We start from the raw sequence: 57,671 nt of genomic DNA, 5'->3' as shown, positions 1-57,671 counted from the left end.
GGACCTCGCACAGCCCCCACAGGTCAATGCCCTCCTTGTCGGCGAGTTGGGACTTGAGCAGATTGGTCGACGCCTCGCCGTTGCCTTCCATGTTCCAGGCTGCGATGCGAATCGAGACTGGTTCTTCGGCGAACGAGCTGGAGCCGCCGCTCGCCAGCGCGACGCACGCCACGCAAACGACGGACATCAGCCGGGCTATACGCTTTCGGGTTTCGTCGGCCGAGACGCTGCTGAAAATGCGCAACATCGAATCTCCCCTTTAAGTTTGATTTCTCTGCGGTAGTTATTACGCAATCGTTACTACCAAGACCGGTCCAACTTTGACCGGCCCAAGAGATACCAAACCGGAGTGATTCTACACAAGCATTTTTCGAGAATTGTGCGCGATTGGACCTGTTACTTGACCTCGCTCCGATGCACGAGCCTGCGGCGTTCGAAACATTCGCCGACACGCTGCTGACGACCCGTGTACCGGCGCCGACGGCGAGAGCCCGAGGTAGCCGCAGGCAGCAGCGCGGCACGAATTCAGCCAGCCGGTCGAGCGCCGGTGGTCAGGACGTCAGACGCGCGTGACGCCGGGCCCAGGGGCCGATCAGCCAGAATTCGTCGACCTCGCCGGCCCGTGCCTGAAACGCCGTGTAGATCGATAGACCGTTGATGGCGAGCCAGGCGATCACGCCGGCCCCGTGCACGAGGTCGTCGATCGGCTGCGCGAACAGCTCGTCGGCAACGCCCAGGGCCACGACGGCGGCCTGAGCTGCCGCGGCTTGCAATCCGTAGAACGCCGCAAACGGTGAACGCTGGCGCTGGAAGTAGAACACGGCCGCCGGCAGGGCCACGCCCAACAGCGGTACGCGGGTCATGCTGCCCAAAACGCCCAGCAGCAGGGCCGCCATCGCCCAATGGCGCTCGCTGAACCTGGAGTCGGTCGACGTCGTGCCGGTGTCGGTAAACATGTTCGCTTCTCCTCGGCCTGCGTTAATCGGTGCGGGGCGCTGCGATCGGCGGCGGACTTGCCCGTAGGGGGTTATTCGCCGGCGCAGGACGAATCTTGGATTTGCCCGGGGGGAGAAATGTCCTCCCTTTTGCGTCGTTGCCCGGCCTGATCGATACTGGGCCGCCAAGCCACGCTGGCTTGCCCAGTTCTCCAGAGACTTTTGCCATGCAACTCGGACTTGTGACCTACATGTGGGGCGCCGATTGGGACCTGCCAACGCTGATCTCGAATTGCGCCGAGACTGGCTTCAGAGGGGTCGAACTGCGGACCGGCCACAAGCACGGCGTCGAGACGTCGCTTTCGGCGGCCGAGCGGCGCGAGGTGGCGGCGCGGTTCGCCGACAGCCCGGTGACGCTCGTCGGGCTGGGGACGACGTGCGAATTCCACAGTGCCGATGCCGACGAGGTGGCGAAGAACGTGGCCGAGGCCAAAGCCGCGGTGCAGTTGTGCCACGACTGCGGCGGATCGGGCATCAAGGTCCGACCCAACGGGCTGCCGATGAGCGTGAGCGTGTCGAAGACGCTCGAACAGATTGGCCGCTCGCTGGCCGAGGTGGCGCGGTTCGGCGAAGGACTCGGCATCGTCGTGCGGCTCGAGGTGCACGGCCGCGGCACGAGCGAGCTACCACACGTCCGCACCATCATGGATGCGGCCGATCATCCCGGCGCCGTGGTCTGCTGGAACTCGAACCCGACCGACCTGGCCGGCGAGGGCCTCGAGCACAACTTCAACCTGGTCAAAGACCGGCTCGGCACGATCCACATCCATGAACTGATCAGCGAGTATCCTTGGCAACAACTCTTTGCGCTGCTCAAGCAATCCGGCTTCGACGGCTGGACCCTGCTCGAGGAAGGCAACGCGACGGCAGACCCGTTGCGGGTCATGAAATATTACCGGCTGCTCTGGGAGCGGATGACGGCCTGACGCACGGCTTTCGCGTGCGCCGGCCGTACGATCAGCTCTTTTCGCCGTTGGTGGGCGCCGCCTTGGCCGGCTCGTCATCGGCGGCCATTTTGAACAACTGCTCCGGCAGTTCGACGCCGGCCACGTCGCGCATCACCTGCATCATCGGCGGCAAGGTGCGGGCCATGTTCTGCAGGAAGTTGGCCGTCGACGATTGGCCGTTGGCTCCGCCATTTTCCCAGACGACGACCTTGTCGAACTTGATGTTCGAGATGGCCCGCGACGAGGCCTCGGTCAGGTTGTCGAGGTGTTCGAGCATCATCAGTTGGAACGCCTGCTGCGCGCCGCCGCAGGCGTCGATGATCCGCTGCAAGCCTTCGCCCTTCTTGGCGAGGATTTCGTACTGGCCCTTCGCCTCGGCGGCCAGCCGGGCATAGATCGCGGCTGCCTCGCCCTCGGCCTCGATGCGGCGCTTCTCGGCCAAGGCTTCGGCGTCGACGATCACCTTGGCCTTTTCGGCCTTGGCCGGGGCCTCGACCGAGGCGCGGCGCTCGGCCTCGACCTTCTCGGCCTCGGCCAGCGCGGCCTTGGCCAGGGCCTTGTTCTGGGCCTCGAGCACGGCGGCCTCTGCCTCGCGCTTGCGCGTCTCGCCCACCTGGTACGACTCGGCCTGGCGCACGGCCAGTTCGGCCTTCGACGCGGCGATCTTGGCCTGCGATTGGTTTTCGCCCTCGATCGCCGAGGCATTGGCCATGGCCAGCTTGATGCGCATCTCGCGCTCGGCGTCCTTGACCTGCGCTTCGCGTTCGAAGGCCGCGGTCTGCTCGCCGATCAACTGTTCCTTGTCCAATTCGGCCACGCGCACGGCCTGCTCGCGCAGCGCGACGCGGGTACCGATCTCCTTGTCCTTCACCGCGCTGGCCACCTGGACCGTCTTGTCGCGCTCGGCCTCGGCCACGCGCGTTTCGCCCAACTTGACCTGCTCGGCCACGTCGCCGCGGGCCTGCTGGATGGCCTGTGAGGCGGCCTTCTGGCCGATCGCGTCGATGTAGCCCGACTCGTCGGTGATGTCGGTGATGTTGACGTTGATCAGCGTGAGGCCGATCTTCTTCAACTCGGGTTCGAGCGAGTTCATGACGTGCGTCAGGAACGTGTCGCGGTCGCGGTTGATGTCCTCGATGCGCATCGAGGCGATCACCTGGCGCAGCTGGCCGAAGATGATTTCCTGGGCCTGCTTTTCGATTTCCTGCGTGTTCAGGCCCAACAGGCGGATCGCCGCGTTGTGCATGATCTCGGGCGTGGTGCCGATGGCCACGGTGAACACGCTGGGAACGTTGACGCGGATGTTTTCGATCGACAGCGCGCCGCGCAGCGGGATCTCGATCTGGATCGGCTCGAGGCTCAGATAGGCATAGTCCTGGATCAACGGCCAGACGAACGTGGCGCCACCGTGCAGGCACTTGACGGCCTGGCCCCCGGCCGTGCGACCATAGATCACCATCACGCGGTTGCTCGGGCAGCGCTTAAAGCGATTCAGCAGCAACAGCACGAAGCTGGCAAACACCAGCAGCACGAACACGGCGATCAGGGCATACCAGACCAGCGCGGGAGTCGCATTCGACTGGGCAAACAACAAGACGGCGTTCATCGTTCAGTTTCCGAAAAGAGTGGTGTGCGGGATGCGAGCGCAACATTGCGCGCGGCATGAAATTGTTCGTTGCCGGATGCCGGCGGCGCGGCTCATGCGGCCGGAGACACCTCGACTGTCTCGGGGCCAATGACACTGGTCACGACAATCGTAGCTCCGGTCGGCAATTCGCGACTGGCGGCGGTGACCGCCGTTAGTTCGATGGTCTGATTTTGCAGGTTGAGCTGGATCTTGCCCTGTCCGCGGCGGTCGGCCGGGATGCGGACGTAGACCGTTCCGGTCTGTCCCACCGCGTCGCTCACGCGCACCGTACCGTCGGCCCGCAAGTCGGCGAACAATCGCATCAAGCGGTGCACGCCGTACATCGCCGCAGCGCCGGCGGCCAAGGCGACGACCAACACGGACGCCGGCTCGAGCGCGTTGGCCTGGGCAGCCAGGCCCGCCAGCCCGAAGAACGTGACGGCCGCCACAAGTGTGCGGAAGGTCACCACGCCGAAGAACCAGCTTGCGCCGTGCGTGTGATGCTCGACGTCGTGCGAGCCGTCGGTCGACAGATCGTGGTCGACGTCGAGGCCAGCGTCACCGTCGATCGAGTGATCACCGTCGCCCAGCCCCAACAGGGTCATGGCGAACTGAGCGATGAGAACCGTACCGCCGACGATTGCACATACCGAGTAGAGGACGGCCATGCGTGCCCCCCTGCGACGAGCCCGACGCGGCAGCAGCAACCGCTGTGGTGCTCGCGGTGAAAATTGGCCACTGCTGAAAGATGGTTCGCCCGAGACCTCGGGAGATTGGTGGCGCGGCCGGCTGCGGAAACTCTTTGTTCCACCGAGCCGCGATTCGCAACAATTTTACCAACTGTGCCGGATGTTACAGCGCAAGTTCCGCCGCGGCGAACAGATGCAAACCGGACATCCCCCGCCTGGGATGCAGTTGCTTCCGCAGTAATTGCAGCCGATTTGCACCTGGCGGCGCAGCCGCATCAGCCGGTAAGCGGCGCTTCGAGCGCGGCGGCAAACCGCGCCAAGCGTTCGGCCATTGGGCCGGGCGATTCGAGGTGATAGTGATCGCCCACCGGTGCCGTGCGCAGTTCGATGAACCGCGGACCGGGCGCCACCAGCGCCGTGGCCGCATCGCGCCGCCAGGCGTCGAGCGCATCGTACGAGAACACGCTGGGAAACTTCGCTGCGCGGGCCAGCGCCGCGAAATCGATGGGCTCGCCCTGCGTCGCCAGACGCTGGCCCCCCGTCACTTCGTACAGCCCGTTGTGCAGCACGATCAGCGTGAGATTGCGGGCCTGGGCCGAGGCCAGCGTGATCAAGGCACCGAGATTCATCAGCATGCAGCCGTCGCCGTTCAGGACGATCACTTCGCGCGCCGGCTGCGCCATGGCCAGCCCCAGTCCCAGGGCCGGCGCCTGGCCCATGGCCGAGGGAATGTAGTGCAAGTCGAGCGGGTGCTGCGAAAGGAGCGGCCATTGGCGTGCCGCGCCCATCGTGGTGACGACGATCTGCTCCTGGCGCAGTTCGCGCAAGACTTCAAGGGCCGCAACAAGGTCGATCGCCATTACATCCTGCCTTCGGCGAGTAACACGATGCCCGGCGCATGTTCCGCGCGGCAGCGGTGCAAATGTTCGACCAGCTGAGGACCGCCACCCGGTTGATCGAGCAACAGATAATCGAGCCCCCAGGCGCGGAGCACCGGCTCGGTAAATCGTTTGGCCGTGTCGGTCGAGTTGGCCAACAAGAAGCTGCGGTAACCGATCAGGGCCCACAGCGGCAGCTGCAGATCGAACAGCACGTTGCGCAGCGCGTCGCCCGACTCGAACAGCCCCGTGTTTTGAATCATCACCAGCGGCACGGCACCGCCCAGGAACAGGCCCGCGGCGATGGCCCAGGCCTCGCCCTCGCGGCAGACGCGCACCAGCTCGAGGTGCGGCGCGGCGTCGAGCGCCGCTTCCCAGGGCCCCAGCGCCGAATCGGGCAGCCATACGACGTGCGTCACGCCCAGTTGCCCGAGCGCCTCGACGATTTCGGCGCCGCTGAGAATCTCGACAACCGGGGGCGATGAAGTCATACGAACTACCGCGAAGACGGCCTGGCCGTAGTGATCCAGATCAACGGGCGGTCGGCGTCGTCGAGCCGCACCTCCCAGGTCAGCCGCGACTGCACCAACAGTGATTGCAGCACGAGGCTATAGGTCGAACGCTTTTCCGGCAAGCTCACCCGTTTGGCGCCGAGGTCGATGCGTGCCCGGGCCAGCGCGCTGTGATCGTAGAGCAAGGGCAGCTTGATCCGCGATTGAATCGCGGCCAAGGCTTCGGCGAGGGGAATATCATCGATTGCCACCGTGAGCGACTCGAACAACTGCGGCGCGTGCTGTGTGCGGTTGTCGGTCAGCGGCCAACCCACCGGCCAGACGTCGGTGGCTTTTGTCACTGGCTCGATCCGGTACTCGATTTCCCCGTCCGGCGTGCGCAGCGGTCGAAACCCCAAGCCTGCCGGACGGACCAGCGCGGCCAGCGCCGTGCCGCGGGCCAGATCCTGCAGTTCCTCGCTGATCGGGTCGGCCGCGTCGAGCGCCTTGAAGGCCGCCGCGGTCACCTCGAGCGGAAACCCGAGATCGGCCCCGACTTCCTCCAGCACGGCGCGCGGCCGGCGCCCTTTTGTGCTGACCCCCAGTAGCGGCCGCAGATCGTCACCCACTTCGAGCAACTGACCGGCTTCGAGCCCGTAGGGTGGGCGCTTGGCGGCGGTGCTCACCTCGGGCCCCTCGTTGGCCAGCCGTTCGAACCAGGCGGCGATGGCCCGGCGGTCGGTCGGCTTGAATTGTCCGCGCGGCAGCAGCAGCTCGTTGCGCGGCGTGAGCAGGCCGAACACTCGATAGGTGACGCTCGATGCCCCGCGATCGGTGGCCACCTCGGGCTGTTCGCCGTTGCGGGCCTCGCGGATCGATACGCCCGAGGGACAAATCTCACCGAGCAACTGGCTCCAGCGCTGCGCCTCGGTGACAGGAAAGCCGGGCATCGTGCCCAATTCGAGCACGATCGTCGGCGCGGCCTGGGCCCCGGCCGTGCAAATCAGCAGCAGCACCAGTAGCACTGTTGCCCGTGTGATCCCTACCGCGCGTGGCATGGGCCGCTCGCCTGAACCAAGGAATCTGCGCCAATCGCCTGACTCGATTATAGCTTTTGCCGCGGGACGGTCGGGCGGGAGGGCGCGATTGCCAAGGCGCTGGGATTCGCGACAATAAGGCTGGCGCAGGATGCCCGATGGGTGGGCGCCCAGGCCCGTGACAGCGATTGAACGGCTGCGCGGGTAGCCCGCCGCTGCGCGATGGGAGGAGCCAGGACGATGCCGCGTCCCGTGACGTTGTTTACCGGCCAGTGGGCCGATCTGAAACTCGAAGACCTGGCGCGGATGGCCAGCGGCTGGGGCTATCAGGGCCTGGAGTTGGCCTGCTGGGGCGATCACTTCGACGTCGACGCGGCCTTGGCCGACGACGAGTATTGCGCCGCCAAGCGCGAGCTGCTGGAACGCTACGACTTGCAGGTCCATGCGATCAGCACGCACCTGGTGGGCCAGGCGGTACTCGACCGGATCGATGCCCGTCACAAGGCGATCCTGCCCCCGAACGTCTGGGGCGACGGCAAGCCGGCGGGCGTCAATCAGCGCGCCGCCGAGATGCTGAAGCGCACCGCCAAGGCGGCACAAAAGCTCGGCGTCGGCGTGGTCAACGGTTTTACCGGATCGAGCATCTGGCACCTGCTCTACTCGTTCCCGCCCGTGCCCTCCGAAATGATCGACGAAGGCTACGAGCTGTTCGCCGAACGCTTCGACCCGATTCTGGACGTGTTCGGCGAATGCGGCGTGCGGTTCGCGCTCGAAGTGCATCCCACAGAGATCGCCTTCGACCTGTACTCGGCGCAGCGGGCGCTGGCGGCGATCGATCGCCGGGAGGAATTCGGCTTCAACTTCGATCCGAGCCACCTGCTCTGGCAAGGCGTCGACCCGGTGGAGTTCTTGCGCGAGTTCGGCGACCGTATCTACCACGTGCACATCAAGGACGCCATCGTCACGCTCAACGGGCGCAGCGGCGTGCTGGGCAGCCATTTGAATTTCGGCGATCCGCGCCGCGGCTGGGATTTCCGCTCGCCGGGTCGGGGTGCAGTCCAGTTCGAAGAAATCATCCGCACGCTCAATGCGCTGCGCTACTCCGGGCCGCTGTCGGTCGAATGGGAAGACAGCGGCATGGACCGTGAACACGGGGCCCGCGAGGCCTGCGATTTCGTCAAACGGCTCGACTTCCCCGCCGGGCAAGTGGCGTTCGACGCGGCGTTCGCCGAAAGCTGAACCAGGTTTTCAGGCCACCGCCGATGCAATTCTTCGCGCCGTGCTCGAACGCTCGCCTGGGCGCCTGGAGCCGGTGCGTGGCCGTGCTATTCGTGGCTGCGGCGCCTGGGCCCGTCGCGGCGCAGGAGATTCAGCAGGCGCAGTCCAAGCTCGAGGCAACCTGGGGCCAACAGCTCGAGCAGTTGGCCCACGATGCCGAGAGCCGAGGACTGGCCGCCGAAGCGGCGCAAGCGCGGCGCTGGAAGCTGCCCGACGATCCGCAACGCTTGGTGCTGGTGCGCGTGCCGCGCCAGCACGATCTCGATGTCGACGCCGACGGTCCGCTCGACGAGCAGCAACAGCGCTGGCGCGATGCCTGGCGCGCGGCGCGCGATCGCCAGGCCGACGCCCTGTTTGCGCTGGCCCGCCGCGCGATCGGACTGGGTCAAACGTCGTTGGCCTATCGCTTGGTGCTCAACACGCTGCGCGAAAATCCCGATCACGAGGCGGCGCGCAAGCTGCTCGGCCAGCGCCGCAGCGGCCGGCGCTGGGCCACGCCGTATGAAGTACGCAAGGCGGCGGCCAAGCAAGTCTGGGACGATCGCTTCGGCTGGCTGCCGGCCGATCGGTTGGCGCGCTATGAACAGGGCGAACGATTTCACCGGGGGCGGTGGATTTCGGCCGCCGAGGATGCCCGACTGCACGCCGATATTCTCCATTCGTGGCAAGTCGAGACCGAACATTACCTGGTGATCACGAATCATCAACTCGAATCGGGCGCACGACTCGCGGCCCGGCTCGAACGTCTGTACGACGTCTGGCAGCAGACGTTCGCGTCTTATACCGTCACGCAGGAGCAACTCGCCCGGGGGCTAGAGGGGCAAGGCTCCGCGCGACGCGGCGCAACCCCTTCGCTGCGGGTGGTCTATTTCCGCGACCGCGAGGAATACGTCACGGCCTTGCGCCCGGCGCAGCCGAACATCGAGATCACGATCGGCATCTATTTCGGCTCGACCAAGACGGCCTATTTCTTTGCCGACGAAGAGCAGGACGACGCCACGCTCGATCACGAGGCGACACACCAATTGTTCAGCGAAACGCGGGCCACGAGCGACGAGCCGGGCTTGCGCGACAACTTCTGGATCATCGAAGGGATCGCGCTCTATATGGAGTCGCTGGTCGAACACGACGGCTACGCGACGCTCGGCGGGCCCGACAATGTGCGGCTGCAGGCCGCGCGGCAACGGTTGCTCGGCGACGGTTTCTACGTGCCCCTGGCCGAACTGACGCGGTTTGGCCGCGATCAATTGCAGCACGACGAACGCATCGCGATGATCTATAGTCAGGCCAGTGGGCTCGCGCATTTCCTGATGCACGCCGAGGCCGGCCGCTATCGCGAGGCGCTCGTGCGGTATCTGCTGGCCGTGTACGGCGGGCAGGCGGGGCCCGAGACCTTGGCCGAGCTCACCGGCCAGAGCTATGCCGAGCTCGACCAGCAGTATCGCGCCTTTTTACAGGCCTTGCCCGACGTCACCCTGAAATCGCCGGCCGACGTGCCGGCTGACCGTTGACCCCGCGATCGAGAGCCGAACGACGTGCGTCCCTGGAAGCTGAGCGAAACCAATTATGCCGCGGTGAAGCAAACGGCCTTCGACGTGGCCGTGCTGCCATTTGGCGCCACCGAGCCCCATAACCTGCATCTGCCCTATGGCACCGATCTGTTCGAGGCCGACGTCGTGGGCGAGCAGCTTTGCGCCGCGGCGTGGCAGCGCGGCGCGAAGGTGGTGCTGCTGCCCACGATTCCCTTTGGCACGGAAACCAATCAGCAGGCCTTTCCGCTGTCGATCAACGTGCATCCTTCGACCCTGGCGCGCGTCATCGGCGACGTGGTCGAATCGCTCGTCGGCAGCGGCATCCGCAAGATCGTGCTGCTCAACAGCCACGGCGGCAACGATTTCAAGCCGGTGCTGCGCGAACTGTTCGGCCGCACTCCCGCGCAGTTGTTCCTGTGCAACTGGTATCGCGTGCTGGCCGACGTGGAACACGAGCTGTTCGCCGAGCCAGGCGACCATGCCGGCGAGTTGGAAACGTCGTTTGCGCTGGCGTGGTTTCCCGAGTTGGTGGCGCTGCGACCCGACGGCAGCCTCGCCGCCGACGACGGAACCGTGCGGCCGACGCGCTTCGAGGCAGTCAACCGCGGCTGGGTATCGATCACGCGTCCGTGGCATCTGCTCACGACCAACACCGGCAGCGGCAACCCTCACGCCGCGACGGCCGAAAAAGGCCGGCGGATGATGGAACTACTCGTCGAGCGGCTCGCCACTTTCCTCGTCGAACTTGCCGCAAGCCCCTTGGACGAGCAGTTTCCGTTTTGACCGAAACTTGCCTCAAGCACCCCGGGAAGGGAAGCACATGCATAAGGCGCCATCGATCGCAGCGCTGCTGGGTGGCATCCTGGTGCTCGTCAGTTCGTTGGGGCATTCCTTGGCCGGTGGTCCCGAGATCCTCGGACAATTGGCCGCATCGAAAGTCGACCCGGAGTTGATCGCCGGCATCGCTGCCGGCTGGCACTTCGGCGGTGTCTGCCTGGCGGCGTTCGGGCTGATCGTGATCACCGCGTCGATCGCGCAGTTGCGCGGACGGCAGCAAAGCCCTGCGCCATTCATCATTGTCGGGCTGGCGCTCGGGCTGTTCGGCGCCGGCGCGTTTGTGTATCGCAACTACCAGCCGTTCTTTCTCGGTTTCATCGTGGCCGGCCTGATCTGCGCGCTGGGAGCATTCGGCAGGCGCTCCACGGTCGATTCCTGAAGGCAGCGCTGCCTGCGGTGGGGGCCGGGGTTTTGCCGGCTAGAGCACCACTGACCACGGCGGCGGATACTCGACCGTGCCGCGCAGCTCGGCGAATGCGCCCGGCGCGAGTTCCAGCGCCCGCCACGCCTCGTCGTCATGAACCGGGAACGGCGGCTCGATGCCCAGGGGTCGCGCCGCGACGAAACCTTGAGCCGCGTAATAGGCCGGGTGCCCGAGGACGACCACCGCACGGTGCCCCAATTCGGCCGCGCGGCGCAGCGCGTGTTTGCACAGCGCCTTGCCGACGCCACGCCGCTGGTATTCCGGCCATACGGCCAACGGCGCCAACGACAGTGCCGGTCGCGAGCCAACGCGAATCTGCGACAGCAGAATGTGCCCAACGAGTGGGCCTCCGTCGAACCAGGCCCCCAACGACAGGCCGGGTACGAACGCCTCCGAGGCAGTGATCGCCGCTACGAGCCGGGCCTCGTCCCCGCGTCCAAAGGCGCGCGTGTGAACCGCGGCAAGGGCATCTGCGTCGTCGGGTTGCACCTCTCGAATCTGCAGCCGCTCGAGTGGCAAACACTTGGACTCATTCATCGAATTGACCTGGCAAGGACAGGAGCGCTACAGACGCCATCGAACGAGACATAAGGCGGCGAGATCGGGTTCGCAACTTCAACTCTGTTCACGCGTTACGCGCCCCTTAGGCGCACCGTGCCCACATTGACCATGTCGGCGGGCAGCCTTATATTGCACAATCCTCCGCGGTCGCGGCGAATTGGCCAGTATCCAACTTGTCGAACGCGATCGACCGCCGGACATTCGAGCGATGGTGGCTGTAGCTCAGTTGGTTAGAGCGCCAGATTGTGGTTCTGGATGTCGGGGGTTCGAATCCCCTCAGTCACCCCTGCCTGCCATCTGCAGACACGGACGGTCAACAGGTGGCTTCTCCCGGGCAACCGCCCCCGGCGACGATGCCGCGCGTTGCCGTCTTTGAAAGCGTGGTTGTGTTCGAAACCTCGCGCGAGGCCAAGTGCCGCGAGAGGCACGAACGTCTGCAGCAAGAATGGGCGAGGCCGCACGATGAAGTACACGGTGGCGACGATCGTTGGGTTGCAATTGGTTTCGCTCGGATTCGTGGCGGCGGCGGTTGGTCAACCGGCTGCGGAAGAAATGGCTCAGAATCCCTCGCTCTTTCTGCAAGCAGCGCGAACCGTCTTGAAGTGGGATGAGCCCGCCGAGCCGGCCAGAATTGCCGGGCCGATCTATTTCGTCGGCACCCAGGGGCTCGGATGCTTTCTGATCACCGGGTCCGAGGGACACGTCCTGCTGTGCACCGGCATGCCGGGCTCCGGCGAGTTGATCGAGAGGTCGATCGTCAAGCTCGGGTTCAAGCTGCAGGATGTCAAACTCATCCTCACGGGTCACGCGCACAGCGACCACGTCGGCGGACACGCCTACATCAAACAGGTCACCGGTGGGAAGATCGCCATGCTGCGCGAGGAAGTCGCGCTCTTCGAATCGGGCGGAAAGTTGGACTTTCATTACGGCGCCTACCAAGAATTCGCGTTTGCGCCGGCCAAGGTCGACGTGGTCTTTCAGAACGAGGAGCAGGTCAAGCTCGGTGATATCACGATCACCGCGCTCCACACGCCCGGCCACACCCGGGGCTCGACGACCTACGTCACCAAGATCGTCTCGGATGGCAAGACCTACACGGTGGTCTTCCCGGACGGGACCGGCGTCAACCCCGGCTACCGTATCTCCAAGCATCCATCCTACGAGGGGATCGAACAAGACTTTCGCCGCACCTTTCGCATCCTCGAGTCGTTGAAACCAGACATCTGGCTCGCGTGTCACACCGAGTTCTTCGGCTACGAAGACAAGCTGGCCCGCGCGGCGAGACTGGGCGACGCGGCCTGGGTCGATCCCCAAGGCTATGAGAAGTTCGTGGCGAAGGCCAAGGCGAGATTCGAAGCGACCGTCGCGAAGGAAAAGAGCACCGCGCCCGAGGCCAGCGCCGCGGTGCCGGTCACAGTGCAGAACTTCATCCGAGCCGAGACCGATCTGTATTTCAGCCGGACGGTGGCCGACAACGGCATCGGCAAGCTCCTCGGACCGCGCGAATTCACGCCGATCGACAAGCAATACATCGTGCGCATGAATCGCGACACGCTCTATTCGTCCGCGGTGTTCGACCTGGATGCTGCACCAGTGACCATCAGCCTGCCCGACGCGGGCAAGCGGTACATGGCGATGCAGGTCATCAACCAGGACCATTACACGGAAGGCGTCCACTATGCGCCGGTGCGGCAGACCCTGACAAAGGCCGCGATGGGCACGCGGTATGTTTTCGTGATTGTCCGCACGCTGGCCAATCCGGGCGATCCCGCCGATTTGGAGACTGCCAACCGCTTGCGCGACGCGATGACGGTCGAGCAGGCCGACGCGGGCAACTGGGAGATGCCCAACTGGGATGAGCAATCGCGCACGGAAATCCGCGACGCCCTCGCCATCCTGGGCAGCCACGTCAACGGGCAGATGAAGGCGATGTTCGGCGTCAAGTCCGAAGTCGATCCGATCCTGCACTTGATCGGCACCGCGATCGGCTGGGGCGGTAATCCGCCTTCGGCTGCCATCTATTCCAGCTTATTCCCTGCCCAGAATGATGGGCAGACGCCTTATACCATCACGGTCAAAGATGTGCCGGTCGACGGGTTCTGGTCGATCACGGTCTACAACTCGAAAGGGTTTCTCGAGAAAAACGACCGTGGCCTCTACTCGTTCAACAACTTGAGCGCGAAGCCCAACGCCGACGGGTCGTGTACGATCCGCTTTGGCGGCGCTCCGGACGCGGCCAACTATCTCCCCATCATGCCTGGCTGGAACTACACGGTCCGCCTGTACCGGCCGCGGCAAAATATTCTCGACGGCACCTGGAGTTTCCCGGAGGCGCAGCCCGCCCAGTGACACGGGCCAGCCTCGGAGCGCGGCTTCACCGCAGCGCGCGGAGCGGGCACCGCAGATGGCGCCTGCGACGCCTTTTCAGGCCAGAATTCCCGTCAAGCCAGAATCTCTTGCAGCACGCGGGCCGCGCGTTGCGCGGTGAGTTGCTCCTCGCGGCCACCGTGCAGATAGAGCAATTGCTGGTGGTCGAGTCCGAACTGATGCAGGATCGTCGCCTGCAAATCGTTGGGCGTCACGACGTTTTCCACCGCGCGGTGGCCGAACTCGTCCGTCGCACCATGGGTCATGCCGCCGCGAATTCCCCCGCCGGCGAGCCAGATGCTGAATCCCTGGCCGTTGTGATCGCGCCCGGCCTGCGCTGGGTCGCCGTGATTCTCGGTCACGGGCAATCGGCCAATCTCGCCGCCCCAATGCACGAGGGTCGTGTCGAGCATGCCGCGCTGCTTGAGATCCGTGACCAGCGCCGCGGCCGGTCGATCGGTGCGCCGGCAGATCGCCGGCAGGCTGCCGCGAATGTTGGTGTGGTTGTCCCACGGTTGCCCGCCGAGAAACAATTGCACGAACCGCACCCCGCGCTCGACCAGCCGGCGCGCGATCAGGCAGCGAGTGCCGTATTCCCGGGTCTCGGGCTGGTCGAGGCCGTACAGCCGGTGCGTGGCCTCGGTCTCGCCTGAGATGTCGAGCGCCTCGCGGGCCGAGGTTTGCATCGCGGCGGCTAGCTCATAGCTGGCGATCCGCGCTTCGAGATCGGCCTCGCCCGGGTGCTCGGCCGCGTGACGGCGATTAAGCGCTTGGAGCAATTCGAGGTTCTGCGATTGGACCGTGCCGCGCAGGTGTGGCGGCGGCTCGAGATTGAAAATCCGCGGCTCGCGCGGCCGTAGGACCGTACCCTGAAAGAGCGGCGGCATGAACCCATTCGACCAATTGTTGACGCCGTCGACCGGGTGTCCCTCGGGATCGGTCAGCACGAGATAAGCGGGCAGCTCCTGGCTCTCCGAGCCCAATCCGTAGACGAGCCACGAACCGAGGGTCGGGCGACCGAGCACGCCGGGAATGCCGCCGTGAAAATAGCGAATCGACACCTCGTGCCCGTTCGCGCCGGTGTGCATCGAGCGAATCAGGCAGATTTCGTCAGCAATCCCTTGCAAACCCGGCAGCAACTCGGAGATCTCGGTGCCGCAAGCGCCGCTCGGGCTGAACTTGAACGGGCTGCCGAACAGGGCTTTGCTGGCTCGATTGACAAAGCTGAAGGTGACTTCGCCCGGATACTCGCTGCCCGAGCGCTTGGTCAATTCGGGCTTGGGGTCGGTGAGGTCGACGTGCGAAGGTCCGCCGTGTTGAAACAGCGAGATCATCGCTCGGGCCGTCGCGCGCCGCGGCGGCGGCTTCGGCCTGGTGTCGAAGGTCTGCGGCACCCCGGGCGGTTTGCGCGGCGCGGCCGTGGCGGTTTCCTGGGCCATCAGCCAGCCGAGCGCGAGCGCGCCCATTCCCAGGCCGTTTTCCGCCAGGAATCTGCGCCGCGAACAGGCGACACGCTGCGGTTCAATCGACATACAAGAACTCGTTGGAGCTCAACAGCACCTGGCACAGATTGGTCAACGCTTGATGCTCGGCCGATTGCCCGGCGGCGAGCGATTCGGCGTGCTCGCTCAAGTAATCCGTTTGCCGGCGGAGAAAACTGGCCGCGGCGGCCAGTTCGTCGGTCGCGGGCCGTCGGCAATACGCTTGCTGCCAGGCCTGCACGACCCGGCCCAAGCCGAGCGAGGGGCAATTCTCGGCGGTGACCGCGCCGGCCAGCTCGGTGGGCAAATCAGGGTTCGGCTGCGCGAGCACGGCCTGCGCGAGGGCCCCGGCCTGGTCTTGGGCAAACTGGCCATTGAGCAGCATCAGCGACTGCGTGGCGACGGTCGATGACGGCCGCACTTCGCAGTTGGTTTGCATGACCGGAGCGTCGAAGGCCTGGAGCAGCGCCACGGGCCGGCTGCGGCGCTGTTCGATGTACAGGCTGCGCCGACGCTGTGCGGGATCGACGATCACCTGGCCGGCGTCGTCTTCCACGACCGGAATCGCGGGGCCGTAGAGGGTCGGGTCGAGCTGGCCGCTCGCGGCGAGCATGCGATCGCGCAGGGTCTCGGCCTCGAGTCGTACGACGTTCTTCCGCGCGTACCAACGGTTCTCCGGATCGCGGGCCATTTCACCCGGCTCGCGCCGCGACGACTGTCGATAGGCGGTCGACAGCATGATCGTGCGGTGCAGCCGCTTGAGGCTCCAACCGCCGTCGCGCAGCTCGACCGCCAGCCAATCGAGCAGCGCCGGATGCGTCGGTCGCGCGCCGAGCCGGCCGAAGTCGCCCGGCGTGGCGACCAGCCCGCGGCCAAAATGGTGCAGCCAGATACGATTCGCCAGGACCCGCGCCGTGATTGGGTTCTCGGGTCCGGTCAGCCAGCGCGACAGAGCCAGGCGCCGACCGGTGGACGGCAGACCGGGCGCCGCATCGGCGAGCGCGGTACTCGCCTCCGAGCGACACAAGATCGCCGGCGCCGCCGCGGCCACGGGCTGCTTGGGCGAGCGATAGTCGCCGCGGTGGAAGAGCAGCGTCTGTGGCGCGTGACCGGCCGGTTCTGTCAGTGCGCGGATAAATTCTTCGGGCCGTTTGCGCGCCAGCACCGCGGCGATGCGGGCGTCGTAGGCCTTCAGGTCGTCGGCCGCGGCCTGGTTGTATTGATAAAGAACTCCCGGCGAAAGATTGACGCTTGGGTTCGCGTCGAGCAACTGTTTCTGGCGATCGGTTCGCTGGTCGGCGGGCGTCTGGTAAGCCGTGCGCAGCTCACCCCGCAACGGCTCCTCGAACTTCGTCAGTTCTTGTTCGAGCGCCGCGGTCATGTATTCGGACTGCTTCTGGTCGCGGACCGCCGCGATGGCTTGCGCCTCAGTATCGAGCTCGGCGCTGCGCTGGCGATCGGCGGTCGTGTAGAGCGACACGTGCCGCGCCTGCGGCGGGCGCCATGCCAACGGGTCGAGCGCCGGTTCGAACACGGCGCGCAGCGCGTAATAGTCGACCTGCGAGATCGGGTCGTACCGGTGGTCGTGGCATTGGGCACACGCCACGGTCAGCCCCAGCAGCGAGCTGCTGACGATCTTCAGAGTGTCGGCCATGACCTGGTTGCGGGCTTCGGGCGAATCGTCGCCGCTGCCGGTGCCGTCGGCAGCCATCTGCAAGAAACCGGTCGCGGTGAGCAGCTCGATCTGCTCGCTCGTCAAATCGCCGGAGACCGGCCCGGCCAGCTCGTCGCCGGCGAGTTGCTCGTCGATGAAACGATCGAGCGGCTTATCGGCATTAAGCGAGCGGATCACATAGTCGCGATACTTAAACGCCCAGGAGCGCGGCGCATCGCTGGTCGTGGCACCTTCGGAATCGGCATAGCCGGCCACGTCGAGCCAGTGACGAGCCCAACGCTCGCCGTAGTGCGGCGAAGCCAGCAACTCGTCGATCAGCCGCTCGTAGGCGTCGGGCGCATCGTCGCTGGTAAACCGCGCGACGAGTTCAGCGGCGGGAGGCAAACCAGTCAAATCGAAGCAGGCTCGCTTCAGCAACGTGAGCCGATCGGCATCGGGCGCGAAGCTTACGTCCGGCGGCATCTCGGCAGCCAGCAGCGCATCGATGGGCGTGCGGAGGTTGGCCCTCTCGGGCACCGCGGGAACACGCGGCCTGTGCAGCGGCAGGAACGCCCACCACGTACGGTCTTCGGCAGTGATGCCGATGCCCGGCGGAAGCGACTCGGGTTCCGCGTTGGCCGTCTTGGCCCCCGCGGCGATCCAGCGCTCGAGCATCGCGAGCTGATCGGCCGGGACCTTGACCTCGCCCGGCGGCATTTCACCCGAGCGTAGCCGCTGGACGAGGTGGCTTTCATCGGGCTGGCCAGGCGCAAGGGCTGGACCCGAGTCGCCGCCGGCGAGCTGAAAGCGGACCAGGCGCAGATCGAGATGGGCCTGCTTCTCGTCCGTGGCGCCATGACAATCGAAGCAATAGGCCTTGAAGATCGGCCGAATGTGCTGTTCGAAAGTCAGCGACTCGGCTGCCAATTCTTCGGCGCGAGCCACGAGCGTCAGGCTTTGAATCGCGCAGAGCGCAAAGGCGATCCCGACGTATTGTCGCGAGAAGTTCAGCATCGCGGTTACCGACAAGGGGGGGCGGAAAGTCGGTGATTCAGGCGGGGGGAACGGTGGCGCGGAAACCGGCGGGCCAACACGGAAAATCGTACCCTGCCGGACGGCTGCCTGCCAAGCAAAACTCTACCTTCCGTCACGGGGTGCGCAAGTAGGCGATCAACTGGGCGATTTCGTCCAGGGTCAGGGTGTTCAACAGGCCCGTCGGCATGTTCGATACAGGCGAAATGCCACGTGTCACGATCGTCGATCGCTCGATGACGACCTGCTCGCCGTAGGTTGGACCCGTACGCAACACCAGTCGCCGCTCGTCTTCGCTGGCGATCTTGCCCGTCACGGTGCGGCCGTCGTCGAGTTCGAGAATGACCGCGGCGTAACCTTCGGCAATCGTCGCCGACGGTTCGACCAATGATTCGAGGAGCTTGTCGGCGTTCAACCGTCGACCAACGTCGGTCAGATCGGGCCCCATGCCGCGCCCCTCGGCGCCGCGCCGATGGCATTCGGCGCAGCCGATCTCTCGAAACAGCCGGGCCCCGCTTTCGTGCGTCGTTTGATCGATCTCTGCGGCCAGGGCCGCTTGGGATTCTGCCAAAGTCCAGGCGCGGACAAACGGGCGCGTGGGCGGCAGCTCGGCAATCCACGCGCGGAACAGCTCCACGGCTTGCTCGTCGACGCGCCGGCTGACCAGCGGCGGCATTTGGCCCGGGCCGCGCCGCGACAGACGATGCAACAGCACCGATTGCTCGGGCTGGCCGGGAGCCACGAGCATCGCGTTGACCAGTCCGAAGGTGTCGTGCTGCGGTCGGGCCTCGATCAAATGCATCTCAGCAACTGCAGTGCCAAAACCCAACTCCATACGTGCATTGCCGCCGCCCGCGGCCACGTGACACATCGAGCAGTTGGCGTGCAAATAAGATCGGGCCCGATCGCCGGATGGCGCGACCGAATCGCGCGGATCGACCAGGTGCGGCGACTCGCCAGGCGGCCGGGCAAGCGGCTCGCGAAACAGGCCGAGCTGCTCAAAGCGACTCAACTGCGAGGTCCCGTCGGGCTCGACGACGTTCGCCTGCGCTTCGCTGAGCCCGAGCACGAAGTTCGCGGCCCGCGAGTGACACGCAAGGCACTCGGCACGACTCGGAAAGTGCCAAGCGTCGGTGTCGGCGCCCGACTTGGGGACCAGCTCGGCCTCGGTTTGAGCCTCGTTCCAGCGGTAGCTGTAGCCGGCCCATTCGCCTTGGTGCTTCACGAGCAGGCGAGTTTCGAGCCGGCGCCCCTCGCGTGCGAGGGTCTGCACGAGCACGGCACCCTCGTCGAACCCCCAACCTCCCGTGGGTTTGAAGTCGATGCGGACCTCGGCCGGCAGCGCGAGAAACCGTTCAGCGTCGGCGCCATCGGCCCAGCCGGGCGCATTGACTGTGTAGGGCACGAGCCCCGGCGCGGGCCGGTGCTCGGCAACCGCGGCAAACAAGCCCGTCTCGCTCAGCGTTTGCGGAAACTCGATCGGCGCGTCGGGCGCCATGTTGCGCGCCAGGCGAAAGATGCCGCCGCCGTGATCGACCACGAGCAGATCACCTCGCTGATCGACGCGAAAGGCGGTGATCTGCAAGGTGGTGTCGGCCAGCTCCTGCGACCAGGTGATCTGACCGTCGCGGTGGCGGGCCGCCCAAATCTTACCGGTCGAATAGTCGCCGTAGACATAAGCGCCCTCCAACTCGGGGAATCGATCGCCGTGATACACGACGCCCCCGGTGAGCGAGCGAAAATCGGCGTGCGAGTGCTCAATCGTCGTCGGCACCACCGGTGTGGGCCCGGGGATGCGGTGCAGATAGAACGGGTGGTTGCCTTCGTACACGCTCCAGCCCAGATTGTCGCCACGACGCACCAGATGCGCAGTCTCCCAAAGGTCCTGCCCGTTGTTGCCGACCCAGAGCTCGCCGGTCGCGCGATCGCAGTCGATCCGCCAGGGATTGCGGAGGCCGTACGCCCAAATCTCACCGCGCGCGCCTGGAACATTCACGAACGGGTTGTCCGGCGGAACTCGATAGGGCCGCTCGCCATCGGGGTGGGCAACATCAATGCGCAGAATAGTGCCTAACAGGTCGGTCAGGTTCTGGCCCGTCTCGAGCGTGTCGGAATCGGACGACCCGTCGCCTGCGGCAATCAGCAGCATCCCGTCGGCGTCAAAAGCCAGGTCGCCACCGTCGTGTCCGGCCGAATCCCATTCGAGGATCACTTGCTCGGTCGCAGAATCGAGCGCGAGCCGCGCTTCGCGCCGGACGGTGTAGCGACTCACGCGGTCGACGCGCTGGGACTGGCCCGTGGGTCCGTTGCTGAAGACGTACAACGCCCCGTTCTCGGCAAAGCGCGCGTCGAAGGCCAAGGCGTAGACGATCCGGCCGGGCACTTCGAGCAGCGTCTCGAACTTTTCCGCTTCGTCCCGGTTTTCGAGCGACACGATCCGCGCCGGACGTTCAGCCTCGCCGCCTTGCAAGATCACTAGCAGCTCGTTGCTCGCCGGTACGGGGGCTACGTACAACGGCGCTGGCCAGGTGACGCGCGAGAATGCTCGTTCGACCGTGTAGGGCGCAGGCGGCTCGGGCGTGCCGCGCAGTCGCGTGTTTTCCCAAACGGACCGGGACTCTTCGGCCGCGACGTGCGCGCCATGCGCGCAGGCGGACCACAGCACGGCGGATATCAGCAACCATCTCACGCCCGCGCCTCCCGCTGACCGCCTAGGTTTGCCAGAACGTCGATTCGCGCGGGGCCTGGTACTTGACTGCCAGGTAGGGCGTTTCGATCCGCGCGCCGCGCTTGAGCGAATGGCATGCGGCCTCGACCAGGCCCGTGGTCAAGAGAGTGCGTTCGATCGGGTAGGCCGGCTTGCCGGTGAGAAACAACTCTTCGGCCTTCGACATCAAGGCGGCCGAATACGTCACGTTGGGATTCGGCGGCAGGTAGAACAAGGTCGAGAGCGGCTCGTCCTGGCCGGCCAGCCGCGCGGCAAACGTGAAATCGTTGACCAGGCCGTTCATGAGAAACATGGTCGCCTTGAGACCGTCCGCGTACTCAAAGCGATAGGCCACCGGATCGGCGACGAACTGGCGCATCTGCTCGGGCGTCGGCCGACGGTGGCTGAACGTGTCCGGCTGGGCCAAGGTCTGGCTGCGGGCAATGCAGGCGTCGAACAGCCGTGGGTCCCAACCGCCATCGGCCCAAGAGGCACGTTCCATGGCGGCCCAAACGGCCGGCCCGCGCAAGGCGTGCATCGCCACCACGCCCGATTCGCCGCCGCGGCGCCGCTCGGCCATGCACTGGATCACCTCCAGGGCGTGAAAGTCGTAACTGTCGATGCCCCCCATGGCCAGGCACATCACCTCTTCGACCTCGGCGCCGAAAGGCAAGTCGATCGACGGCATGCGCCACGTGACCGGCAGCGACGAGCCGGCCAAGAAGGGCATCCGCAGCTCGGCGGCGGTGTCGACCATCTCCTTGGCATAGGCCCACTTCCACGACAGGTGCTTGTCGTTGAACACCGGCAACGGCCGCTGCTCGGCACGGCAGACGTCGGCCACTTGCTTGAAAAACTCGTAGCGCGGATAGGGCGTTTGCTCGAACTCGTTCTTCGGATAGTTGCCGTGCTCGCCGATGATCAATACGGCGTCGACGCCGATCGATCGGCCACCGGCGCGGACCGCTTCGGCCACGGTCGGGTAGATCGTAAAGCCGAATTCCTGGGCGCGGGCGCGCGCCAGATCATTCTCGGGGAACTGATCGACGTAGGCTGCCACCACGTCGAACGGCGGCTGGTGCCAGTGACCTTGCCGCGGATAGCCCACGAGAAACCGCTCGCCCATGTGCCAGGCATGCGAGTGGTAACGCCATTCGGTGGTCACGATGGCGAGCTTCTTGCGCGACTCCGCGGCGGGCGCCGAAGAGGGGCTCAAGGACTGCCAGGCTGCCGCACCCACGGCCGCGCCGCCGACTCGCAGAAAATCGCGTCGATTCAAGGTTGCACCCTGCCAGGAGAGAATCGCCTCAAAATGCGGGGGCGATTCTAGCACGGACCAGCAGCGGAGGCGCCCAATGTGAAAGCGTGTTCACGGTCGGCCGGATCATGCACCGGCACCGACCAGGAGCACGCGGCGGCGCGTGCCGGGGGCATTCGCTCGACCAGCCGCGGCGCGGAGTTGCGACACGCTCGCTACGACAATCGCGTGCAGAATGCTGCCGATCCCGTCGGGCGCAGCCGCGTTCGTTCGCTCCGGCGGCCGCGGGCACGAACGAACACGGCAGTGAACTTAAAGCCGACCTGCCGACTGGCACTCAGGGCTCGAACACACCAAGCCCCCCGGCGGTACCTAGCGCGGTGCGCGGCGTCGAGCCATGAGTCCAATCGCCGCGAAACCGGTCAAGGCGAGTACGATCGTTGCCGGTTCCGGGACGATCGTTACGGTGCCCAACACGAGCTCACTCGAAAACGGCAAATTGGCAAAGTGTCGCGAAGCAGGATCGAGACTTTCGTTTCCCGTCCACAGCGAACCTTGCTGGCCGTTGGCCGCCACGATCTGGAAGGTGCCCAGCGCATTCGCCGACTTGATGAATTCGAATTGCACTAGGCCCGCCAGCGTGGTCGGCACGGGAATCGGTCCGCTGCCGCCCAAACTGGGCGGCAAGGTCACGTCGAACGAGAACATTTCGTCCGGCGGACCAATCGTGTTCGACAGGCCCAGGCTGTTGCCGTCGAGCAGGTAATCGCTCGGCGCGCTCGGGTTGTCGAATTCCAGCGTACCGACCGCCGTCGGCGTGGGCTGGATCTTGAGAAAGAGCTGGAAGCCGCTGAGATAATCGGCCACCGGATCGCTATCAGTATTGTTCTTGACACTCACCTTGAAGGTGGGCGACGGGGCCAGCGTATCCCAAACCAGATCGACGCCGGACAAGGCGAGCTGATCGGCCGCAACGCGCTCAGGCAGACTGCCTGTAACGACCAAGATCAGTGAACAGGCAAAGCAAACGCGAACCGCAGGAAAGCGAGACATTCTGAGAACCCCCGATGAAGTTAATGCAGCTGAAACAAACGTTGCCGCGATGGGCACAGCAATGCAGAAACATCAGTGTTCTCAGTAGCTTCGCTCCTGCCTTTCTACCGGATATCCCGGCCAGTCAAATCGAGTGGCCCCGAATACGGCCCCAATTGGCCTCGTACTTATACCCGATCGAATCGCCAAATCAAGTTTTTGCTCGCACTTTTCCGGCCATATTTCGCAGCTCTTGCCGACGGCAGCGCGCCGACTGGGACGCCGCGATTTACAGTTCGTCCCACAGGTCGTTTGCAAAGGCGCGATCGCTGGCAGCTTGGGCCGCGGCGGCCGATGCGACCGGGCTGTCAACGTCCAGGCTGCCCGCCACGTCGAGCGCTGCTGCCAACTCGGGCGGCGGGGTGGGTTCCGCCGGAGGCAGCGCCGTGCGTACGCGGTTCACGACGCTCATCAGGTCGGCAATGTTAATCTTGCCGTCGCCGTTGATGTCGGCCCGGGGCGAATACTTATCCATGCCCGCATAGGTGTTCAACCGGCCGGAGACACTGCTCATGTCGGCCACATTGATCACCTCGTTCTGATTCACGTCGCCGGGCAGGACGTTCAGCCGGAAGTCGAAAGCACCGCCCGCGGTGCCGTCGCCCGAGGGAAACGCATCGCTCGTGCCACCCAGCGGGTTCGTCCAATCGCCGTCGAGCGCCTGGTTCGCGTCATCGTGCAGGGAGTCGGCGAGATGGACCAGGAATTTACCCGGCTGCAACGGATCCTGGAACGTCCAAATTCCCGTGTGCGTAGTCGCATCGTAGCTGAAGTCGGTGACGACGGGCTCCGGCCCCGTACCGGCGTAAACCCGGAGGTCGTCTGCATCGAGCCCGACAACGTCTTCGCTGAAGGTGATCTTGACCTGATCGATATTCGACCAGGGCAGCGGATCGAGCTGATCGGGCCCGTCCGGCACGGCATATCCCGCGGCACCGAATCCCTTGTCGACCAGGTAATCGTAAAAGTTCGAATACCAGTTCGTCGACGCAACCTCGACCCCTACGACCTGGGGTGGCTCGTCGATTTCGCTGCGCAGCAAGTACTCGCCGCGGCCTCCGTGCGAGCCGACCACGACGCGGTAGGTGCCACCGCTCGTGGCTGTAAAGCTGAGTTGCGCATTCTTCCCATCGCCGGCGCCGTTGTCGTCGAACAGCAACTCGTCGCCATTGGGGGCCAGAATCCGCAACGTCGGATCGAGCGTGTGCTCGAGGCCCGAACCGTCGAGCGGCGTTTCCGTCCACAACGTCACCGATTGGCCTTCGGCCAGATCAAATTCGTAAGCGTCGCTTGGATCGAGTCCTTCGGTGCTGGGCCCGACGGCAACCACCTGCCCGATCAGATTGATGATCACCTCGAAGCCCGTGTTGGGCTCGATCAGCGAGAATCCGGCCGCGATCGGTACCAGGATCTCCGTGCCCAGCGGCGTCGAGGTCAGCATGCCCGGATCGGTCGCTTGATTGGTGCCCGAGGTGGAACCGCTCAGCGAAGAGGAGCCGGAAAAGATGAGCAATTGGTAGTCGAGAACTCCGGACAGCACGTTGGCAAACAGGTTCGACACGTCGAACGTGCCGTCGGGATTCAACGCCACCTCTGACCCGAAGGTGTCGGTAGCCAGGTTACGGAATGCCGCGTAGGCAAACGTGCCGGGCAGAATCTCGGCCTTCCCGGCCAGGTCCGCCGGAGCGTTGCCCGGCCGGAAGTTGCCCGGCTTCAGCAGGAAGTCGATGTTCGAGCCACCGGGCAACCGGATCGAGCCCGGGCTCAATGTCAGGTGAACCGTACCCTCGGCATGGCCGACCAGGCTGCCGGCCGATTGCTCGACGATCGAGACCTCGCCAGCGACCGTGCCCGTGATGGTCAGGAAGGTGCGTGTCGAATCGATCACAAAGTCGAAATCGCCGAGCAGCGGCACGGGCCGGGCATCGAGCCAGCCGAGCGCGCCATCGACGCCTTGGAGACTGCGCAGCGGATTGCCGAGCGGGTCGTTGTTCGTCTCCGTGTCGAAGACGAGCGACTCGAGCACCGTGAGCGTGTAGTCGCCCGGCGTCGAGCTGGTGACCCGGAGCGTGTAGACCCCACCGGCGGGCACGTGGAAGCCGAGGATGGCCTGGTCATAGTTGGTGGGCGAGAACGGGCCAGGAGCGCTCGAAGCCGTGGCCAGGACGGTTACGCCATCGACGCCCAGCAACTCGACGATCGTGTCGCCGCCGGAGAAATCGGCCGCATAGGCCCCATCGAGCACCACGTCGATCGAACGGCCGGTCTGGCCGGTCAGATCGAGCGTGAAGCTGTCGACGCTCGGCGAGTCAGTCGACTCCGCATGTCCGAGTGCCGACCAACGGCTCGACCCGAGCGTGAACAGCGAGTCGTCGATTGCCAGCGACTCCTCGTCGGACGTGTCGGTGTATTCGACTTGCGTATTGCGATACGCCTCGACGACGTAGTTGGCGCCGGGCACGTCGCCGGTCACGCGCAACTGATAGGTTCCGTCGGCCGGCAGGACCGTGAGCGGCAGGATGACCGGCGCGCCGGGAGCAGCAGCCCCGAAGACGGCCGAGATCCCGACTACTTCGACCGTGAGGAGCGCGCTGGGGTCGTTCGGCGACACCCGGGCCGTGATCGATTCGCCGCCCTCGGCGGTGAAGGCGAAGTCGTCCGCGTCGCCGGGATAGCTGATGACGCCGGTCGTCGCGGCGCCGCCGTCATAATCGAGGTGCAGCGCGAGCGAACTGCCCCCCAGATCGTTGACCGAGACGGAGGGCGTGACCGTGATGTGGATCACCCCGTCGGCAGCGAGCGTGGACAGCAGCCCCTGCGGAATGACCAGTTGGCTGGTGACGAGCACCAGTTGCTGGCCATCGTTCACGAAGACGTTGCCGAGCGGCACGCCTTCGGCCGAAACGCTGAGGTACTCTTCGGGCAAATCGAGGTCCGCGAACGCGTCGAGAGTCAGCACCGCATCGCCGGCCGGGGCCACCGCTTGCAGGAAATCGAACTGCAACGTGTTGGGCGAAAAGACGTTGTTCGACTGCGTCAGTTCCGACGAGTAGTCGTCCGTGCCCAGGCTCGCCAGCGCCAGACCGCCCAGCGGATCGATTCGCCGGAAGGGAGCCAACTGGCCCTCGGCCAGATCGACCATGAACGCCAGGTGATAGTCGCCGCCCGGCACGCCGTCGCCCGTGGTGGTGCCGTCGAAATTCGGGCCCAGCGGCTCGCCGTCCAGATCGTTGCCGACCAGATCCTCGAAGCCCGAATCGCCCGAGTGGAGCACCAATTCGTAGCTACCCTCGGGCAGATCGCCAAACGTGGCGCGGAACACCAGGGTGCCCGGATCGAAGGCCACGGAGAGCACCGGGTAGGCCTGCAGCGTGTCGACGTTGACCAGGTGCACGTCGTCGGCGCCCGGCGCGAACAGCCCGCGCCTGGCGCTGGTGGCGGTCGCCAGGAGTTCGTTGAACTGGGCCTCGAACACCAGGGGACCCGAGTCGATGACGCGGTGGGCATCGAGCGTGTTGCCATTGAAGCGCGTGGCGACGATCCGCGGCCCGGCCGTGTCCACGATGAACGTCGAATTGAACGGCTGGATGCCGCTGTATTGCAGATCGAGGATGCCACCGCCGATGACGACCACTTCGTAGACGCCGTCGCCCAGGTAGGCCTCGGGATTGACCGTGAATTCGAACGTGTCGCCGTCGATCTTGTGCACGCCGGTCGCCGGCAGGCCACCGATGAACACGTCGCCCGGGTCGACAGAGAAATCGAGCACCTGCTCCGAAAAGTCGAGCGTGACGGTGGCCGGGAAGGCCGTCAGCGTCTGGCCGTTGTCCGGATCGACGTCGATCACTTCGACCGCCGGGTCGTCGGCCGTGCTGCCGCGCGTGTACAGCACGTATTCGCCCTCGGTACCTGCGGCCGCCAACACGCGAATCTTGTAATTGCCCGTCAGCAAGGCCGTATGGGTCAACAGCGCGTTGACGCCAGCGCCCGAGTCGTCATCCGAAGCGACGAGTTCGCCGTTTGGATCGTACAGCTCGATCCGCGGATCGAGCAGATTGACGAATTCGCCCAGGCCGTCGGCCGGGATCGACGTTTCCAGCGAGAGCTCATCGCCCGCGTTGACCTGCAGGTCGTACCAGTCGTTGTCTTCGGGCGACTGCAGCTGGAACGCGCCGATCTCGGTGGCCCATTGGCCGCCGAGCGCGGCGTACTCGTTGAAGATCCAGATCGTGGCGTCGTCGCTCGGATCGATCGAGATGCCGGTGTAATCGCCCCAGCGGAACGACGAGTAATTGCCCACGCCTTCGCGCAGCAGACTGACCGGCAGCACGGTCGTGCCCGCCGGATCCGAGGCCAGACGCCCGGTGTAGGCGGCGCTGAAGTACTGCGTCGGGCCGCCCAAGGCAAACGCCAGGCCCATGTTGCCTCGGCCGTCGACGGTGATGGCGGGCATCCAGGCATGTTCGCCCGGCCCTGGATCGACGTTACCGGCCTGCACGAGCGCGGGCAGGCCGCCGCCGCCGAAGCCATTGGTCTCGATCTGGTACCAGCGAACCACATTTTCGCCGTCGCCGACGGTGGGCTCGGTGATCGAATGCGCCACCCAGAGCGAGCCGTCGCGCCACACGCCCGTCATGATCCGCGAGTCGACCGAGTCGGCCAGGCTGCTGCTGCCGAATTGGGGTACGTCGACCGGGAAGCCATACGACGGGACCGCCAGCGTGGTGGCCACGCGCGTGGGACTGGTCAGCACGTTCGTAATCGCGTGGATCCGCAGCGTGCTGCCGCTGCCGTTGGTCGACTCGACGAAATACTGGGCTCCCGCGTCGCCGTAGTGCTGCACCGGAAAGACCGAGAAGCCGCTGAACTTTTCGTCGTACACGATCGTGGCCGGCCCCCCGGAGAGCAAGGACGCTTTGTCCAGCGCCGTGATCCCGGCGTACACGCCGCTGCCCGAGGAGATCGGGAAGTAGTTGCCCGAAATCCAGACGGCGTCCCCGTCGACCGAAAGTTTCTCGTAGTCGGGGAAGTGAGCGCCGCTGCCCAAGGCGGCCGTGAAGTCGGTGAAGTTCAGCTTGTACTTCCACCAGTCGTCACCGCCGGTTGGCGTGGAGTCTTTCGACACGGCGAGGAAGACATTGCTCTCATTGCTCGAAGCGATGTCGATCCCCACCGCGAAAAAGCGCTTCGAGTCGGGATCGAAGACGATCCACGGATCGAACACGCTGGTCGTCGCCCCGACCGACCCGAAGAAGCCTGACGGACCGGAGAAGTCCTGGCTGAACAGTTCGGCTCCGGAGACCTTGTCGTAGATGCCGATCCGCGTATTGACGATCGCCACGACCTGCTCGGGACCGGCGGCCATCGTCGAGTCGGGCGGCACGAATCGCCCGTCGGTCGGGCCAGCGAAGTGCGTGAGCAGCGGGATCGGTCCGTCGTCGAGCGGCGAGTCGGCGGCCACGAGCTGCTGGGTCGTGCCGGCGCTGGCGACCGAGCCGAGCAGGTCCTCGGGATGGTCGGCGAGCTGCCGCGTCGAGCGCGGAACCGCCGCGATGTCCGGCAGCACCAGGCCGGTATCGACGATCGCGCCGCCCAGCGGGCGGTCTGCGCCGTCGAAGATCGGCCCGCCCGGTTGGCTGACGTGGCCGAGCACGCCGTGTTGGCCGGTGATGTCCTGGGCCAGGCTGGGATCGTCGTTGTTCTCGAGGCTCAAGGCGCCGTTGCGCACCACCACCAAGGAGTAGTCCTGGTTCCGTTCGCCGTCGACGCGGATCGTGAGTGTGGTCGTGAACGGCGGCACGAAGTTGTCGATGGCCGCGCTGACATTGGAGGCCAGGTGGGCACCACTGGCGAGCACGAAATTGCCCAGCATCAGGTCGAAATCAAGGTCCTTGCCGTCGAGCGACGTGGCCGCAATCGAGAGGCTCGTGCCGGCGCTCACGTTGACCTTGTAGTAGTCGTATTGTCCGCCGCCATCGGCGTTGTAGTCGAGCGTCAACGTGACCGAGGTGTCTCCCAGGAAATCGACGTTGATCGTCGGGGTGAGCTCGATGTTCACGACTCCATCGGCAGCTAATTGCGCCAGCACACTCTGGGGAATCGCGACCGTGGTCGAAACGAGGGCCAATTGCTGCCCATCGTCGACGAACACGTTGCCGAGGAAGTAGCCCTCGGCATAGAGCGAGAAATACTCGCTGGTCGCGTCGAGATCGGCGATGGCATCGATGTGCAGCAGCGCGTCCCCGACCGGTGGGGTCGCATCGGTGAACGAGAACAACAGCGTGTTGGGATAATAGGCGTTGTTCGTCTGCGTGTGCGACTGCGAATACTGGGACGCTTCGAGCTGGCCCAACACGGCGCCGCGCGTGATCCCTTCGCCGAGGTTGAGGAACGTGCCTTGGAGCGACTGGGCCGTCGCGGCCGTGTCGTTGGTCGCGCCGCCGTACGTCTCGGTTTCGATGCCCGCGTTGAGCACGACGCGCAGTTCGTAAACGCCCGTCGACCCGTCGGACGAGCTGACGTCGATGGTGTATTGCCCGGCCGTGGTCGGGCCGGCCGCCTGAATCCATTCCGCAAGGTTGGGCCCGTGCGTATCGGCCGTGGCGACGACGTTGTTCGACGGATCGCGCAGCGTCACTTGCAGGTCCAAGGGCGCAGGCGGCAGCGGCGCCGTGGCGACGATCTGTCCCACGACGTGGAGCGTGAGCGTCAGACCGAACACGTCGTCCGTGACCAGGGCCTCGAACGGAACGGTCAATTCCTGGTGATCGCCGACGATGGCGACTGAACCGACTCCCCCGGGCTGCACCACGAGCGACAGCCCTGCGAGCAGTTCCGAGCCGCTGGCCAACGGGGGCAGCTCGTACTCGAACTGGCCCGCTGTGGCCGTCAAAGCAAAGCCCGCTGGATCGAACGTCCCGTCGGGATTGAGCGTGAAGGCCATGGGGTCGATGGTGCCGGCGAGGCCGCGCGAAACTGCCCGTGCGAACAGGTCGCCCACGCCCAGATCGACCAGGACCGCAAAATCGCCCGGCGCGTTGCCGGGCAGGAACGGTCCCGCTTGATCGACGAAGTCGACGTTTCCGCCGAGCAACGACATCAGGCCGCCGACGATTTGCACGTTCAGTTCGCCAGCCAGCGTACCCACTTGGCTGCCCGGGGACTGCTCCTCGAAGGGGAGTCCACTCAAGTCGCCGGAAATCAGCAGCGTCGAGCGGCTGGAGTCGATCGTAAACGAGCTTTGCAAGTCCAGGTCGGCGACCGGCCGAGGCACGGCGACCACCGAGATCGTCTGATTGGCGTCGAGATCGATCGTATAGCTGTCAACATCGCCGCTGTAGTCGATCGCCCCCTTGGCCGTAGGATCGTAGATCAGCGAACCCAAGGGTTCCTTGGCCTCCAGCGGCGTGGGATACGGCGCCACCGTCACATCGGCGGCAAACTCGAGAACGAAATTGCCGCCCGGCGTGCCATTGCCCGACGGCACAGTCGTCGCCACGTTCCGCTCGCCGTCGAGCAGATTGCCCGCCAGATCGGCGAACTGCCCGAAGCCGGAGAACACGGTGAACCGGTACGAGCCTTCGGCCAGCGGCGGGTACTGGACCGTCACCTGATGCGTGAGGTCGTTGTACTCGAAGCTCGTCGGGGTGATCGCGCCGAGGCCCAATCCGACCTCGACCAGAGAAACGTCGCTGGCATCGAGCTGCATGCCGTCGAGCGATTCGCTGAATTGGAGCACGATCGAGTCCAACACGCCCGCCGGGACGATCTCGTTCTGCAGGATGTTGCTGGCGGTGATCACCGGGGCCAGGCGGTCGACGGTGAAGCTGGCCGCGTACGGCAAGTTGCCGGCCTGCTGCAAATCCTCGACCACGCCGGCCTCGACGACGATCGTGTACTCACCGTCGCCGGTGTCGCCGCCGACAAAGTTCAGGTCGAGAACCGCACCGCTGGCGCTGACGCTGTCGGGGTGGACCGATCCGACCGGGCCGACGAGCGTAAAGTCGCTCGGGTCGATGCTCGCGATGTCGAGGGCTTCGTTGAACTCCAGGCGGAATAGCCCGGGAAACGCGTTTGTCGTCGTCCCCGCCGGCGGCAGTCCCGCAACGACAAACGGCGCGTCGCCATTGCCCGTGGCGCCGGCCACGTCGAGGAAATACTCGCCCCGGCCGGAGACCGCCAGCACGCGCGCCGTATAGCGTCCGGTGGCCAAGGCGTTGTAGAGGAGCAAGTCGTTGCGGCCGTCAAAGCCATTGGTGCTCGTGGCCACGAGCGCGCCGCTCGGATCGTACAGCTCGATCACCGGGTCGAGATTGTTATCCGCAGGAAACGCCCCGACGCGGGGAGTCAGGGTCGTCAATTCGAGCTCGTCGCCGGCGTTCACGGCGAAGGAATAGCTGTCGAATCCGCCGGTGCCAAGCAGCGCCGGCGTGGTCAGGTTCGCCGTGAGCGTGTAAGAGCCGGTGTTGCTGCTGTACGAGTCGGCAACGATGTAGTAATCGCCCACATAGGCGAAGCCGGAATACTGGAAGAACGAATTGAGGCCGTTGTAATCGTCGTTCGCGGCCAGCAAATTGCCGAAGTGGTCGAAGAGCAGCAGGTACGGATCGGCCAGACTGACGCCGTCGAGATTGACGGCCAGCGTGTCGCCGGGCGAGGCGACGATCTTGAAGAAGTCCCAGTCGACGTCGTTGCCCGTCGAGATGACGCCGGTCACGATGGCGCGATACTGGCCGCCGCCCAGCGGTAGAAAGCTTCCGGAAAGGTCGTTGGCGAGCGGCAGATCATTCAGCGAAAAACCAACCAGGCCGTCGTCATTGGGCTCGACTTCGGCCGGCAGCGGCGAGCCGCCCAGAACGGCCCCCAAGGCCGCCTGAGCAATTCCCACGCTGTTGGCTTCGAGCAATGCGTTGTTCGGTTCGCGATCGAACCCGCTGTCGAGCGTCACCACGAGCGTGTAGCCGTCGCCGCCGCCCAGATCGCCTTGCACGCGGGCATAGTAGACGCCGCCGCTCGTAGCGAAGAATTCAGAAATCTGTGCGGCAAGGTTGCCGCTGGCCGTCGCGTTCGTGGCCCGCAACACGCCGGCACTGTCGAACAACGCGAGCGCCGCCGCATCGCCGCCCCCGGCCAGCGACAAGGCGATAACTTGCCCAGTCGCGACTTGAAACTGGTAATAGTCGCCCACGGCGGCGAAATCGGTCGTACCGGTCACCGCCAGGCGGCTGGCGCCGTGGCTGCCCAAGGCATAGTTGAAGACGTCGAGCGATTGGGCCGTGCCCAACACATCGTTGCTGGCCAGACCGAGCGATTCGGACTCCTGCGCCAGGTTCAACGTCGCCAGCAAGGCCGTACCGGTCGGCACGTCGCTCGTCAGCACGATCTCGTAGGAATCGTCGGCCGGGACGATGAACCCTTCGAGCAAAGCCGCGATTCCCGCAGCGGGGCTGCTGACCACGGCCAGGTCACCCCCCGAGTTGCGCACCGTGATGGTCACGGTGGCGCCAGGATCGTCGGGTACGGCGCTGATGGTCAGTTGCTGACCCGCCAAAATGTAGGCCGGCAGGGACAGTTCGGCGCTGCTCAGCGCCGGCGCATCGCGGAACTCGAAGCCCAGGCTGCCGCCCGGGGCGCTGCGCTGCCATTCGATCGGCTCGGGAACGAGATCGAACGAGACGACGAAATCATCGCCGGGCGCCAAACCGGGAGCGCCGTCGAGCGGCGTGCCGAACGGATCGACGAGGCCGCCGCTGTGCGCGCGGAACTCGTAGTGGTCGTACGGCATGGCGCCGACGCCGAACAACAGGCTGTTGGTGCCGATCTGGTAATTGGTCGCCAGCGTCAACGGCACTTCCAAATCGTCTGCCGTGCCGAACGCGTCGTCCGGGCCGTCGCCGGTCAGCGTCCAATTGGCCGGGTCGTTGACCGACGCGGCATCGAGGAGGTTGAACAGATCGACGGTGAGCGCGCCGAGCGGATCGAAGATCACGCCGCCATCGGCGACCTCGCGCAGGCCGCGCAGCCGGGGCGCGGCAAGCGTTTCGCTCACGCCGCGATAGGAGTTCACGCGGCCGGTGCCCAGCTTGCCGACGAAGCCGGGGTTGAGAGGGTCGATATCGTCGGCCGTGCCGAGCAATTGGGCCGCGACCTGGTCCCGGTTCCAGCCGGGGTTTTGCGACCAGATGAGCGCAGCGACCGCGGCGGCATTGGGCGTCGCCATGCTGGTGCCGCTCTTGTAGCCATAGCCGTCGCCCAAGACTGTCGACAGGATGTCCGAGCCGGGCGAGGAGATATCGGTCCGGGTGCCGTAATTGCTGAAGCTGCTCAGCGTATCGGACGACGTCGTGCTGTTGACGTACAGCGATTGGTCATAGACGGTGCGCGGCGCGTTGTCCTGGCTGTTGTTGCCCGAGGAGTTGAAATGCAGGCCGCCATGGTCGTAGAGGTAGTCGAGTGCCGCCTCGAAAGTCGGATCGCCGACGAAGCCATCGACGTTGTAACTGGTGCTGATGATCCGGGCACCGTTGTCGATGGCATAGGCGTACGACGCGGCAATCACGCTCGAGGTCCAAGCGCCGGAACCATAGAAGCGCACCGGCAGCAGGGTGACGTCGCCGGCCGTGCCGGCCACGCCGAGGCCGTTGTCGGTGTCGGCCGCGATGATGCCCGCGACGTGCGTGCCGTGATCGTCGCTGCCCACGGGATTCGGATCGTTGTCGTTGCTGCTGAAATCCCAGCCGTGAACGTCGTCGACGTACGAATTGCCGTCGTCATCCAGGCCGTTACCGGGAATCTCGCCGGGATTGGTCCAGATATTCGCGTTAAGATCGGCGTGAGAAATGGCCACGCCGTCGTCGGTGACGGCCACAATGATCGATGCCGAACCTTGGGTGATGTCCCAGGCCAGCGTGTTCTGCATCAGCGAGTGATGGTACTGGCTGCCGAACAACGGATCGTTGGGAATCAAATCGCGAGGATCGCCGCTGTAGATGAAGTTGGGCGCTGCCCAGGCCACGTCGGGCAGCTCGGCCAACCGCGCCAGGCCCTCGGCCACGGTCGTGCCGTTGCGCAAGGGAATCGTGTACAGCATCAGGTGCTCCCCGAGCGGGCTGCGATCGGCCAGCAGCAATTCGGCACCGCTGGTGTCGAGCGCGCCATCGAGGCGGAGTTGATTCAATGGGTCGTCAGCCAAACTGATCGAGTCGCTGGTCAGCGCGTCGCCGTTGACTCCCGTGGCCGGCGTGCGGATCGCCACGACCACTTCGTCGGACACAAACGGCCGCGTGGCCGCCAGCTTCAAGATCGCGCTCAACTCCGGTGTCGACGAAGAAGCCGACAAGAGCTGACGCTGTTCGAGGGATTCGCCAGCGAATTTCAGCGGCCTGACCGCCTTGCGCCGGCGCTGGGATGATCCGAGACCCAGAGAACGATGCTTCCAGCCAAGGGTGGCGACCATGGCGATTCTCCTCCTCGAAGACGCAGAGTGCTTTGCGGTGTTCCTTCTCTGTCGAACCAAGAAAGCTGGGAACAAGGCGTCGCCGTCAACTCACGGGCGACCCATCGCGCAGCGCCCCCCTTGCAAGAGCGCACGACGATCCGGCATGAAGCGGTGCGTGGAGGCCCGCGGCGCCGGCGAGAACCTGCGAATGCCCCTCCCTGCCTCGAAATACTCGCTCGGCCCGACTCCAGGCCGAAAAAGAATGCCCTCGATCGCGCTCGACACCCAGAGTTCTCGACTCTGTTCCGACAGACGAGAAAACTCAGTTGCTACAGCAACACGATTCTGAGCGGTGAGATAGCCGCCGAAGCCTCGGCATTGAGACCAGCGCCCTGCGAGAGCGCTGGTCGCATACAACTGGCCAAACACGACTGCCCACGGCCCGCATTCTGCCTACCCTGCTGACAAGCGCGGTTCACCATATCGGCTACCTGCCGCATGTCAAGCTAATTCCCTGCCGCGATGACTCGATATCTGGCCCAGGCCGGGTGCGCGCTTTCAACCTTGAAACACCGAGCCCTGTTCTGATCTAGCCGCGGCGACAACGGCGCGCAGAGCAGCGAATTGTGCGATCGCGCAGCGTTACCGGTTGCCGGCCCGACTCGCCTGCGTTCGGCGTTTGCACGTCGCTTGATGCATGGTGCTTGCTCTAAAGAACCGACAGGCTGTTCGCGAAACACGCCGACGACGCCAAGTTTCCCTGGAACCCCGGGAGTCGCTGTCCGCAGACGTCGTCGAACGAAGCCGTAAGAAACAGGATGCCGCCGCCGGAGTTGCTGCCGCGCGGCTCCGAGGCGCTCGTACATGACGCGCAGTTTGCACTTGGCGATGTGCCCAAGCCGTTCGCGCCGCCGGCGTGTGCGGCCAACGCTGACTCAGCTCGATCGGAGCCGTTGAGAACCGGCGCTCACGGGCCCGGCTCGCTGAGGGCCATTCCGCGCAGTTGCTCCGGACCGGTGATCGGATTCACGCGTGCCACCGCGCCGTCGGGCAGGGCAAAGGCCTGATCCGCGGCAATTTCTCCACGGGGATAGTCGGTCGTCAGGATGTGAGCGCCACTGGCCAGGGCCTGCTGGCGGCGCTCGGCTTGCCGGCTGCCTTGGGTATCGACCCGGGTACGAATCAAGAACCCCTTGCGCGCCAAGGCGTCGATCTCTCGGTCGGTCGGGTCGTTGCGAATCAACACGGCCGCATGCGGCTGATCCAGGTCCGATTCGACGAACATCGCCCGGCCTTCCAAGGCTTCGTGCCCCTGCAAATAGGCGGCGCGGTGAAGGCCGCCTTCATGCAGGATGACGAGTACCCTGCCGCGCGCCTCGGCGATCGTGGGCCAGCCGCCTTGGAGCACGGCTTCCCGGAGCGTGGCGTGCTGACCGCGCACGTCGTCGGGCACGAGCATGCGCGCCGGGCCGAGTCCTTCTCGGAGCACCGCGTCGAGTTGCTCCAGGTCGGCCAATTGCGGCCGCCGAAAGCTACGGCTGACCTGATAGCCTTCCTCTTTCAATTCGAGCAACAGCGAGATGGGAATGTGGCGGGGATGCTTTTCGGACCAGGCACAGATCACCCGCAAGGCGTCGGCCAACATCGGCGTCGTCGTGCCGGGATCAAAGGTCGGCACGTGGAGCACCTGCCAGCCGCGATCGGAAACGTGCAGGTCAAGCTCGAAGCTGCGAATGCCGCGGTCGAGTTGCTGGTCGAGCGTTTCGCGCGAGTAGTCCCATTCTTTAGCATCTTTGCGCAGCGCCATCGCGGCCCGCAACATCGCCACGGGCGGGCGCAGGTGGTAACTGTTGTGAGTGGCGACGACTTGAATCTGGTTGAGTCGCAAATCATCCAGCGTCGGCGTTTGCGCCCAGAGCGTTGCGGCCGCGAGCGCCCAGACGGCGCCGGCCAGATGGCCGATTCTTAGCACAGTCGTCCTCGTCGGTAAGAGGCCCGATGGCGCCGCGCGGGCGGCGTCGAGTTCGTGCCTGTGATAATGCTCGACGGGCGACGCCAAAACAATCCTTGTCGCCCGGGCTTCGCGCGGCCAAGCTAGGAAGGGCTCGCGTGGCCGTGAAACTTGTCATCCCGCCTGCAGGATTGTGCAACGAGTGATGTGGGCGTCGCTTTGGGCCGTGGCTTACTTCCTGATCCACCTGGGATTCGTGGCGCGCGCGATCCAGCGTCCACATCGCGAGCCGGCCTCGCGCATCGCCTGGGTGGTCACCATCATGGTCCTGCCGGTCGCCGGCATCTTGGCCTATCTCCTGCTGGGCGAAACCAATATCGGCCGGCGCCGCGTGGCGCGATCGCGACAAGTGCTGGCGCGGATCCCCTCCCCCTCCGCGGCGCTCGGTGCCGACGGAACCATACCGGCCGTGCAGCTTCCCGAGCGGTACGAGCCGCTGTTCCGGATGGGCCGCACGGTGAACGGCTTTGAGCCGTGCGGCGGCAATCGCGGCGAGCTCACGCCCGATTCGAACGCCATGATCGATCGGCTCGTGGCCGACATCGACGCCGCGCGCCGGCACGTGCATCTCTGCTTCTATATCTGGCTGGCCGACCGCAACGGGCTCAAGGTCGTCGAGGCCCTCTGCCGCGCCGCCGCGCGGGGTGTGACGTGCCGGGCACTGGCCGACGCCTTGGGCTCGCGCACGCTGATCGCGGGCGAGCCGTGGCGCATGATGCGCGGGGCCGGCGTCAAGCTGGCCGCTGCACTCCCGATCGGCAATCCGCTGTTGAAACCGCTGCGCGGGCGGATCGATTTGCGCAATCACCGCAAGATCGTCGTGATCGACAATGGCATCACCTATTGCGGCAGCCAGAACTGCGCCGACCCGGAGTTTCGCGTCAAAGCCAAATACGCGCCGTGGGTCGACGCGGTCATCCGGTTCGAGGGTCCGATCGCGCGGCAGAACCAGGCGCTGTTTGTCGCCGACTGGATGGACCACGTCGACGAAGACCTGACCGATCTGTTGCGCGAACCGCTGGCACCGGCGCCAGCTGGATTCGCGGCGCAAGTGATCGGCACCGGTCCGACGATCCGCTACTCGGCCATGCCCGAGGTGTTCGAGACGTTGATGTACGCCGCGCGGCAGGAATTGACGATTACCACGCCGTACTTCGTTCCGGACGAGGCCATGCTCGCGGCGCTGTGCGCCAGCGCGCGGCGCGGCGTGGCGACCACGTTGATCGTTCCCCTGCGCAACGATTCGTGGATCGTGGCGGCCGCGAGCCGCAGCTACTATGCCGAGCTGCTGGGGGCCGGAGTGCAGATCTTTGAGTATCCCGACGGCCTGCTGCACACAAAATCGCTGACGCTCGACGGCCAGGTCACGCTCATCGGCTCGGCGAACATGGATCGACGCAGCTTCGAGTTGAACTACGAGAACAACATCTTGCTTTGCGACCCGCAGCTCACGGCCGACGTACGGAACCGGCAGGCGGCCTACCTGGCGCGTTCGCAGCCAGTGACGCTCGCACAGGTCGCCGCCTGGTCGCTGCCGCGGGTGCTGCTCAATAACGCCATCGGAATGATGGGGCCCGTGCTCTAATCGCGAACGGCGCGGGCGAGACGTTCGCGGCCGTGGAGCGGACCACCGGAGCGATCATCCGCCCATGGCGCGGATCAGACCCAGGGCAGAGAAGATCAACAAGATCACCAGCAGCGCGTCCGGCTCGAGCAGCCAATAGCGACGTTCGGCGCGATACAGCATGCCAAGCGTGTAGACCGAGGTCACGATGATGACGCAGCCGGCCGAGAGCGCATGCGTCGGCGACGCCGCGGCAAACAGGGAGCCCGAATAACAGGCATCGACCGGCAGAAAGATGATCATGTTGAAGGAATTACTGCCGAAAATATTGCCGATCGCCAGATCGAAGGCCCGCATCCTCACGGCGGCCCAGGTGGTCACCAATTCAGGCAGCGACGTCGAACATGCCACGAGCGTGGTTCCCACGAAGGTACCGCCCAGCCCCGTGGCCGTCGCGACCTGGTCGGCATACGTCGCCATGCGAGGTCCGGTAAGCAGGATCACGACGGCGGCGACGCCAAACCCGAGGATCGACTGACCGAGCGACGGCAAATCCGGATGATCGTTCGGCTCCGCCTCTGCGGCGGCGGCCGCGGCAAACTGCTGATCGAAGTGGACCAACCGTAGCCCTAACACATAGACCAGGGCCAGCGCGATCGGCCCGGGACCGACTCCCAGGAACGTCCGGTCGGTGTGCGTGAGCAGTGCGATCAGACAGATGGCCGTCAACATGACGCTCATCGTGGCCGACAGCGCGTGCGCGGCGGCCATGCGCGAGAGCATGCGGCGCGGCGACCGCTGGACGAGATCGATGCCGGCCAGAATCAGCAGATTGAACAAGCTGCTGCCCAGCAGGTCGCCCACGGCGATATCGACGGTGCCTTGCCGCGCCAGGCTGCAGTCCACGGTCAACTCCGGCAGGCTGGTGGCCGTCGCCAACAGCACCGCGCCGGCCAGTGCCTGCCCCAGCCGTGTGTGCACGGCGAGCGCATCGGCATAGCGCGTGAGGAACGACCCCGCCACGACGATCACAGCCGCGGCCAACGCGAATTTCAGCAGAATTAACAGCATGGGACCTCGCCCGCCCAAGTACCCGGGAACCGATGCGACGCGCGGTGCTCCGCTCAATGAACCAGGAACAACGGCAGCGGAGAAGTCGCGAGCACAGTGCGCGTTGCGGAACCCAGGAACCATTCGCGCCAGCGCGACTGCCCGTAGGCTCCCATGACGATCAGACCCACGTTCCACTCGACCGCTCGAGAGACCAGCCGTGTTCCCGGTGAACCTTCCGCACTTTCGACGTGGACCTGCACAGACAGATCATGCTGATGCAGAAAATCCCTGGCCCGTTCGGCGACGAGCGCGCCGCGAGCCGGATCGTCGTCCAGCGTCAGGATGTGCAAGGGCTGGCCAGCGAGCAAACCGCTCTGTTGATAGGCCTGCAAGGCGCGCGCGGCCTGCAAGCTGCCATCGAAGGCGATCATCACGCCCTGCCCTGGCGGTACCGGAGCCGGTACGGCGATGACCGGCCGCGGCGGGAAATGCAACAGTTCCCACAAGGCGCCCGCCAAGCCGCATCGCGCGGGCTCGAATCTGTGACTGGCGCGACGCGGCATGACGATCAGATCGAACCGCTGCGCTTGCGTGGCCAACTCTTCGGCCGTATCGCCGTGGCGTTCGAGAATCAGGTGACGTACTCGCGCCGCGGCGCAACGATCGGCCAATTGCTGCAGCACGCCTTCCAAGGCAGCCGTGGCTGCGGCGCTCCGTACCTGGTCGAGCACTTGTTTCGCGAACCCGCCGCCAAGCGGAACCGGCTCGGGCGGGCTCACTTGGGCCAGATCGACGACGCCGATCATCGCCAGCAGCGCGTCGTGCTCCCGGGCCCAATCCAGAGCGAGCTGCGCTGCTGCATGGTCTGGTTCCTCGCTGTCGACGGCGAGCAATAAGGAGCGTGGCATGTTTGCGCCCTGTCCAGTTCAAGAGTCCACGATCACTGGACATTCATTGTGCAAGTGGCGGAGCAGCGCTCAAGTGCACGTTGCCCAGGTCGCAGGGGTCTGCCTGTGCCGCAACCGGCATCTGCACCCCGCACGGCAGACAATCTCACGCCGTGTGTGCGTCAACTCAGCACGCGCAACGAACCGTGCATTTGCGGGCTGGCCTGCGCATATCTGCCCCATTCACCCAGCAGAGCCGAGGCATCCGTAGCCGACGACTCCGGATCGCCGCTCGATGCCACGTCGGACGGCAACTGCTTGTTCCGCCTGAGTTCGGCAATCTGGCAATGAGCGCTGTAAGCGACAGGGCCTCTTTCGCCAGCCCGCTGCGCGGCCAGGCGCCAGTTGGCAGCAGCCCGGCTGCGGTTTCCGACGCTTTCCCACAGATCGCCCAAGATCAAGCAGGCCGCCGGCAGGTTGTCGTGCTCTTGCACGACGACATCGAGGTCGCGAATCGCTTCACGCCGATCGCCCAGGGCCCGCATCACGAACGCGTCGTACAACAGCGCGGCCACGGTGTCGTCGTGTTCGCCGAATGTGGAGTGCAACAGCTCGCGGCAGCGGTCGAACTGCTGCAATCGGGCGAGACCGCGCGCCAAGAGCACGGACTGGTCGCGGCAATCGGGCCGGCGGCGCCAGAGCGCTTCGTGAAGCTCGGTGGCCTCGCGTGCCCGGCCCCGCCGCCACAGGCGGTGTGCCAAGGCGAAGGCCTGCTCGAACGAGAGCGTGTGGACCTGGCCATCGAGTTCGATGGTCACGTCGGGCAGTCCGGCGATCTGTTGTGGGGTTCGCACGTGCTTTGCCATCCAGTCATCCTCGCGGCCAGGCGAGACGGTCGCCTGCATCACCAACCCGGCGCGGGGCCACGGCCCAGGCCACACCTTCAGCCCTGCACCGACGACGGCGCGGATTCGTTCGGGCCGGCAAGATCGTCCGCACAGTCAATGCGCCGCGCCCCGCGATCGTCCCGCTGGGAGCGGCCGTACCGAGCCGGCTTGGCGAGGACATTGCGATGGGCGTCGATCGCCATGCCCTGTGGCACACACAGGATCATGTTTTCCGTCACGGTTACCCCGGGAAACTGGGGAGCGGTTTGCTGCGCTGTGAGCAAGGTTGCGGCGGCAACCTCGACGTCTTTGTCGAGAATGGCGCGTTCGACCAGGGCGTTCGCACCCACCGTGACGCCGTCGAACAACACGCTGTTGCGAACGACGGCGCCTTTCGCGATGTAACATCCGCGCCCGATAATCGAGCCATCGACGACGGCATCTTCGATGACGGTTCCTCCGGCAATGATGTTGGGGCGGGGAGCATTCACCCGCGGTCCCCGCGCCGTTGCCAACAAGATGCGCGGCGCCGGCAGATTCGATGGGCCGGAGCGGATCGGCCAATGCTCGTCAAACAAGTCGAGCGGCGGCGGCGAATTGAGCAGTTCCATGCTCGCCTGGTAGTACGCGGCAATCGTTCCCACGTCGCGCCAATAGCGGCCGTCGGAAGCGACTCCCTGGAATTCGTGTGCCACGGCGCCTTTCCGGTCGACGATGCGAGGCAGCACGTGATGACCGAAATCCGCGCCGCCGTCCTGCGCGTTGGCGTTCGCCATCAGCTCCTCGAGCAAGCATGGCGTCGAAAACACGTAGATGCCCATCGATGCCAGACAGTGTTCTGGGTCGTTGGGCAGCGGCCGTGGATGCTCGGGCTTCTCGGCAAACGCCAGGATGCGGTTGGCCGTGTCGACCTCCATCACCCCAAATTGCCGAGCTGCCAGGCCAACGGGCACGCGCAGGGCAGCCACGGTCACGGCGGCACCGCTGTCGCGGTGCTGTTCGATCATGGCCCGGTAATCCATTTTGTAGATATGGTCGCCGGCCAATACGACCACGTACTCGGCCCCCGAGCGCTCGACCGAGTAGAGATTCTGATAGATCGCATCGGCCGTGCCACGGTACCAGTCGTCGCTGATCCGCTGCTGCGGTGGAATCAAGTCCAGGTAGTTGCCCAATTCGCGCTGGAAATAGTGCATCCAACCGGCGCGCAGATGGCGGTCGAGGCTGGCCGATTTGTACTGCGTGAGTACGAGGATCCGCATCAAGCCGCTGTTGATGCAGTTGGAGAGCGTAAAATCGACGATCCGATAACTGCCGCCAAACGGAACCGCCGGCTTGGCGCGGTCGCGCGTCAACGGATCCAAGCGGTTGCCGCGCCCCCCGGCGAGCACAATGGCCAAGACGTTACTCATGATCGAACTCCTTGCACGACGCTTGACACAGGCCACCAGCAGGTCGCGCTACTGCATGCACGGTCATGGCCGACCGAACGGGGAGCGGGTCGTCATCGGGGTGCCGGTTGGCAGCGTTTGAGCAATTCGGCGCGCACGATGCGGACTTCCGCCGGTGCTTCGACCGACAGTCGCACACGTTGACCTTCAAGGCGGACAACCGTCAGGGTGATGTGATCCCCAATACGAATGGCCTCTCCGCGCCTCCGAGACAGCACAAGCATGAGTCAGTTCTCCTGACAGAGGTCCGGTACCGACCGACGTTCACCCCGCGCGGCACCCACCCGACGCACCGCACCAGACGGCCCGGCACGCCGCCACGATCACCCCCACGGATCATGGACGGCGGCGGGCCAGTTTGCATAGTTGACTATTAAAAATTCTTCATGTCAAGACTGCAAAGCATTTGCCTTTTTCGATAAATCTCCAAAAAACAGGTGCAATTCGCTGAAACCCCCCACGGTGACCGGTGCCAATATGCATACTGTGCTATTGTTGTCGCCGCTCGATTCCTTGCCTAAATTCTACGAGTCGCCGCCGGAACGAGGGGTTCCGGTCCTCTGCCCGTATCACGGAGGCCCCACACCGTGCTCCCGATCGAAGACCAGATCGTGTTGGCCCTGCGCCGGACCAGCCAGGCGATCGATCAATACTCTCGCCAGTTACTCCGCGAGTTCGGACTCACCGCTCCGCAGTTGGCAACGCTGCGCGAGATCCTGGCGGGCGCACACGCCTCGCCGATGGCGCTGGCCGAAGCACTGCACGTCAGTCAGCCGACCATGACCGGGATTCTGGCCCGGCTGGAGCAACACGGCCTGATCGAACGCAAGCCCTCGACGACCGACCGCCGCAGCAATGTGGCGACCGTAACCGACAAGGGATGCGAGTTGGCCGCCAAAGCGCCGCCGTTGCTGCGCGACCAGTTCCGCCAGCAGTTGCGCGCGCTGCCGACCTGGCAACAGACAGAGATCCTGTCGACGCTGCAAAGAGTCGCCGAAATGATGCAGGCGCCCGAGATCAGCGACGGTCCGTTCTTGTTCAACGAGAACAGCGCCGTACCCAAGGCCCGTCGTTCGCGACGCAAGGCGAAAGCCCCGCAAGCCCCCTTGTAAGGCGCCGGTGCGCTCGAAAACGGCACCCACCAGCCCGCAAAGCCTGACGATGTTCGCCGGCCGGCGCAGGCGCGCCGTGCAAGCGTCGATCATGGCGCACACGCCAGCAGCCGGCGCTCAGGACGCGCGCCGAGGGCCGTTGATCTAGACGCACCGTCCAGGATCGCATAAGGGAACTGCCGCGCCAGAGTTCCCTGGCTCGAGCGGCGGCGAACCACGTCCTGGAAGACGAACGACATGCTCAAGCACCTTTCCGCCTGGTTGAACCAGCGCGCTCGCAGCGTGCTAGCTAGCCTGGTGCTGGCTGCCATCAGCGCCGCCTTGTTCGTGGCCCACTGGACGCCGTCCCAACCGCCCGCGCTGCGCCTGAGCGCCGGCTCGGCAGGGACGCGCCGCCACCAGGTCACCGAATACCTCGCCGAGCAGGCCCGGCATCATGGCCTGCACTTGCAATTGCAAACGAGTGCGGGCTCCGAAGATTGCCTGAAACAAATCAGGGCCGGCCGACTCGACGCGGGGATCGTGAGCAGCGGGGTCGTTATTCCGGACGACCAGGACATCATGGTGCTCGCAGCCTTGCAGCACGAGGCGGTGCATGTACTGCTGCGGCCGAGCCTGGTGCGCGACGCCCCGCTGGCGCAAATCCTTCGCGGGCAGCGAGTGAACGTGGGAGTCGAAGGCAGCACCGAACATTTGTTGGCGGGCGAGTTCTTGAAGTTCGTCCGCATGAACGGCATCTCGAACCACGCCGACCAGCGCATCCTCCTGACGCATTTCACCAAGCCCGAGCTGATCGCCAAGGCCGATGCGATCGTGAACGCCGACGAAACGGCCAGGACGGACCTGGTGGCCGAGTTGCCCGATTGCCTGCTGGTGCTCGACTCGATGCCGTCGAGCATCGCGCAATTGTACGTCGCGGCGGCGGGGTACCAACTGATGCCCGTGGTAGCGGCTCGGGCCTTCCTCAACGACACACTGCAGGACAGCGAGACCGACGTCACCACGCTGCAACGCGAGTTCCTCGAGCGCGTGGTGATCCCTGCGCACAGCTATTACTCCGATGGCTGCTTTCCCGCAACGGACTGCGAAACGGTCGGCTCGCGCTTGCTGCTGGTGGCGCACCGCAACGCGCCGGACGACGCGTTGCGTCCGTTGCTCGAGGCCGTCTACGAGGGAGAATATTCGCGCCGCATCCTGCCCGTCTCACCGCGCGAGCTCGCCACGCCTTATGCCATCCATCCAGCGGCCGAAGCGTACCTCGATCGCGACAAGCCGTTGGCGTGGGCGGCCGTCGTCGAGTGGATCAGCAAGGGCTTCAGTTTTCTGGGCGCCTTCAGTGCCGGGGCCCTGTCGCTCTATGGCCTGCTGTGGCGGCGCAAATCGCGCAAGCCGGCCGACTACTTTGCCGAGATTCATCGCGTCGACCGGCTGGCGACCGCGGAAATCTCGGCCCAGCCGGCCTCGCCCGAGGCGCGCGCCGCGCTCCGGCAACTCGACGAACATCTCCTACGCCTCAGGCAGGAGCTCATCGAGGACATCTGCAACGGTCACATCAAGGGGGACCAGGTGATCGCCAACATCTTGATGCTGTTGCGCGACACGCGACGCAATCTGAACTCAAACCTCGCCGGACCTGCGACGTTCGGCGACGCCGGGCCGACGGTCTTTCGCCCGGAATTGAGCCGCGCGGCTTAGATGCTGCGACAAATTTTCCGCCTCGGCACTGCTTGACTCAAACGGCGCGCCGAATTTGAATGCCTTCTGGACGAGGAACGAGCCGTCGCCCGCTTGCGTGGCGCATGAGCTCGACAAAACATACATCTCTCGATTGGCTGCACGCTCTGCGCAGCGTTTCCTCGCGCCTCGCGGCAACGATTGCCCGCGATGCTCTTCGCCCGTGTGACGCCACGGCTTGGCCCTTCGGTTCTCCGCGTGCTGCGAGCGAGATCTGCTCGGGTTTTCCCGATAAAAACCCGTCCCTGACGGCGCCCTCTCGCGACACGTCACGTCGGCGCAAGCACTTCTCGGCCTGCAGCGCAGCCGGCGATCGTTGCCCGGTCTCCGTGGAGGGACGCTAACGAAAACACACCCTTCGGGTACGCGGACCACGAGGCCGGTTGTTCCCGAATTCTGATTGTCCGGTCCACGAGTCGCGCGGCCCGCGCCGCGTGGTGGGCCCGTTCACGAGTTGGATCGTGAGCGTTGGACAAAGCGTGAGTTTCTTAGCGCTTTCCATTTTATCTACTTTAGGAGTATACAAATGCGCATGCTCATAGGGCTCCTTGCGCTGGCATTGTCGGCGGCACCGGTTTCCCAGGGCCTGGCTCACCCGGGTCGGCGCTTCGAAGTGATCGTGCAGGGTGATCAACTTGCGGCCCAAGGTTATCTCACCCCGGGCACACCCGACGATGGCGGCGGCAATCCGCGCCCGTATCTGAACGCCATTCACGGCCACTGGACCGGTGTCGGCGGCATCGCGTCGGTGGCCGACTTGCCGAGCTTCGATGTCTTCGATCCGGCTCCCGCCGAGCTGGTCGGCGGCAGTCTGACGCTCGAACTGTTGGGCGCCAGCAAGTGGGTCAACCCGCCGGCCGATCCGATGGGCGTGACGCCGATGCTCGTGCCGCTGGGCGTGGGCGAAACGATCTCCGTGCAATACGGCGGTACGACGATCACGACGAGCACCCTGGGGGCACTGCTGTTGTCGGCGAACATCCCGGCCACCGGTGCAGAGGACCTGGATCTGCTCTACTCGATCAATGGCATCCCGAGCAATGTGATCTACGCGCTCGAATGGCGGCTGGCGTCGTCCGCGCCGGGCGTTGCGGACAGCGAGAGCATCTATACGGTCCTCGCGCCCATGGGTCACGATTATCATCATGCGGCACTGCACCTGGAAGAGTTCCTGGGCATCGAGGCGGTACCGGAACCGTCGTCGGTGGTGCTCTTGAGCGTCGGCGCGATCGGCGTCGCCATCGTCGCTCGAAGGCGGCGCCGCTAGTGCGCGGTCGCGAGCTTCGGCGGATCGAGGGCGGCGCCGCGTGCGCTGCGGTGCCGCTCTCGTTTGCCGGCTGAGACTTTACTTGCTTTCCGCGGATGAACCGGCGGCCGGCTGGCGCTGAAAGACGACAAAATAGTTTTCTTTCAGCAGCCCGCCGACCTCGTCGACCTTTTGAAAGCCGCTGTCGGCAATCTCTTGCTCGAACACGTCCTGCGGGGCGCGGACGTGCTGCATGACGAACTCGGTGCTCTCGCCGGCGACCTTGCGGAAATCGATCACGATCAGGCGGCCGCCCGGCCGCAAGGCGCGGTGCAGCGATTGCAGCGTGCGGAACGGGAACTCGAAATGATGGTAGGTGTCGCAGACGAATACCACATCGACCGAGGCGGGGGCCAGTTCGGCCGAATCCTGCTTGCAAAGGACCGTCGTGACGTTGTCGAGCTGGGCCTCGCGGGCCTTGTTCTGGATGTGCTCCAGGAATTCCTCGGCGATGTCGACCGCCAGCACTTTGCCTTCAGAGCCGACGGCCCGAGCCATGAGCAGCGTGAACAAGCCGGTCCCCGCGCCGACGTCGGCCACGACCTGACCGGGTTGGAGCTTGCAAGCGGCCACGATCTCGTGGCGCAGGGCGAATACCTCGCGGCTCTCGGTCTCGAACCGCTGTTCGAACGCCTTCAAATCGGGATCGCGAAAGCTGTCGTTGATGCCGGGGCGGACGCTCGTCTCCTGCGCCGCGGCCGGAACAGCGACGGCCAGGCAAATCGACCACGTCAACCGCATGAACCAGGCACGGACCCACATGTGCACTCTTCGCTCCGCGCTCGTGTGTCGTTCAGGTCAGCCACTGGGGCCGCACGAGCATGACGAACCCCAGGACGAAAATGACGGCGCCACTGACGAGCTTCAACCAGCGGCCATGGACTTCCTGCATCTTGGGCCTGCCCAGCGTCACCACGACACCGGCCACCATCAGGCTGTCGTCGAACATGTAGGCCACGATGTACAGCAGCAGGTACAGATAATTCTGCCAGGCCGGCAACGACTGCATGGTGAGAATCTGCGAATACATGCAAGGCAGCCCTGCCGTGCACAGCAGTTCGATGAAATTGACCAGCACGGCGAGCACGCAGGCGCCAGCGATCGCTGCCCAGAGACTTTCGGCCATCACGATCCGCCGCACGCGGGCATAAATTCCCGGCTTGGCGCTCTCGGGAATCGATAACGACAGTCCCCGGTGAAAGGCGAAAAAATCCTTGACGTGCACCGCGCCGATAAAGATCGCCAACAAGGCGAGGGCGATCTGCACGGGCCGCAACAGCCCGACCCATTGGAGGACGTTCAACCACGCGGCGATGAACGCAAAGTAGGCCACGCCGCTAATGACGACGAACGTCCCGGCCACGGCCAGCATCCGGATGCGGCTGTGCAGATTGACCAGCACCGACAACAAGAACAAGAGCACCCACATCGCGCAAGGATTGAAGCCGTCGATCAAGCCGACGGCCAGCGTAAAAACCGGCATGCCCACTTCGCTGGCGCGCACTGAGCCCAGCAGCGGCAGATCGATCATGTCGGCAGCCTCGGTCGGCGCCGCCGGCAAATCGCCGGCGTCCCCCTGCTCCGGTAACGGCAACTCGCCGATCGGGAGTTCGGCTTCACCTTCGGCCGCGTCGATATTCGGATCTGCGGCCGTGGTCGCGGTGTCGACCTGTGCCGAATCGTCGAGCTCCGCCTGCTGCCAGGCAACGAGGCGCCCGGGCACACGGCGCGCGGATGTACCTCGGCCAAGGCTGAAGGGCCGTCGCGCCGGGCCCGTACTTCGACGATCGGTTTGCCGCGCGTTCTGGGCTTTGCAGGGAGCGGTCCAGCGGTCCAGCAAGGTCTCGACCCGCTTGCCGCTCGAGCGTTCGCTGTCCCAACCGATGAGCAATTGCCCGCAGACGTGCAGCACGGGATAGCTGGCCGCTGGCGTGCGGTAGCGTTTGGCAAGCTGTGCGACGCGTTGCCCCGCGGCCGGCTCGCCCAACACTTCATGAAACTGAAACTCGAAACCCGGGTACCGGGCCACGAGCGTTTTCACCCACGGTTCAGCCTTCGCGCAGCGCGGACAACCGGCGCGGCCAAAGAACTCGAACCGCAGCAGCTCTTGCAGTTGCGCGGCCACTGCTTCGGTGCGCTCGTTGATCTGCACGTAGCGATTGGCCGCGTAGAACAGGGCATGCTGCCCGGCTTGCGCCGGATCGAGCTGAAAGTGCTGCGCGATCGCTGCGTGCCGCGATTGTGCTTTGGCCTCGTTCGTCACGTCGTACTGGCGAAGCGAGAGTCCGCCCCGCTGGGCAAACAGGTTCGTCACAAACGCCGCGTCGGCCGCGCGCTGCGCGTCGTCGCCTACCAGGTACAACTCAATCGCGGTGCAGCGAACGACGGGCCCTGGCGAGGCGGCGGGGCCCTGAGCAGCGGCAGGCAGGTAGAGCCAAGCCGCCACCAGCAAAGTGACCCCGATCAGCGGGGCGCGAGACGAGCATTCCGCGGCAATGCGGCAACAAGTAGTCACAGGAAGCAATTCCGAGCTACGGCTCAAACAGGCCAGCGACGGCAGGTTCCGGAACGCGGCCCTTCAGTGTAACAACAGGAGCCAATTACGACGGCGCTCGAACGCTCTGGGCGCGGGCACGAGGGAACTTCTGCCCCGTTTTTCATATGCATTTGCCGTACCTGCCGGCTTCCCTAGTCGCAACTCAGGCGACAACCTCTACCTCGGGCTCGGCCGTGGCGGTCAAGCGCCGCGCCAATTCGGGCAACTCCTGCACCGCGCGAATGGGCACCCGAATCGTGTACGCCTGCGACCCGCGCAGCGTCACATCGACCGCGGAACTACCCCAGAACCGCGAGGCCGCGGTCGAAACGACGGCCGACCAGGGAATCAGCAGCGGCTGGTGACGCGGCAGCGGAACCGCGAGGTAAAGGCCCTGCCCGTCGGCGCCGAGCGTCGCGCAACGCTTGTACCGCACGGCGCCGACGCGCAGCGATTGACCGTGCAGAACCGCACGCGGCGGCAGCCGGCTCAAGGGAAAGTCCTTGGCCAGACCGCGCCAGCCGCTGGCCCCCGCGAACATCGCCAGCAGCCCGTAGACGAACGCACCGACACCGGCCGCCAACAGCAGCACGCCGCCGGCGATCGCGAGAACCAGCAGCGTCACGCCGGGCGTTGACATCGGGACGCCTCCTGCGTGTCAGTCGGTCAGCGAATAGCGATACAAGGCCGCCACCTCTGCAATGCCCACCAGCTCGTCGGGCTGGGCGACGTAAACGCGCGCACCCGACGCCAGGGCCGCCTGCGCGGCCACTTCGAACAGATCGTCATCGCCCGGTTGTCGGTCGGCATGCGACTCGACGCGGCCTCGATCAACGACGTAGCGCCCCCAGCGGTGCGCCTCGGGCCTGACGAACAGCGCCGCCACGCGGCCTTGGTAAGCCGCCGTCACGATTTCTTCGAGACGCGTCGAGGTCCAGGCCGTCGCCGACTTGGCGGCGATTGTCTCCGCGTCGCGTTTGCGTTCGCCATCGGAACTCGCGGCCAGCAGCGTTTCGGCCGCTGCGCGCAGATCGGCGGGCGTAGCACGATCGGGGTTGCCCGCGATGCCGGCGTCGAGCAGATGCGGATACGTATTGGCCCGACGATACAGCGGCAACAGCGAATCGACCCCGGCAAAAATGAGCGGCGCATGCTCGTTGTGCAGCACTTTGCGCAGCGCCCGGTCGATCAGGCGGAAGTACGCCAGGATGTCGTCCTTGCGCGCGTCGACCGCGCCTCCCTGCCCGTGAAACACGGCGCTCTCCTTGCCACGCAACGCGGTCTGACCGGTGTGCGCGCCGAGCATGCCTTGCGGTTCGTCGTAATGCAGGGCGTCGCTCATGCCCTCGGGCAGCGGTGCCCTCGGCAATTCGCTCAGGCCCTCGCGCGAGCCACGAAACAGCCGCGCCTGGTTCAGGCTGACCGCTACGACGTAATAGGCCCGCTGCGACGAGACGGCCGCCAAGAGCGGCCGCACGCACGGGGTGCGTCCCACGCAAACCGCCGCCTCGAGCGGCATCGGCACCTGCAAGTAGCGCAGCGTGCCGTCGCCGAACACATACATCGCCAGGCCGTCGGCCTGGTCTTTCCAGAACCCGGCATCGGCCTGCAGGTCGGTGGCGGGTTCGAGCAACTCACGGGCCTCGACCGGCCGGACCCCATGTTCTTCAAGCAGCGATTCGGCCCGCGTGAGCAGGTTCTTGAGCCGGATGGGGTCTTGCTGCATTTGTTCGCCCACGCGATGCGTGGGCATGAACAGCGACACAACCGGCGGGGGGCCCGAGAAGGTCAACCGGCGGACATCGGTAAGAGTAAAGGTGTCCATGGCTCCCCTCCCGCGAGGCAACTTCCCCGCGCAAACGATACTTGCCCTTTGTTCATACGCGGGCAACAGCGAGGCAGGTCTTGGGCTGCGACCGTTTGACGCCTGCGGCGGCTAGCGATCGGACGCGGCGCGGCCCAAACGGAGCTGGTCGACGTAGATCTCGACGTGATGTCCACCCGACTGGAGATTGAACAGGCCGAAGGTGTCGAATCGCGCGCCGCGGCGACGCTCGTCGCCCGTGACCAGAAAGCTGCGCTGCAAGTCGTCGAACCGCAGCGTGAAGACGCCACCACCGGCGGCATCGACATCAGGCACATAGTGCTGCTGCCAAATATGGATGCGTCCATCGGGCCGCACGATCGGCCAGCCGTCGCTGCCATCAGCGGTGCGGCCGGTGCGATCGCCGGCCGACACGGCAGGTCGAACGTAGTGCCCCACGCGGCTGGGGCCTTCGATCAACAGGGCCAGCAAGCTCGGCTGACGGGCTTCGTGTTCCGGCACGAGATTGGCGCGCTTCGCGGCCGCGTCGAACCAACCGAGATATACGCCACTGTCCGAGGCAGCCGAAACGAGCGACAATCTGCCGGCGGCATACAGCTCCTCGTCGAGCGAGGCCACGGCCACGTTTTGCCCGAAGTAGCTCGGCTGCTCGTCGCGAAACACGATGCCGCCCCAGGCGTCCGCCGCGAGACCTGCGGCGCCCGGCGCCGCGCCGTAATCGTGCAGCGGCCGGATGACGCGCTCGGCGAATTCGGCTCGGTTGCCCTGCCCGATCCACTGCGGATCCGCGGCAAAATCCCAACCTCGACCATTGACCTCCAGGTCATCAACATAGAGTTCCAAAGGCGCCCCGGCGATCTGCACGTTCCAGAACCCGAACCGGTCGAACCGTGTCGCGGCCCGCTTGTGTTCGACCGGAACGGCGATTTCGTAGCGGCGCTCGTCCACCTGGAATGTCAATCGGCCGGGCTCGTCATCACCGCGCGGATCGAACTCCAGCCGCCAACGATGCGAAGTGCCATCGGCGGCAAACGGCGGCGTCGGCGTGGTCTGATAGCGCTCGCCCTCGAACGCCCCGCCGCCACCGGTCTGCCAGTCGCCGGTCCCATACTCGTAAAACAGCCAATACTTGCCGCCGTTGCCGTCGACGCGCAGGCCGAGCGAGTGAGGCGTTCGCCAGCCGCGCGATGCCGTGGCATTGAACCAGCCGAGCATCGCGCCGCTGCCACCCTCGGCTGCACGCACGACGAGCCGGCCCGAGGCCTGCAACCGTTCTTGGAGCGAACACGGCGGTACTTCGGCCGCATACGAAGCGGGCGTTGGCGAGCGCTGAATCGTCCCGCCGATCTCGCCCGGCGCATGGCCGCCGGCGAACTGCGAATCGCGATAGCCGAATTCCTGGCGCACGCGCGGCCGCTGTTCGGACAGCAGCCGGTTGCGATGGGCCTGCCAGACTACCGGCGGAGACTGCGCCTCTACCCTGGCCGGGAACCCCATGCAGGCCGTCGCCGCGAGAACCAGCATCGCGCGGTTCGAACCAGGCGCTTGCCGGCCCCAGCGTGTCATCGCACGTGCCTCAACTGCCCGGCTTCTGGACGCAGTACAGCCGGGCCGCCGTGCGAATCAACAAGCGGCTTTCCACCACGCAGGGGCTCGCCAGGCACATGTCGTCCTCGGCCAGCGAGTTGGTGTGCAAGATCTCGAACTTGGGGTCAGCGTTGATGACGAACGTCACGCCGTCTTCGTTCAGGCAGAAGATCTTGCCGTCATACGCCCATGGCGACGAGGTGAAAGCGCGACCGTTGGGAATGCGCGTCTTCTTGAGGATCGTCTCGCCGGTTTTCGGATCGAGCGAGGCGAAGAAACCCTGGTCGTAGAGGATGTACATCACGTCGCGATACAGGATGGGCGTCGGATGATAGGGGCCCACCTCTTTGCGGCACCACACGATGTGTTCGTTGCTGGTCTCGTCTTTGGCCAACGAGATGTCGCCCTTGGCGCCTGGCCGGATGGCATAGAACGGGCGATCGGGCGTCAGCACGTGTCCACTGGTCACGTAGAGCAGGCCATAGGCCGTAAACGGCCGCGGAATGCTGATGATGGCCATGCCGTGAAAGTCCCACAGCAGGTTGCCGTCGAGGTCGTAGCTGCGCGTGCGGTCGGTGCCGGGCGTGACCAGCTCGGTCCGCAGTTCGTTTTCCCAGATGAACGGCGTAGCCCAATTGCTTCCCTCTTCGCGCTCGACGCGCCAGATTTGCTGGCCCGTCTCGCCGTCGAGCGCCAGCGCGTACGAGTCGTCTTCGTTGTCGTTCACCAGGTAGACGCGGCCGAGGTGCACGATCGGCGAAGCGCCGGTCCCCCAGCTATAGCGCGTCTCGGTCGGTTCGATCTTGCGTTCCCAGAGCGGCTGGCCGTCGTGGTCGTAGCAGTAGATGCCGACGTTGCCGAAATACGCGTAGACGCGCTGCGGATCGACGGCCATGGTCTCCGAGGCCAGCGAATTCTTCATGTGGTGCGGCTTCGGGGGCACGCCTTCGTACGCGACGCGGTCCCACAGTACCTGGCCCGTGGCCAGGTCGAGACAGTAAACCTTGTACTGGTAGGTCAAGGTCGGCGGGCCATACTTGCTGGCGTCGACATCGTCGAGGTACAGCCCACGCTTCGGTTCGCGTTCCTGTCCCGCGGGAATGGCCGTGGTCACAAACACGCGCCCGTTCCAAACCACCGGCGACGACCAGCCCAGGCCCGGCAGGTCGGTCTTCCAGGCGATGTTTTCCGTCGCCGACCAGTGGTCGGGCAGCGCGCCGGCGCCGGCCCCATCGCCATCGCGCGCCAACAGAAACTCGGGACAGTTATCGGCGGCCTTGGCCGACGCGGCGGCCAACAGCAGCACCACCGGCACAGCGCACCAACCACCTCGATGCAAACACGCCAACGACATAGTCGGTTCCTGGAACGAGAAGATTTCGCGCTCGCGGCGCGGATTTCAAGCCTGAAGCCACGCTGTGCCCGAGGCTTATCGTACCGGCGGCCGGGAAAGGGGACAAAGAATCTCCGCGTTACCAGCGGATCTCGGGCCGGGCCTCGGGCGCGGTCATCGGCTCGGGTAACTGCCAGACGTGCGTGCCGGCGCGATCGGTGTAGTACAGCCGCGAAGGGCTGGGTTTCCGCGCATCGCCGTCGGCCCAGAGAGCAAAAAAGTCGTCGCGCGCGCCGATCGGCCGCCGCGCGTAGCTGTGATTGCAGTCGTCGGCATGCGTCAATTGCTTCATCCGGTGCCACGTCGCGCCGCGGTCGCCGCTGGTCCAGAGCACCATCTGGCCGCCGGTGCCATACGGCTGAGGGCCGGGCTCGGTCGGGGCAACGAGCGTCCAGGTTCCGTCGGCGCCCAGGTCGAGCGAGCCGAAGTCGTAGTTGTGATCCGACGTCGTCACGTCGTGAAACGACCACGCTGCGCCGTCCCAACGCGCGATGCGCCACGTGCGCGGATCGTTGGCCGGCCCGGGGGCATACCCGCGGCTGACCAGGTGCAAGATGACCGGGCGACCCCGCTCGTCGAGGCGCACATCTTTCAAGTACACCAGCCGGCCCTCGTCCTGGTAATCGCGGACCAGCGCAGGGTTCTTGGCTTCGCGCAGCGGCAGGATCACGGGTTCGCCGCCGGCGGTTTGCCAACTGTGGCCGAAGTCGGACGTTTCGAGGTAGTAGAGATTGGTCCGCGCGTTGAGGCCGCCGGGCCGGGGATGATAGTTGAGCGCTGTCGCGACGCGGCCGCGCTCGGCGGTGCTGATCTGGTAGTGGCCAAGAGCTACCTGAGCCAGCGGTTGCGGTTCGCTCCAGTCGCGCCCCTCGGCACTCGTCATCCAAAACAACCGGCGCATGCCCGATACGTAGCGCGTGTGCAGGAACAGAAACCCCTGCCCCGGGACGTACCACGGCTGCGAGTAGGAAAAATTCGTCGTCGCCACGCGCTCGAACCGGTCGATCGCAAAGGGCTGCGCGCTGCGATGAATGTACGAATCCCGGGCCGTGCCGTGGGCGTTCGAAAAGATCCATAGGTAGCCGTCGCCGTCGATCGACAGCGTCGGGTTGTCGTGGGCGTCGATCGTCTGCTTGTCGAGCAAGATCCGCGGCCGGGGTACGGTTCCCGTCGCGTGATCGTAGTAGGACACCATGTGCAAGAGTCGCTGGCGCGTCGTTTCGGTGCCGCCGTAGACGAAGAACGTCTTGTTGACGGCCTCCGCGTAGATGGCGATCGGCGCGTGCTGCTGCGGATAGGTCGCCATGCCGCCGGAATACTTGTAGACGTACTCGTCGTGCGTCTCTTGATTCGAGTACCAGATGCCGCGGTAGCCGTCGACCTCGGGCAGCTCGAACGGCTCGCCGGCCTGCGCGTGCGCGCTGGCGAAACACGTCCAGCCCACGCAGATCAGCCAGAGACACCGGAAATTCATGTCTGCACCTGTCCGGCCGTCGGCAGCAGCGGAGGCATCGGGCAGCCGAGCACCGCGCAAGCGGCCCGCAGCAGTTCGGCCTCGGCCGAAGTGGCACGGCCGTCGGCGCCGGTGCAGGCCGCGCAGGCCTCGACCACGGTGCGTTTGACGGCAGGCACTGCCTGCGCCAGGCTTCGCAAGGCCAGGTCCAGATCGCGCAGGCTGCAGCCCCGGGGCACGCGCGCATCGGCCTGCAGCCCCAGTTTCGTCAGTCCCGCGCGCAACGCCGCATCCGCCTCGACGGGCGAATCGTGTCCCACGGCGGCCAGCATGTCCAACAACGTGATCGCCGCCGGTGCGACGGCATCGAGGCGCCGATATTTCACCGTCGGTTCGCGCTCCAGACCGAATCGGATGTCGAGCGTGCGGACGACGATCGTCCAAAGCAGATACTCGAACCGCGACAACTGATCGTCGGCCTGCACGACGGCCTGCAGCACGGCGCGGTATTCCTTGTATTGTCGCACGCTCAATTGCTTGAGCGCCCGGACGCACAGCTCGGCCAAGGGCAACCTGGCATCGACCGCCAGCGCGTCGACCTGCGGCAACAGCAACGCCAATTCGCGCAGGGTCGCCGCATCGAGCCGCTCGGCCAAGAGCCGCTGCTGCCGGTCGCGGATCTCAGGGCGATCCTCGAGCAAGATCGCCAGGATCACGGCCCGGGCGCCGTGCGGCTCGTCGGCCGCCTGCCGCACCAGCGGCGGATAGTCCGGTACGAGCACATGCGCGTAGCTGACTTCTTGCGCCTCGGGCTGGCCGACTTTTTCCGGCGCTTCCGCAACCTGGACGTTGCGTCGCTTGGCCTTGCGGCGCAGTTCGTCGAGTTCCGCGGCCGAGTCGACCGCCAGCCCCGCCGCGAGTTCCTCGGGCACGACTTCGACGGCCGCTTCGCGCGCCGCCGGCCGGCGGCGCGGTGCTTCGTCGTCGGCCAACGGCGGCAGTTGCGCCGTGCGCGGAAAGCGTCCGTCCCAGGCCGGGTCGATGCGGCGAATGCGCTCGGTCAGCGACGGGTGCGTCGCCAGCCACGTGAACAACGGGTTACGCACGCCGTTGCCAAAAAACATATGGCTGGCCTCTTCGGCATGTTCGTCGACGACCCGCGAGCCGGCCTGCAGCCCGCCGATCTTGCGGAGCGCGCCGGCGATGCCGTCGGGATTGCGCGTGAACTGCACGGCCGACGCGTCGGCCAGGAACTCGCGCTGCCGGCTGATGGCACTTTTGATCAGCCGGCCGAAAAACACCCCCACGTAGCCAACGCCCATCAGCGCCAGCGCGGCCGCGGCGATGGCGAAGGTGGCGCCCTTCTTGTCGCCGCTGCCGCCGCGTCCGACGGCGCGCAGTACGTAATAGCCCACCAGCGCGATGACGAGAATCCCGTGCAGCACGCCGATCAAGCGGATATTCAGCCGCATGTCGCCGTTGAGGATATGGCTGAACTCGTGGGCGATCACGCCCTGCAGCTCGTCGCGATTGAGATGCTCGAGGCAGCCGCGCGTCACGCCGATCACCGCCTGATCCGGTCGAAATCCCGCGGCAAAGGCGTTAATGCCCCGCTCGTCTTTCATCACGTACACCGGCGGCACCGGCAGGCCCGACGCGATGGCCATTTCCTCGACCACGTTCAACAGCCGCTGTTCGGCCAGCCCGCCGGACTGGGGCTGCAACAAGCGCCCACCCAGCAGCAGCGCCACGGCCTCGCCGCCGCGGGCCAGCTCGATCGTCTTGTACAGGCTGCCCAGGCCGATGACGCTCAGCGTGGCCGGCGCGACGACCGTGTAGAGCCAGAGATTCGCCAAGGGGCGCGCCATGCCGGCCGTCTTACCGCCGGTCAACACTCCGCCCAGCGTCAGCCCCAGCACCAGGCAAACGGTCGCCACGATGCACACGACCGCGAGGCTGAACAAGAGCACCAGCCGCAGGGTCAGCCGCCGGGCGTGGGCCTGATGCTCGAAGAAGTCCATCGCCATGGCGGCACGTCAAGGCAAGCCGGCGACTAGAACTGCACCTTGGGTGCTTCGCGTTCCTGAGGACTGGCGACCTCGAACAGTTGCGCCTCGTGGAAATTCAACATCCCGGCGAACAACACCGCAGGGAATTGCTCGCGGGCATTGTTGTAGACCATCACCGAATCGTTGTACGCCTGGCGGGCAAAGGCGATCTTGTTTTCGGTCGAGGTCAATTCCTCTTGCAACTGCAGCATGTTCTGATTGGCCTTGAGGTCGGGATACGCCTCGGCGACGGCCAACAGCCGGCCCAGGGCCCCGTTCAACGCCGTCTCGGCGCCCATCAATCCCTGCATAGCCGCCGGGTCGCCGGGCTTCGCGGCCGCGGCCTGCTGGGCCGACACGGCCGCGGCGCGGGCGCGCGCGACGGCCTCGAGCGTCTCGCGCTCGTGGCTCATATAGCCCTTGGCCGTTTCGACCAGGTTGGGAATCAAGTCGTTGCGGCGCTTGAGCTGGACGTCGATCTGCGAGTAGGCGTTCTTGAA

Annotated in this window: 40 protein-coding genes and 1 tRNA gene (1 of these 41 running past the window's edge); 11 read left to right on the top strand and 30 right to left on the bottom strand. The window is 65.4% G+C overall.

Translation table 11 applies throughout. The features are described from left to right. Together K1X74_05345 and K1X74_05340 are read right to left on the bottom strand one after the other, a co-directional pair. A protein-coding gene (locus K1X74_05345) for a hypothetical protein (protein ID MBX7165754.1) crosses the window boundary here: on the bottom strand, positions 1–247 show its start. Its footprint begins 833 nt before the window's first position; only the first 247 of its 1,080 coding nucleotides appear in the window; its start codon is at positions 245–247; the stop codon falls past the left edge of the window. A gap of 304 nt (positions 248–551) precedes the next feature. Beyond that, on the bottom strand, positions 552–956 hold the full coding sequence (locus tag K1X74_05340) for a hypothetical protein (protein MBX7165753.1): 405 nt from the start codon (positions 954–956) through the stop codon (positions 552–554). Positions 957–1,162: 206 nt separating this feature from the next. Between K1X74_05340 and K1X74_05335 the strand changes: the two genes are divergently transcribed. Then, positions 1,163–1,921 carry a sugar phosphate isomerase/epimerase gene (locus K1X74_05335; protein ID MBX7165752.1) on the top strand — a complete coding sequence of 253 codons (759 nt, stop codon included), beginning with the start codon at positions 1,163–1,165 and terminating at the stop codon, positions 1,919–1,921. A 31-nt stretch (positions 1,922–1,952) separates the two neighbouring features. Here the strand turns inward: K1X74_05335 and K1X74_05330 are convergent, their stop codons facing one another. The 5 genes from K1X74_05330 to K1X74_05310 all read right to left on the bottom strand — a co-directional run bounded on the left by K1X74_05330 (position 1,953) and on the right by K1X74_05310 (position 6,685). Next, the gene (locus K1X74_05330; protein MBX7165751.1) at positions 1,953–3,548 is read right to left on the bottom strand and encodes a flotillin family protein; all 1,596 of its coding nucleotides are present in this window, start codon (positions 3,546–3,548) and stop codon (positions 1,953–1,955) included. A 92-nt stretch (positions 3,549–3,640) separates the two neighbouring features. Beyond that, on the bottom strand, positions 3,641–4,237 hold the full coding sequence (locus K1X74_05325) for a hypothetical protein (protein MBX7165750.1): 597 nt from the start codon (positions 4,235–4,237) through the stop codon (positions 3,641–3,643). Positions 4,238–4,533: 296 nt separating this feature from the next. Then, positions 4,534–5,118 carry a hypothetical protein gene (locus K1X74_05320; protein MBX7165749.1) on the bottom strand — a complete coding sequence of 195 codons (585 nt, stop codon included), beginning with the start codon at positions 5,116–5,118 and terminating at the stop codon, positions 4,534–4,536. Then, complete coding sequence (locus tag K1X74_05315) at positions 5,118–5,627, bottom strand: hypothetical protein (protein MBX7165748.1); 510 nt, start codon at positions 5,625–5,627, stop codon at positions 5,118–5,120. Before K1X74_05315 ends, K1X74_05320 begins: the two co-directional genes overlap by 1 nt. 5 nt (positions 5,628–5,632) lie before the next feature. After that, the gene (locus K1X74_05310; GenBank protein ID MBX7165747.1) at positions 5,633–6,685 is read right to left on the bottom strand and encodes a hypothetical protein; all 1,053 of its coding nucleotides are present in this window, start codon (positions 6,683–6,685) and stop codon (positions 5,633–5,635) included. Positions 6,686–6,904: 219 nt separating this feature from the next. On the opposite strand from K1X74_05310, the gene K1X74_05305 reads away from it, so the two are divergent. The 4 genes from K1X74_05305 to K1X74_05290 all read left to right on the top strand — a co-directional run bounded on the left by K1X74_05305 (position 6,905) and on the right by K1X74_05290 (position 10,690). Next, entirely contained in the window at positions 6,905–7,903 is a 999-nt protein-coding gene (locus tag K1X74_05305; protein MBX7165746.1) for a sugar phosphate isomerase/epimerase, read from the top strand. Between the two features lie 77 nt (positions 7,904–7,980). Then, positions 7,981–9,453 carry a DUF1570 domain-containing protein gene (locus K1X74_05300; GenBank protein MBX7165745.1) on the top strand — a complete coding sequence of 491 codons (1,473 nt, stop codon included), beginning with the start codon at positions 7,981–7,983 and terminating at the stop codon, positions 9,451–9,453. A 24-nt stretch (positions 9,454–9,477) separates the two neighbouring features. Continuing rightward, complete coding sequence (locus tag K1X74_05295; GenBank protein ID MBX7165744.1) at positions 9,478–10,257, top strand: creatininase family protein; 780 nt, start codon at positions 9,478–9,480, stop codon at positions 10,255–10,257. Between the two features lie 37 nt (positions 10,258–10,294). Further along, positions 10,295–10,690: a hypothetical protein gene (locus K1X74_05290; protein ID MBX7165743.1), complete on the top strand. Its 396-nt coding sequence runs from the start codon at positions 10,295–10,297 to the stop codon at positions 10,688–10,690. A gap of 39 nt (positions 10,691–10,729) precedes the next feature. Here the strand turns inward: K1X74_05290 and K1X74_05285 are convergent, their stop codons facing one another. Beyond that, entirely contained in the window at positions 10,730–11,272 is a 543-nt protein-coding gene (locus K1X74_05285) for an N-acetyltransferase (GenBank protein ID MBX7165742.1), read from the bottom strand. A gap of 235 nt (positions 11,273–11,507) precedes the next feature. On the opposite strand from K1X74_05285, the gene K1X74_05280 reads away from it, so the two are divergent. After that, a tRNA-His gene (locus K1X74_05280) sits at positions 11,508–11,581 on the top strand. 177 nt (positions 11,582–11,758) lie between these two features. Further along, positions 11,759–13,645 (top strand): subclass B3 metallo-beta-lactamase, encoded by a 1,887-nt coding sequence (gene bla, locus K1X74_05275; protein MBX7165741.1) that lies wholly within the window; start codon positions 11,759–11,761, stop codon positions 13,643–13,645. 92 nt (positions 13,646–13,737) lie between these two features. On the opposite strand, the gene K1X74_05270 is transcribed toward bla, so the two are convergent. The 7 genes from K1X74_05270 to K1X74_05240 all read right to left on the bottom strand — a co-directional run bounded on the left by K1X74_05270 (position 13,738) and on the right by K1X74_05240 (position 36,296). Then, positions 13,738–15,195 carry a DUF1501 domain-containing protein gene (locus K1X74_05270; protein ID MBX7165740.1) on the bottom strand — a complete coding sequence of 486 codons (1,458 nt, stop codon included), beginning with the start codon at positions 15,193–15,195 and terminating at the stop codon, positions 13,738–13,740. Further along, entirely contained in the window at positions 15,185–17,812 is a 2,628-nt protein-coding gene (locus K1X74_05265; GenBank protein ID MBX7165739.1) for a PSD1 and planctomycete cytochrome C domain-containing protein, read from the bottom strand. The genes K1X74_05270 and K1X74_05265 overlap by 11 nt, the downstream gene beginning before the upstream one ends. A 133-nt stretch (positions 17,813–17,945) precedes the next feature. After that, positions 17,946–20,519 carry a PQQ-dependent sugar dehydrogenase gene (locus K1X74_05260; GenBank protein MBX7165738.1) on the bottom strand — a complete coding sequence of 858 codons (2,574 nt, stop codon included), beginning with the start codon at positions 20,517–20,519 and terminating at the stop codon, positions 17,946–17,948. A 22-nt stretch (positions 20,520–20,541) separates the two neighbouring features. Further along, positions 20,542–21,816: a hypothetical protein gene (locus K1X74_05255; protein ID MBX7165737.1), complete on the bottom strand. Its 1,275-nt coding sequence runs from the start codon at positions 21,814–21,816 to the stop codon at positions 20,542–20,544. Between the two features lie 351 nt (positions 21,817–22,167). Continuing rightward, the gene (locus K1X74_05250; GenBank protein ID MBX7165736.1) at positions 22,168–22,848 is read right to left on the bottom strand and encodes a PEP-CTERM sorting domain-containing protein; all 681 of its coding nucleotides are present in this window, start codon (positions 22,846–22,848) and stop codon (positions 22,168–22,170) included. A 268-nt stretch (positions 22,849–23,116) separates the two neighbouring features. Further along, the gene (locus K1X74_05245; protein MBX7165735.1) at positions 23,117–34,342 is read right to left on the bottom strand and encodes a S8 family serine peptidase; all 11,226 of its coding nucleotides are present in this window, start codon (positions 34,340–34,342) and stop codon (positions 23,117–23,119) included. A gap of 949 nt (positions 34,343–35,291) precedes the next feature. Next, the gene (locus K1X74_05240) at positions 35,292–36,296 is read right to left on the bottom strand and encodes a phosphatidylinositol-specific phospholipase C1-like protein (GenBank protein ID MBX7165734.1); all 1,005 of its coding nucleotides are present in this window, start codon (positions 36,294–36,296) and stop codon (positions 35,292–35,294) included. Positions 36,297–36,480: 184 nt separating this feature from the next. Between K1X74_05240 and cls the strand changes: the two genes are divergently transcribed. Next, positions 36,481–37,920: a cardiolipin synthase gene (gene cls / locus K1X74_05235; GenBank protein MBX7165733.1), complete on the top strand. Its 1,440-nt coding sequence runs from the start codon at positions 36,481–36,483 to the stop codon at positions 37,918–37,920. A gap of 54 nt (positions 37,921–37,974) precedes the next feature. On the opposite strand, the gene K1X74_05230 is transcribed toward cls, so the two are convergent. The 5 genes from K1X74_05230 to K1X74_05210 form a co-directional block, all read right to left on the bottom strand. After that, positions 37,975–38,970, bottom strand: coding sequence for a hypothetical protein (locus K1X74_05230; GenBank protein ID MBX7165732.1), 996 nt, complete (start codon positions 38,968–38,970; stop codon positions 37,975–37,977). 53 nt (positions 38,971–39,023) lie between these two features. Continuing rightward, a complete protein-coding gene (locus K1X74_05225; GenBank protein ID MBX7165731.1) occupies positions 39,024–39,860 on the bottom strand; it encodes a universal stress protein in 837 nt (278 codons plus the stop codon). 161 nt (positions 39,861–40,021) lie between these two features. Next, positions 40,022–40,705 (bottom strand): hypothetical protein, encoded by a 684-nt coding sequence (locus K1X74_05220; protein ID MBX7165730.1) that lies wholly within the window; start codon positions 40,703–40,705, stop codon positions 40,022–40,024. 77 nt (positions 40,706–40,782) lie between these two features. After that, entirely contained in the window at positions 40,783–42,138 is a 1,356-nt protein-coding gene (gene glgC / locus K1X74_05215; protein MBX7165729.1) for a glucose-1-phosphate adenylyltransferase, read from the bottom strand. Between the two features lie 92 nt (positions 42,139–42,230). Then, positions 42,231–42,401: a carbon storage regulator gene (locus K1X74_05210; protein MBX7165728.1), complete on the bottom strand. Its 171-nt coding sequence runs from the start codon at positions 42,399–42,401 to the stop codon at positions 42,231–42,233. Between the two features lie 363 nt (positions 42,402–42,764). On the opposite strand from K1X74_05210, the gene K1X74_05205 reads away from it, so the two are divergent. Next, the gene (locus K1X74_05205) at positions 42,765–43,289 is read left to right on the top strand and encodes a MarR family winged helix-turn-helix transcriptional regulator (protein MBX7165727.1); all 525 of its coding nucleotides are present in this window, start codon (positions 42,765–42,767) and stop codon (positions 43,287–43,289) included. Positions 43,290–43,378: 89 nt separating this feature from the next. Here the strand turns inward: K1X74_05205 and K1X74_05200 are convergent, their stop codons facing one another. Continuing rightward, entirely contained in the window at positions 43,379–43,528 is a 150-nt protein-coding gene (locus K1X74_05200) for a hypothetical protein (protein MBX7165726.1), read from the bottom strand. Between K1X74_05200 and K1X74_05195 the strand changes: the two genes are divergently transcribed. Together K1X74_05195 and K1X74_05190 are read left to right on the top strand one after the other, a co-directional pair. After that, the gene (locus tag K1X74_05195) at positions 43,527–44,984 is read left to right on the top strand and encodes a hypothetical protein (GenBank protein ID MBX7165725.1); all 1,458 of its coding nucleotides are present in this window, start codon (positions 43,527–43,529) and stop codon (positions 44,982–44,984) included. The two genes, K1X74_05200 and K1X74_05195, sit on opposite strands and share 2 nt — an antisense overlap. Positions 44,985–45,549: 565 nt before the next feature. Further along, positions 45,550–46,290, top strand: a complete 741-nt coding sequence (locus K1X74_05190) for a PEP-CTERM sorting domain-containing protein (protein ID MBX7165724.1) — start codon at positions 45,550–45,552, stop codon at positions 46,288–46,290. Between the two features lie 78 nt (positions 46,291–46,368). Here K1X74_05190 and K1X74_05185 read toward each other — a convergent pair whose 3' ends face one another. The 9 genes from K1X74_05185 to K1X74_05145 all read right to left on the bottom strand — a co-directional run. Then, positions 46,369–47,091 carry a methyltransferase domain-containing protein gene (locus tag K1X74_05185; GenBank protein MBX7165723.1) on the bottom strand — a complete coding sequence of 241 codons (723 nt, stop codon included), beginning with the start codon at positions 47,089–47,091 and terminating at the stop codon, positions 46,369–46,371. Positions 47,092–47,122: 31 nt separating this feature from the next. Further along, on the bottom strand, positions 47,123–48,844 hold the full coding sequence (locus K1X74_05180; GenBank protein ID MBX7165722.1) for a hypothetical protein: 1,722 nt from the start codon (positions 48,842–48,844) through the stop codon (positions 47,123–47,125). A gap of 184 nt (positions 48,845–49,028) precedes the next feature. Beyond that, positions 49,029–49,505 carry a hypothetical protein gene (locus K1X74_05175; GenBank protein ID MBX7165721.1) on the bottom strand — a complete coding sequence of 159 codons (477 nt, stop codon included), beginning with the start codon at positions 49,503–49,505 and terminating at the stop codon, positions 49,029–49,031. An 18-nt stretch (positions 49,506–49,523) separates the two neighbouring features. Then, a complete protein-coding gene (locus K1X74_05170) occupies positions 49,524–50,690 on the bottom strand; it encodes a hypothetical protein (GenBank protein MBX7165720.1) in 1,167 nt (388 codons plus the stop codon). Between the two features lie 111 nt (positions 50,691–50,801). Further along, positions 50,802–52,256: a hypothetical protein gene (locus tag K1X74_05165; GenBank protein MBX7165719.1), complete on the bottom strand. Its 1,455-nt coding sequence runs from the start codon at positions 52,254–52,256 to the stop codon at positions 50,802–50,804. A 10-nt stretch (positions 52,257–52,266) separates the two neighbouring features. Continuing rightward, positions 52,267–53,631, bottom strand: a complete 1,365-nt coding sequence (locus K1X74_05160) for a PQQ-binding-like beta-propeller repeat protein (protein ID MBX7165718.1) — start codon at positions 53,629–53,631, stop codon at positions 52,267–52,269. Positions 53,632–53,749: 118 nt separating this feature from the next. Then, on the bottom strand, positions 53,750–55,144 hold the full coding sequence (locus K1X74_05155; protein ID MBX7165717.1) for a BNR repeat-containing protein: 1,395 nt from the start codon (positions 55,142–55,144) through the stop codon (positions 53,750–53,752). After that, complete coding sequence (locus K1X74_05150) at positions 55,141–57,150, bottom strand: M48 family metallopeptidase (GenBank protein MBX7165716.1); 2,010 nt, start codon at positions 57,148–57,150, stop codon at positions 55,141–55,143. Before K1X74_05150 ends, K1X74_05155 begins: the two co-directional genes overlap by 4 nt. 26 nt (positions 57,151–57,176) lie before the next feature. Further along, positions 57,177–57,671, bottom strand: a 495-nt coding sequence (locus K1X74_05145) for a LemA family protein (protein MBX7165715.1), incomplete at its 5' end; no start/stop codon positions are given.

This window comes from Pirellulales bacterium, from assembly GCA_019694435.1.
In the GTDB taxonomy this organism is placed as follows: Bacteria; Planctomycetota; Planctomycetia; order Pirellulales; family JAEUIK01; genus JAIBBZ01.
This window is presented reverse-complemented; position numbering and strand designations above follow the sequence as displayed.

What these genes read in the sequence shown, in the direction of transcription:
- K1X74_05245 (MBX7165735.1), bottom strand. Translation starts at nt 34,342, where the DNA reads ATGGTCGCCACCCTTGGCTGGAAGCATCGTTCTCTGGGTCTCGGATCA.
- bla (MBX7165741.1), top strand. Translation starts at nt 11,759, where the DNA reads ATGAAGTACACGGTGGCGACGATCGTTGGGTTGCAATTGGTTTCGCTC.
- glgC (MBX7165729.1), bottom strand. Translation starts at nt 42,138, where the DNA reads ATGAGTAACGTCTTGGCCATTGTGCTCGCCGGGGGGCGCGGCAACCGC.
- K1X74_05185 (MBX7165723.1), bottom strand. Translation starts at nt 47,091, where the DNA reads ATGTGGGTCCGTGCCTGGTTCATGCGGTTGACGTGGTCGATTTGCCTG.
- K1X74_05155 (MBX7165717.1), bottom strand. Translation starts at nt 55,144, where the DNA reads ATGAATTTCCGGTGTCTCTGGCTGATCTGCGTGGGCTGGACGTGTTTC.
- K1X74_05225 (MBX7165731.1), bottom strand. Translation starts at nt 39,860, where the DNA reads ATGCCACGCTCCTTATTGCTCGCCGTCGACAGCGAGGAACCAGACCAT.
- K1X74_05285 (MBX7165742.1), bottom strand. Translation starts at nt 11,272, where the DNA reads ATGAATGAGTCCAAGTGTTTGCCACTCGAGCGGCTGCAGATTCGAGAG.
- K1X74_05150 (MBX7165716.1), bottom strand. Translation starts at nt 57,150, where the DNA reads ATGGCGATGGACTTCTTCGAGCATCAGGCCCACGCCCGGCGGCTGACC.
- K1X74_05265 (MBX7165739.1), bottom strand. Translation starts at nt 17,812, where the DNA reads ATGCTGAACTTCTCGCGACAATACGTCGGGATCGCCTTTGCGCTCTGC.
- K1X74_05340 (MBX7165753.1), bottom strand. Translation starts at nt 956, where the DNA reads ATGTTTACCGACACCGGCACGACGTCGACCGACTCCAGGTTCAGCGAG.
- K1X74_05315 (MBX7165748.1), bottom strand. Translation starts at nt 5,627, where the DNA reads ATGACTTCATCGCCCCCGGTTGTCGAGATTCTCAGCGGCGCCGAAATC.
- K1X74_05335 (MBX7165752.1), top strand. Translation starts at nt 1,163, where the DNA reads ATGCAACTCGGACTTGTGACCTACATGTGGGGCGCCGATTGGGACCTG.
- K1X74_05220 (MBX7165730.1), bottom strand. Translation starts at nt 40,705, where the DNA reads ATGGCAAAGCACGTGCGAACCCCACAACAGATCGCCGGACTGCCCGAC.
- K1X74_05200 (MBX7165726.1), bottom strand. Translation starts at nt 43,528, where the DNA reads ATGTCGTTCGTCTTCCAGGACGTGGTTCGCCGCCGCTCGAGCCAGGGA.
- K1X74_05165 (MBX7165719.1), bottom strand. Translation starts at nt 52,256, where the DNA reads ATGACACGCTGGGGCCGGCAAGCGCCTGGTTCGAACCGCGCGATGCTG.
- K1X74_05290 (MBX7165743.1), top strand. Translation starts at nt 10,295, where the DNA reads ATGCATAAGGCGCCATCGATCGCAGCGCTGCTGGGTGGCATCCTGGTG.
- K1X74_05160 (MBX7165718.1), bottom strand. Translation starts at nt 53,631, where the DNA reads ATGTCGTTGGCGTGTTTGCATCGAGGTGGTTGGTGCGCTGTGCCGGTG.
- K1X74_05330 (MBX7165751.1), bottom strand. Translation starts at nt 3,548, where the DNA reads ATGAACGCCGTCTTGTTGTTTGCCCAGTCGAATGCGACTCCCGCGCTG.
- K1X74_05175 (MBX7165721.1), bottom strand. Translation starts at nt 49,505, where the DNA reads ATGTCAACGCCCGGCGTGACGCTGCTGGTTCTCGCGATCGCCGGCGGC.
- K1X74_05310 (MBX7165747.1), bottom strand. Translation starts at nt 6,685, where the DNA reads ATGCCACGCGCGGTAGGGATCACACGGGCAACAGTGCTACTGGTGCTG.
- K1X74_05190 (MBX7165724.1), top strand. Translation starts at nt 45,550, where the DNA reads ATGCGCATGCTCATAGGGCTCCTTGCGCTGGCATTGTCGGCGGCACCG.
- K1X74_05230 (MBX7165732.1), bottom strand. Translation starts at nt 38,970, where the DNA reads ATGCTGTTAATTCTGCTGAAATTCGCGTTGGCCGCGGCTGTGATCGTC.
- K1X74_05325 (MBX7165750.1), bottom strand. Translation starts at nt 4,237, where the DNA reads ATGGCCGTCCTCTACTCGGTATGTGCAATCGTCGGCGGTACGGTTCTC.
- K1X74_05195 (MBX7165725.1), top strand. Translation starts at nt 43,527, where the DNA reads ATGCTCAAGCACCTTTCCGCCTGGTTGAACCAGCGCGCTCGCAGCGTG.
- K1X74_05305 (MBX7165746.1), top strand. Translation starts at nt 6,905, where the DNA reads ATGCCGCGTCCCGTGACGTTGTTTACCGGCCAGTGGGCCGATCTGAAA.
- K1X74_05170 (MBX7165720.1), bottom strand. Translation starts at nt 50,690, where the DNA reads ATGGACACCTTTACTCTTACCGATGTCCGCCGGTTGACCTTCTCGGGC.
- cls (MBX7165733.1), top strand. Translation starts at nt 36,481, where the DNA reads ATGTGGGCGTCGCTTTGGGCCGTGGCTTACTTCCTGATCCACCTGGGA.
- K1X74_05250 (MBX7165736.1), bottom strand. Translation starts at nt 22,848, where the DNA reads ATGTCTCGCTTTCCTGCGGTTCGCGTTTGCTTTGCCTGTTCACTGATC.
- K1X74_05210 (MBX7165728.1), bottom strand. Translation starts at nt 42,401, where the DNA reads ATGCTTGTGCTGTCTCGGAGGCGCGGAGAGGCCATTCGTATTGGGGAT.
- K1X74_05270 (MBX7165740.1), bottom strand. Translation starts at nt 15,195, where the DNA reads ATGTCGATTGAACCGCAGCGTGTCGCCTGTTCGCGGCGCAGATTCCTG.
- K1X74_05320 (MBX7165749.1), bottom strand. Translation starts at nt 5,118, where the DNA reads ATGGCGATCGACCTTGTTGCGGCCCTTGAAGTCTTGCGCGAACTGCGC.